Consider the following 57,502-nt stretch of genomic DNA (forward strand, 5'->3'; position numbering starts at 1 on the left):
CGACGCTGCCGTGCGCGCATGGCGCGATAGCGGTGACCCGGTGTTCGTTGCGCACATCGATGTCGAGTACATCGCGATACCAGCGCAGATAGTCCATCCATTGCAGGCGCGGGATCTTGTCGAGCGCGTCCCACGCCTCTACGCCGAACTGCGCCTCGAACCACGCGCGGAACGTGAGCGAGGGCAGCCCGAGCGCGGGGCCGGTCAGCTGCTTCGGAGAACGTAATGTTTGCATGCGCGCCGTGGTGGCCCAAGGGCCTTCGAAACCGCGCGGCGACTGATCGTAGATAACGGCGTCGATGCCGAGATGGCCGAGCGCGGCGGCCAGCGCAAGCCCGGCCATGCCGCCGCCCACGATCGCCACATTGATGACGGGGCGGCCGTCGAGGGTGCGTTCGGGTATCCAGCGCTTCGCGGGCAGTTCGAGCCACGCGAGATCCTCGCGCAGGCGGGCTTCGAGCGCGGCGAGACCTGCGGACGATGGGGTGGTCGGATTCATTACGGCAAAGATTCCTTGGTGGCGGGCAGATCGCCATACAGCGACTGCAGGACTTGGGCGTGCTCGGCGCTCGCGCGCAGCGCGAAATCGGGCAGCACGGCGCGGGCTGCGTCGGCGAGCGCGTCGATCAGCGTCACGGCCACGGGGGGCAGCGCGATTGCATCGCGCGAGATCACGCCGAAGAAATACGGAATGTCGGCATCGATCGGGCGGATCGCGACACCGGCAAGCGGCATGCCGTAGGCCGTGACCGGTTCGAGCACCGAGATGCCGAGACCGGCGCGAACCGCGGTCAGCGCGTTCATCGACGAATTCGTCTCGATCAGTCCCGCTGGCGCGACATCCGCCTGCGCGAACGCATGATCGAGCCGGCGGCGCAGGCGATACGGGTTCTGCATCGTGACGATGCGCCGCCCCTCGCAGGCCGAGAGCGGCAGCCGGGCAGAGCGTGCTAGCGGATCGTCGTCGCGCAGCGCCGCAACGCAGGCGGATTGCCCGATCCAGTGCACGACCACGCCGCGATGTTCAAGCGGCAGGCTCGCCACGCCAATGTCGGCCGCGCCAGTGAGGACATCGTGCACGACCTGTTCGGGCGGCATGCTGCGCAGCTGGATCGTCTGCGCGTCGACAGCGAGATGGGTGCGCGCGAGCGCGACGGGCACGAGGCCAGCGGCGAGGGCGGATGTCGCCGCAATGCGCAGCGGGCGGCTTTCGCCGCGGCCAATTTCGCCTGCGCGCTTACGTATCTGTTGCATGCCCGTCAGCACGTGCTCAACGTCCTCGTAGAGCAGGATGCCTTGCTCGGTCGGCGTGACGCGCGGGCCGTTGCGTGTGAACAGCGAATAACCGACCTCGGTTTCGAGCTCCTGGATCAGCCGCGTGATCGCTGGCTGCGACCGCCCCAGCAAGCGGCCAGCGGCGGTGACGCTACCGGTCGTGATCACTGCGGCGAAAGCTTCGAGCTGGCGTAGTTCCATCTTCCGTTTGGTGTCGGGTCGCGTAAGAATGCAGAAAACACATTCTTACGCTGTAAGAATGTGTTTTCCAAATAATGAATATGTATATCGTTATTCCAGGGCGGCGAAAGAGGGGTTTCCCCTAGAGACGGGCCCCGTCGTTGAATGTGCGGCCGCAGCATGACGGCTCGCGTGCGGCGGCGCGACGAGCGCAGCGATGCGTTCGATCTCGGCGGTATTGCCCGTCACTGCGATCTGGCCGATGTAGCCGTCCGGCCGGATCAAGATCAGCGTGTCCTTCGCAATGTCGTAGTGGGTTTTGAACGAGCCATTGACGTCAGAGACGCACACATCGGCGTCTGCAAGGCCGTCGATGGCCACCCGCTTCAGCGCCGCGCCTCGGACTGGCCAAGCCACCGCAGCCAGCGCCTTGGCCGCCGATGCTCCATAGGCCACCAGGGTGAAATGCGGCCCGCGCGTCAGCTCAAATAAGTCGATGGGATTGCCTTGCGCGTCGCGCAGCCGGGCGTCTGGAGCCCTGTCGCCGGCACGCAGTTTGGCCGTTGCGCCGGCTGCAGTTGAGCCAAGTGGACCCGCGCGATAGGTGAGGGACAACTGCTGCTCGTCCTCTCCCCGCTTGATGCTGGTCGAATCCAGCTTGCCCAGCGCCTCGTATGTCGCGGTCGACAAACCGAGCACGCGCGCGGCAATCGGCCGGCGTTCGTCTTCATAGCTGTCGAGCAGCGCATCCGGCGCGCCCGCCAGGACCTGCCCCAGCTTCCAGCCCAGGTTGTAGGCGTCTTGAATACCCGTATTCAGACCCTGCGCGCCCATCGGCGTGTGCACATGGGCGGCGTCGCCCGCGAGAAACACGCGTCCCAACCGGTAGTTTTCGGCGAGGCGGATGTTGGGACGGAACACCGTCTTCCATTGGATGGCTGACAGTCGAAGTTTTTTCGATCCGGTCTGCTGGCGAAACCGGGCGTCCAGTGCAGCATCGTCCATCTGCGGCTCTTCACCGGGTTGCAAGCGAATCATGACCTGGAACAGATCACTGCCCGGCAGCGGACAGGCGCCCGCGAAGCGTCCGCCCAGCCATGGCCACACATGCCAATATTTGCGGTTAAGCCCCTCGATCCGGCAGTCGATGATGATCATGCGGTCCGTTTCGTCGGTTTTGCCGATGAAGTCAATGCCGAGGCTCTGCCTCACCTTGCTCGCCCCACCATCAGCGCCGACAACGTAACGTGTCCTGATCGACTCCACGCCCGCGGGGCCTTCGATCTGTGCAGAGACTCCCTGTGCATCCTGGGTCAGCCCGGTCAGTTGGGTGTTGTATTCGACCGCACACCCCAAAGGCGCCAGTCTTTTCTGGATCAGCGCGTCGGTGCTGTACTGGGGGATGAGCCAGGTGTTCGGATAGGGGATGTCGTCGGTCGTCGGCGCGAGCTTGAACATTCGTTTTGGGATCGTGAATGGCCCGAGGTGAATGCCAAGCCGCGGATAGGTGCTTCCCGACGCCAGCACCTCGTCCAAGGCGCCAAGATCTTCCAGAAGCTCGAGAGACCGCGGCTGGATGCCCTTGGCCCGGGAGCCGGGAAAGCCCTGCGCATTGCGGTCGATGATGCGGATGCGTACGCCGCGCCGCGCCAGATCGACAGCCAGTGCGGAGCCGGTCGGACCAGCGCCGACGATGAGAACATCAATGTCATTGTTCATCGATACGCCTTTCCATGATGGCAGTAACCAAGCCCGCACACGGACAGCTCACTGCCACCGAAATATGTGTAATATGCACACATATTAAGAACAAGGAATCGCCATGTCAAGAAGAGTGCAAAATACACATAAAAAGGCGCCGCTGCGTGAGCTGCACGAAGCGCTGCTGGAGATCGTGGGCGTCATGAATCGTCCCCAGCGCGACGAAGCGATGATCCGGGAGGCAGGCATCTCACTCGACCGCGCGCTGTTTCCGTTGTTGGTTTTGGTGGAACGCCTGGGCCCCATCGGCGTCGTCGAGTTGGCCGACCGCGTCGGGCGCGACTACACCACCGTCAGCCGGCAGGTTGCCAAGCTGGAAAGCCTGGGCTTGATCCAGCGCCAAGAAAGCACGATCGACCGCCGTGTTCGCGAGGCTGTAGTTACCGAGCAAGGTAAAGCCATGACGGATCGCATCGACGAGGCGAGGAAAAGGATCGCGCAGGCCATCTTCGCCACATGGGACGAGGACGATGTGGAGACCCTCGCCCGACTGATGCGAAAGTTCGCCGATGGCATCAAATAGCGACAGTGGGTTTGCTTAGCGTACGATTTTTTCCGTTTTCTGAAGCGACCCAAAGTCGTGCGCCCAGATTGCCCGGAGGCGGGACTCGCAGCTTTTCGTCGGCAGCTGCGTCACCCATCGTGGTACAGAAAAGGAAGCAACGAGAAAACGTCGCCGAGTCCGCCTCCACTAGCGTGCTGTTCGTGCGCATCAGTTCCATGGCCGAAGACGAGGTCGTCCCAAGGGCGGCCTCGCGTCTGGGAGTTTCCCGTTTTTCGGGAATAACATTCCCCTTTTGGCTCTGTCTCGTAGCGGACAGCGAATATACACTCGCCTTAACTGCCAGGCGGTGACCAGTCGAAATGCACCACGGAGCGGCCCTTGATTCGGCCGTCAGGTCCCGCTTTCGCACGGCCGACGCTGACATATGTTGGTTTGTAGAAATCCTAAAACAGCACCGTGATTCTTTGCTGATACGGGGCTGACTCATTGTCAGCGAAACGCAGACGCTTACCAATTCGAATGGATATGACACCTCCGATGCCTGATGCGCTCAGGAAGTCACCAAGGTATTACCTGTAAGGACTGGCCGCCATTGATGGCCTGTATCTAGCCGTTGCAATTTGAACGGGCTCGCGGCCCGACGACAGGAGAAGAACATCTCATGTATGACTTCATCTAGACAACGCAGGCGTCGAGAGTCGTATTCGGTGCTGGATGCATGAAGCTGATTCAGCAGGGAGTCGAGACTCGGGGCGCCCGCCGCGCGCTGATTATTTGTACTCCGGAGCAGAAAGCGCAGGCAGAGGTGGTTTCATCTCTTCTCGGTCCGTCGAGCGCGGGAGTCTTCGACGGTGCTCAAATGCACGTTCCCATCGAGAACGCCCGCCGCGCGCGTGAACACGCGAAGTTCGTGGAAGCGGACTGCGCGGTCGCTATTGGAGGCGGCTCGACCATTGGCCTCGGTAAGGCGATCGCGCTGGAATCGTCATTGCCGATCATCGCGATTCCGACGACCTACGCGGGGTCGGAGATGACACCCCATATACGGTATCACCGAGAACGGTCTGAAGAGAACCGGGCGCGACGTCAGGGTGTTGCCGAAGGCTGTGTTGTTCGACCCGCAGTTGACTATTGGGCTCCCCGTTCAACTCTCGATTGTCAGCGGCCTGAACGCGATCGCGCATGCCGCAGAGGGAATGTACTCACAGGACGGAAATCCCGTCATGTCGTTGATGGCGGAGGAGGACATTCGTTCGCTCGCAGATGGCCTTCGTGCAGTGAGGAAGAACAGCAAGGATCTAGCGGCGCGCGGTGACTGTCTCTATGGGGCGTGGCTGTGTGGAATGGTGCTGGAGAGCGTTGGCATGGCCCTTCATCACAAGCTTTGTCACACCTTGGGGGGAACATTCAACCTTCCTCATGCTGAGACACATGCGATAGTTTTGCCTCATGCTCTCGCGTACAACAGCACTGTCGCGGACGAGGAGATGGGTCGAATTGCCAGGGCGCTGAACGTAGACTCCGCGCCAGACGGACTGTATGACCTTAACCAGGAACTCGGAGTGCCGCCAGGCCTTCGTGATATCGGGTTGGAGGAAACCGATCTTGATTACGCCTGCGAGGTTGCGTTGTCAAACCCTTACTGGAATCCGCGACCGATAGAGGAAAAGCCCCTCAGATCTCTCCTGCAGCGGGCCTGGGCGGGAACTCGTCCGGCAGCTTAGCCGTGGTGCGAAGCCGCCACGAGGCAGCACATCAAGCAACATCACAGGCTGTGGCGGTTGCCGCGGCAGCGGAGTCGCTCAATCAGCAGACGTCTGGCGATCCAAGCTTCCGGCCCAGGTAACAACGCCGGAGCGATTTTTCGCTTGTTGCGGCCCATGGTGTCCTCGGAAAAACCCCCGAGAGATGGGAGGAGTGGCGGGGCCGAACTCGATTTCCACGCCTCTGTTGCAGTAGTTTCACTCGCATGCTCCGCACGACGCGTTACTCGGCGCGGCAATTGCATCGCGTGAGCTTACGATAGATCTGAAACGCGAGCCCGCCGGTCACCACGATCAATGCGCCACCGATACTCGAGTCGACACTCGCCATGACCTCGGTGAGATAGATCGCGGCTCCTGCTATCAGGGGATGAAAGGGCGCCTTATTATGAAGTTCATCCACTTGAAATCTCCAATGTATAGACCGCGGCCGGACAGCCCGCGCAATGCCTTTCCACTTGATACCGAAGGCGGCCTTGTCGCTGATGCGCTGCAATGTTTCGCATATCTGATTTCGCTTTTTCATGATCGACCAATCGTCCTGTCTAGCTACTGCACCGTTCTTTTTCCTCTTTCCCGAGGATGTAGATCAATCGTAGCGATCGCATGAGCGCGATTCAATTACCTCACGGGTAATCGGGAATCGTCGATGAAGCGCGGGCGCGCGAGTACAGAGCAACTCGGCGACCGCCATCAGCGGCGAGAACGTACGCTCCCAGTTATGCGGCGCGCCGGAGGCCACGTCAAAGAGTTGACGCGACAACGTCTTCGTCGAACGGTTGTGGCGCAGCGTGAACTACAGTTGTTGGTCAGGCAGCCAGCACTCCGATATGCACCGCATCTTCGTAATCCTGCGATAGCAGGTCCTCAGTTCCGAAGAAATCGTTGGCACTTTCGTCCAGCCGGGTGCGGTCCAGCCCTCCATCGCGATTGCACGAAAAGAGGGATTTGTAGGGCAACGAAAGTGCATTCACTGGACTCACGCCGTTCATGACTGGTTCCTGTTATTCAACGGTCGCCGCTGCAGGATCGCGAAAGAGACCGCGACTGAAACCGCGCGTGTGTTGCATGGCGAAATCCTTGGCAACCCGTGCTTGATTCGGAGTACGGAATATCAAAGACCCTTTCCCGGCGGGAAAGGGCTTGAACGAGGCATTCTGCGGCAGCGGGTTTTGGTGGTGCTCCCGCCGCTCAAACTCACTTCAGGCCTTCCACGCGTAGGGCTGGAAGAGTTCTTCGAGGGGCGGCTGGGTGACGCTTGCGGTGTAGTTCGTGATCGTCGAGGCGGCGATTACGAGGATGACGTCGAGCACGAGTGCCTGATCGAAGCCAGCCTCGGTGAACGCAGCGATGTCGTGATCGTCGACGTGGCCGCGGTTTTCGATCAGCGTGCGTGCCAGGCGCGACAGCGCCGCAAGCTTGGGGTCCTGCGGGAGGCGGCGCTCGCGGATCGCCTGCACGTCGGCCTCGCTCAGGCCTTCCTTGAGCCCGAGGTACGAGTGGAATGCGACCGGCCAGGTGGCGCCATTGGTCACCGCATTGGTGAGCAGCAGGACCTGGACATGCGCTTCGCTGAAGTTGCCGCCATGCGCCTGCTGAAACAGGCCGACGAGGCCATTGATGAGCTTCGGCGAGCTGGCAATTGCGCCAGCGATATTGGGCACCATGCCAAAGGCCTGAGCAAGTCCGTTCAGCGCGGGCTTCGATTGTTCGGGTGCGGATTCAAGCGTATAGATGGGGAAGTGAGCCACGATATTTCCTTGAGAGTTGGAGGTGTCGCTACGTTGGATCAGGCGACAAGCACAGATTAGTCAGAGATACGAGGCTCGCCAATTACATGGCAGGTAATTAGCAAGCCAAATCATTCGCAGGCCGCGTCGAGCAGGGCGATGTGCCGCGCTTCGGTTTCGTCGTCGGCAGGAAACATGCATTCGATCCGCAGTTCCTGTGCAGCGACCGTCAGCGGTGTTCCGACCGTTGTGATCAACGAGAAGTAGTTGAGTACGGCGCCGTTGTTGATGAAGCCCATCGGCACCATCGGCAGCGTGGAAGCAGAGCCGGCCATCCCTTGCGATCGCCATTCAGGGCGCACGCCGGGGTAGGACAGCAGCGCGTCGAGGAGCTGTTGCGTCTGGAGATCGACGACGTGACCAACCGATTCGCGCTGCACGCACTGGATAAGGCTGCGTGCCACCGCCTCCCAGTTGGCCATATGGGGCCGCAAGCCTCGGGGATCGAAGATCAGGTGCAGGATGTTGCGCGGCCCCGCGCGTTCCGCCATATCGACGAAGCAGTTGAAGAAGTCCGGCGCGGCACGGTTGGTCATCAGCACGTTCCAGTACCGGTCCATGACGATCGCCGGAAACGGCTCGTGCAGCTGCAGAACACGCCTGGCCGCATCCGTCACCAGCGACATCTCCTGGGCATTCCACGCCGTTTCCGAATACATTGGCGCGTTCGACACTGGCTGGTTGAGGTCCAATGTGCTCATGGTCTTTCCGTATGTATCAGGACGAACGGTCCGTTGAGGTCGATGTGCAATCGCGCTCGACCGGATAGCGGAAATTATCGATTCGTGAGCGGAAAGCTGCGCTATTTGTATTTATGTTAGCGAACGGTGAGCCAGACGTGGTCCGAATATAATTTTACATAATGCAAATTATCGATGTTTTGCGTGTGGGGGCTACGTCCTAATGTCGTGTTCGGGGGTGCGGCGGAATTCTTGGACTATTAGGAGCTGGTCCATGTATCCTGGTGCACTGGTGACACTGAACATGCGCGAACTCGACCGTCTGAAGATGATCCAGGCGGTGGCCGAAACGGGTTTGAAGCCTGGGCGCGCCGCTGATCGGCGACTTGCCGAGCCGCAACGTCAGTTCGCGGACCGCCTCTTGAGGCTTTCAGTGGCGGCTTCGATAATCAGCCCCGCAGCACCGAGCCGCTGATAGTCCGTGGACGTCTCGATGCGCGCGAGCGCGGCATCGCTGGCCGCCGCGTCCAGCTTGCCTTTCGCTATGAGTCGATCAAGGCTTCCTTTCAGCGCGGTGAAACCGCTGTCGAGCGCTGCTTCGGTGACGTCTATCACGATCACGCGCAGGCCAGCGAGCGCGGCGACCTGCGCGATGCCGGAACCCATCGTCCCGGCGCCCACGATTCCCAATGTTTCGATCTGCGTGGCTTTATATCGTGCGCCCGAAGGCGCGCTCAAGTCACTGGACGTTTTTGAAAATGGCGGCGATCCCCTGCCCTCCGCCAATGCACATCGTGACGAGCGCGTAACGGCCACCGATGCGCTTGAGTTCGTGCAGCGCCTTCACGGCGATCAGTGCCCCAGTCGCGCCAATGGGATGGCCGAGCGAAATACCCGAACCATTCGGATTCACCTTTTCAGGGTCCAGGCCCAGTTCCTGCGTGACCGCGCATGCCTGTGCGGCAAAAGCCTCGTTCGACTCGATCACATCGAGGTCCGCGACGGACAGTCCCGCGCGCTGCAACGCAAGACGCGTAGCCGGCACCGGGCCAATGCCCATGTAGAGGGGATCGACGCCCGCGTGCGCGTATGCTACGAGTTTTGCCATCGGCGCGAGGCCGCGCGCTTCGGCCGCTTCGCGCGACATCAGCAGGACGGCTGCGCCTGCGTCGTTGATGCCGGAAGCGTTGCCCGCTGTGACCGTACCGTTCTCTTTCGCGAATACGGGCTTGAGCTTCGAGAAGTCGTCGATCGTTGCATCGTGGCGCAAATGTTCGTCTGTGTCGAAGACGGTCTCGCGCCCTTTCACCGTGCGCTTGACCGGCACGATCTGGCTGGCAAACCGGCCCTCGGCGATCGCTCGCGCCGCGCGGCGATGCGATTCGAGCGCGAGATTGTCCTGGCGCTCGCGCGTGATGCCGTAACGGCCCGCGACATTTTCGGCCGTCACGCCCATCGGCACGGTGTGAAAAGGATCATTGAGCGCGCCCAGCATCATGTCGATGAGGCGCGCGTCGCCCATACGTGCGCCGAAGCGCGCCTCGGTCGTGATATACGGCGCCCGGCTCATGTTCTCCGCGCCAGCGCCGATCGCCACATCAGCATCGCCGAGCAGAATGGTCTGCGCGGCGGAAACGATCGCCTGCAAGCCCGAACCGCACAGGCGGTTGACGTTGAACGCGGGCGTCGATTCGGGAATGCCGGCGTTGATTGCAGCGACGCGAGACAGGTAAAAGTCCCGCGGCTCGGTGGCGATCACATTGCCGAACACCACATGCCCCACGTCCTTTGCCTCGACGTGGCTTCGCGCGAGCAGTTCGCGCACGACGATTGCACCGAGTTCGGTTGGCGGCACATCTTTCAGGCTGCCGCCGAATTTGCCGATCGCGGTCCGCACACCGCCCACCACCACGACTTCCCTGCTCATATGGATTCCTCAATTATCTGTTTGCCGCCTGTGAAGCGCTGGCGCAGCCTGTTTCCACCCCTGGTCCCGACCTGTTCAGCAAGTACCCAAGGCACGCCGTGGCAATCCTAGCGTCAACAGGCGTCCGGCAGACTGATCAAACTGGCCGACATACTGACAAAACTGGCCATGTCATGCCGTCCACGGCGGCCAGACGGCGGACCTCCGTCGTGTCTGTCTGCTGGAGCGATCGCGCAGTATGTGGTCTCGTCAATGCCGATCCGGCATCCTGTTAAGGTTTCGTTAAGGGGCCCGTGCATAGAATCGCTTCTGCCGACCGGAACCGCTTTCCAGCGGTGACGCAAGAACGGGCGTGAAAACAGAGGGCCCTTATGGATGCAGTCGAAACATTGAACAGAACCATTTTTCTCGCACTGAATGCCACACCCGCAACGCCGCATTGGCTCATCGCTTCGGGCACACTGATTGCGGACTATGCGATCCTGTTGGTCCCGGCCATGCTGGTGGCACTATGGCTGACAGGCGCAGACGAGCGGCGCGCGTTGGCCGTGCGCGCCTGTTTTGCCGGCTTGCTGGCCCTCGGCATCAACCAGCTGATCGGTTTGGCGTGGTATCACCCCCGCCCTTTCGTTAGCGCAACGGGCCATACGTTTCTCGCCCATGCTCCCGATTCTTCGTTTCCTAGCGATCATGTGACGTTGCTTTCCGCAGTCTCGTTCACCTTTCTGTACGGCGGGAAGCGGGGAGTCGGCTTGCTTGCCTTGATCGTCGATGTCGCCGTTGCCTGGGCTCGCATATTTGTCGGTGTGCACTGGCCATTCGACATGATCGGCGCGGCGATCGTCGCCTGGCTGGCCTGCGTGGTTGGCAGCCCGTTCTGGCGACTCGCGGGCATGGCAGTGACTCGCGCGTTGATCGCGCTGTACAGGAAGGTGCTCGCTGTGCCGATTGGCCTGCGATGGTTACGGTCGTAGTGAGCCGCATTGGTGGCGAGAGCTGGCCCCGAATGAGGCGATCCGCTTGCGTCACGCGGTCTGGCGCATCCGGTAGCCCACGAAGTACGCTGGTCTAAGGCTCATCCGCCCCGACCTGGTCGAGTGCATTCAGATCATCGGAGAAATCGTCAGGCTGCCCAGCAGCGGTTTCGTGGGCGCGCGGCGGAGACTTGACGACCGGCGGCGGCATTTCGCCCATGCGTTCATCGATACGTTGCAGCAAATAAGGAAAGAACGGATTCGACGCGATACGGAACATCGAATCGAGCGTCAGAATCAGGGTGCCGCGCTCGCCTCGCGGCGCAAGCGTGCCGAGGTGCTCATTGAAGTTTTCCGAATCGTCCGGAGCAATGCCGTACAGCGTGTCCGTGATCGGGAACGGAATCGCGACGTGCGATAACGAGAAAATTTCCTGGGGATAATCGATATCCAGTGGTTTGGTTTTCGTCTGCACTTCACCCGCGTAAGTGCTGCGCTCGACGGTATGCGCCGAGTCCGGCGAGGCGTTGCCAATCACCGTCGTGCGATAGTTCTGCGGACCGGTACGCAGCAGCCGCGAAATAGCCGTATAGGAAGCGACCCGCAGGAAAGTCCTGAAACGCACGCTGCGGTTCACGTCGAATAAGACCACTTCACTGCCGTTCTCGGGAAGCTTGTCATAGAGCGACGACATAATCGCCGGCGTGCTGACCGTGAAGTCGGTCACAGACTGGAACGTCAGGATCGGCGGCAGCGTGTCGAGTCGGTTCTCACGCTCGAGCCTCACCATTTGCTCCTGAATCGCGGTGGTCAGCAGGTACGATTGACGCGCACCATTCACCGGGAACGAGTTGTATTTGAACGGATTGAATTCCGGTACGACACCAAGCCATGCGGCACGCGCGAACACCGGCAATATCGCAGGCAATCCGGCGAGGCCGGCAAAGCGCGCGTAACGCGTCACGCCTATCATCGGGGAAATCAGCACGATTCGGCTCGGGCGCGTCAACGCGGGATTCTCGATCGCGTCGAGCGCATATTGCAGTGCCAGCGCCCCGCCGTTGGAGAAACCCACCAGTTCCAGCGGCTTGTCCGGGCCCACACGCCGGCGCGCCTCCCGTATTGCGAGCCGGGTGGCCGCAGCCCAGTCCTGCCAGTGCACGTTTGCCAATCCGGCTGGCACCGTACCGTGCCCCGGCAAGCGGATGCCGATGGCGACGAAGCCGCGATCGCGATAGTGGCGCGCGATGTGACGCAAACTGAACGGCGAATCCGTCATGCCATGCAACAGCACCACGGCGCCCACGGGCGGCCCCTGCGGTTCGAGAATGTATGAACGGTTCCAGTCTTGCGCGAAGTGTCCCGGATAGATCGGCGCCCCTTCGTAGTACCGGTTCGTCGGGATGCGCTCGGACGGCTTCAATTGCTCGACGACGTTGACGCGAACCGCCTCGAAGATGCGCGCTTCCGCATCCATGTAGGCGTTCCAGTCCCCCGCATCCATTTCCTCAACAGTCATTTCGCGCGGCACGTAGGTGTGCCAGACAGCGAGATCCGGGCTGCGCTGCGAATACCAGCCTCGCAGACCGAATGCGAGTATCACCAGCAGGACTGCAACCCATGCACCTATCTTTATTACCTTTAGTGAGGTGCGCAACATTGTCGTTCTCTTTCGTTATTGATATCGGGGAATCAAAAAATACACGCACCTCACAATAGCCGCGAATCGCTTCCGAATTGGCTTCGAATTCTCACAGGAACGTTAGCTTGCCGTTTCGAATGTCATACATCGAGCCCACCATCTTCACGTTCCCTTTGTTTTCCAGATCGGACAGAATCTGACTTCCACTGCGGATGGCAGCTATCGCGCCCTGAACATTCGATCGCGCGACAGCATCGACAAATTCATCATTTTTGCTGGTTCGCTCTCCAGAATATTGCGTTGCAGTGATCGCCGGCTGGATCTTCTGAAGCAAACCCGTCAAATTTCCCAATTGAACGTTGTCGATCGCACCCTTTATCGCCCCGCATGCTGTATGGCCCATCACCAGAATCACTTTTGCACCCGCAACGGCGCACGCAAATTCCATACTCCCGAGTATGTCCTGGTTTGCGATGTTTCCCGCGATTCTTGCATTGAAGGTGTCGCCGATCCCCATATCCAGAATGATCTCGGCTGGCGCGCGAGAGTCGATACAACTAAGGACGATTGCTGCAGGGTACTGGCCGCTAGCGCTCGCCCTCTTCTGCGCGAGAAAGTCCTGCTTTTTCATCTTGCCGGAGCGAAACCGTTCGTTGCCGGCTTTCATCATTTCGACGATTTGATCTGGCGTCAGCGCATTGCGCTGCGATTCGGACAACGCCGCCGCCTGTATATCGCCCCCGGTGAACTGCGTGCCTGCAACGAGCGTAGCCACGCTAATGCCAGCCTTAATCCATCTGCGTCTTGCGCCATCCGCCGGGTCGTCGGGAACATCAATCGTCGTGTTTGCAGACATTAGAAACTCCTTTATTGACGGAGGTCGAACCTTGACTCGGAGAAAGATCTTGATCGATGTTCGCTAACAACATCAAATCAGCGTGAAGGCAATGTGAAGATGGTCAGCCAGAGTATAGGCTGCGCGAAAAATCGTGATATTTAGCTGCGCCACCGTCAGGCGGATTGAACCTCCCTTTGGCATTCGCCCTCGGCGGCCGCCAGGCGACTCCAGCGCACCTGGGTCACCACTTGCAGGAGCGTCTCTGGTTTTCTGCGGAAAAACCGTGTCACTCGCGTCTATAAAGATAATCCTTCTTATCACTAGGCGTCTGTTTATACGATAAACTCTGATGCATGAAAACGCGTCACACACCGTTGCCCCCGCCCGCCTCGGCCGAAGCGCCCGGATTTCCCGACGCCGACGAACTCGCCATGCTGCGCGCGTGGTATGCGGGCCTCGCCGTGCGGCCCGCCGTCGAGCGTTATCTACCCTCGGCACTCGGCGACGGGAAATCGGCGCGCGGCGTACTCGGGCGCATCCGGCGCAGGCTCGTCGCCCTCGCACGCGCGGCGCATCGCGACGATCTGGTGGCGCTGTTCGACCATCCGGTGGAGGAACGCGAGCGGCACGCCAAGGCTGTCGCGCAGGCAATCGACAGCCTGCGCACCGCGCGCCCTCCCGAACCCCAGATCGCCGACGACATCGCACAGTGGTTCACGCCGCGCGCCGTGCGGGTGCTGTACGCGCACGGCATTACCACACTCGCCGACCTGACCGTGCGTATCCCGCGCCGCCGCCAGTGGTGGAAAGCCGTGCCGGGACTCGGCGTGGCGAGCGCCCGCGCGATCGAGGCGTTCTTTGCGGCCTGGCCAGCACTCACGGAAAAGGCGCGCGCGCTCATCGTGGCGAGCCAGCGCGGCGACATCGCACCGTGGGAGTCCCTGAAGCTGCCGCACGAAGTCGACGGCTCCGAAGGCACGTTCCGTGCACCGCGCGCGACCTGCACGCTGGACGCATCAAACGACTATGAAGCCATCCAGACCTGGCTCGCGCTGCACGAGTCGCCCGCCACGCAGCGGACCTACCGGAAGGAAGCCGAACGCCTGATCCTCTGGGCGATCGTCGAGCGTGGCCGCGCGCTGTCGTCGCTCACGACCGAAGACGCCATCGCCTACCGCGCGTTCCTGCGCCATCCCTCCCCGCGCGGCCGCTGGGTCGGCCCCGTGCGGGCGCGCACGTCGCCGGACTGGCGGCCGTTCAACGGCAGCCTCTCGGCGCGCTCGGTCGCGCATGCTCTGTCGATCCTCGGCGCGCTGTTCCGCTGGCTCATCGAGCAGCGCTACGTGCTAGCCAATCCGTTTTCCGGCGTAAAAGTGCGCGGCGCGAGCGGGGCGCAGGCGCTCGACACCTCGCACGCATTCAGCGAAGGGGAATGGGCGCTGGTGCGCACGATCGCCGACGGCCTGGAGTGGTCGTATGGCTGGTCGGCGCCCGCGGCACAGCGGCTGCGCTTCCTGCTGGATTTCGGCTATGCGACCGGCCTGCGCGCGAGCGAGCTGGTTGGGGCCACGCTCGGCCACGTCGAGACGGATGCACGCGGCGATCACTGGATGCGCGTGACGGGCAAGGGAAAGAAGCTGGCGCGCGTCGCCTTGCCGCCGCTCGCGTGGGAGGCGCTCGCGCGTTATCTGGCCGAACGCGACCTGCCAGTCGTACCCGTGCGCTGGAATCCGGCTACTCCGGTCATCGGCAGTCTCGAGGCCGACAGCGACGCCGCGATTAGCAGCGTGCGTTTGTGGGGCGTGCTTCGGCGCTTCTTCCTGCTGGCGGCCAAAGCCATCGAGGCCGATCATGCGCCGCTTGCGGAAAAGCTGAGCCGCGCGAGTCCGCACTGGATGCGCCACACGCACGCCACGCACGCGCTCGGGCGCGGCGCGGAACTCACCACGGTGCGCGACAACCTGCGGCACGCCTCTGTCTCGACCACCTCGATCTATCTGCACAGCGACGAAATCAAGCGCGCACGGCAAATTGCGGACGCATTTGCCAAGCCAAAGTGAGCATGATCCACGCCGGATTGCGTATCAGCTGACCGAGCCCATCGCCGATTGCTGATAGTTTTCAAGGCCGATCTTGTCGATCAACCCGAGCTGGATTTCTAGCCAGTCGATGTGATCCTCCGTGTCGTCGAGGATCTCGACGAAAATTTCCCTCGACACAAAGTCCCGAACGGATTCGCAATACGCAACGGCTTCCTTGCACTGTGCCTGCGCAGTGCGTTCGAGCTTGAGGTCGCACTCGAGCACTTCGCGAACATCCTCGCCGATCAGAAGTTTGCTAAGGTCCTGCAGATTGGGCAGACCGTCGAGCATTAGAATCCGCTCGATCAGCTTGTCGGCATGCTTCATCTCCTCGATCGACTCGTCATATTCATGTTTGCCGAGTCCTGCGAGACCCCAGTGGCCGTAAAGCCGCGCGTGCAGAAAATACTGGTTAATCGCCGTTAGCTCGTTCTTCAGTTCCGCATTGAGATATTCGATAACTTTTGGATCTGCTTGCATGACTCCCTCCAGGGTGCTGCGCCGTTGCTGCGTCGGGGCAATGACAACGAGCATAGACATTTGGCGCGCGCACCGCACGAACGAGAACATCAATGAGAAGAATTCCGCGTTTTGTCGGCCCAATTTACGCAGAGGAATGACGAGGCCATCGACGCCGGCATCATCTCGGGTCCGCGCATTGACCCGTCCGGCGCAATGATCACGACCACCGGCGGCCACGGCGACGTTATACGCGCATCAACTCAGCCCGACGTCGACACGATCCGCTTTCCTGATGGCGGGAAACGCGATCATCCATACCGCCGCGGCGACGATCGTTCCGATTCCGCCAAGCGCCACGGCCGGAACCGTTCCAAGCAAGGCGGCGGCCACACCGGACTCGAAGGCGCCCAGTTCGCTCGAAGCTCCGATGAACAGGGCGTTGACCGCCGACACGCGCCCGCGCATCGCGTCGGGCGTCGCAAGCTGAATCAGAGAAGTGCGGATATTGACGCTGACCATGTCGCTTGCGCCCACCACGGCAAGCGCCAGCCACGACACCCACGCCGAGCGCGAGAGCGCGAATACCAGCGTGGCCACGCCGAACACGATCACTGCGGCAATGAGCTTGGGGCCGACATTGCGCTCAGGCGGGAAACGGGTCAGCGCGAGTCCGACGAGACAAGCGCCAACGGCTGGCGCGCTGCGCAGCACGCCCAGGCCTTGCGGGCCCACCTTGAGGATGTCCTGGGCGTAGACCGGCAACAAGGCCGTCGCACCGCCGAGCAGCACGGCAAACAGATCGAGAGAAAGTGCGCCGAGCACGACCGGTCGAGACCGCACGAACACGAATCCCTCCTTCACACGCGCGATTCGTCCGTGTAGCGACATCCGCTCGGAGCGCGGCCGCCGCTCCCGGAACGTCATCGCACCCGCCATCGCCGCGAAGAAGAAAACCGCACAGACCAGATAAGCGACGGTCGAGCCCATCGCATAGCAGAGGCCACCCACGACCGGCCCGAGGACGATCGCCATCTGCCACGCTGTCGAGTTGGATGCGATCGCGCGCGGCAGCCGGTCCGGTGGCACGAGCAGCGGCAACAACGCCTGCGCGGCCGGTTCTGCGATCGCTCGCGCCGTGCCGAGCAACAGCAGCACGCCGTAGAAGAACCCAAGCCCTTTCGTCTGCAGCATGGACAACGCAAGGAATGCGAGTGCGCAGAAACATTGAAGCGCGAGGCCTGCCACAACGAGCGGGCGCGGCGACAAGCGATCGCAAAGCTCCCCGGCGGGCAGCGTCATCAACACGGCCGGGATGAACTCCACGATGCCGACGATGCCGAGCGTGAGCGGCGTTTGCGAAACCTTGTAGACGCTCCATCCAATCACGACGGACAACGCGAGCGTCGACGCTTCCGAAAGGAAGCGCACGCCGAGGCACACCGGCAGGTCCCGCCGTCGATAAGCTTCTTCTCTCACCTGCGTGTTCATCGATATCTCCGGGCCTTCCGCACCGGCGCATGTCCGCTGGCGTGCGCTGGACTCGCGCCCGTAATGCGAGCATATTGCTCATGTTCACACTGGAGCGCATGCATGGCTACTCGCATAACCCGAACCTCCGGCGCCATGCGCAAAGCACCGAAACAGGCGCGTTCGAGGGCGACGATCGACGCCATTCTCGACGCGGCGGCTCACATTCTGGGCGAACGCGGGTGGTCTGCATTCACGACCAACGCGGTGGCGGAGGCGGCGGGCGTGAGCATCGGCTCGCTCTACCAATACTTCCCCGACAAGCTCGCGCTGATCGACGCTGTCCGCCGGCGGCATTTCGACGACGTGCTGGCGGTGCTGCAAGCCGCTGCGAATCCGCAGATTCCACGCACGCGCCGCATTGCGGCACTCGTGGACGGCATGATTGCCGTGCATAGCCGCCATCCGGCCGCGCATCGGGTCCTGATGGAAGAAAGCCCGCGTGGCGACACGTCGCGCAGCGCGCACGATCGCTTCGAGATCGAATGCCGGAAAGCCTATGAGGCGCTGTTCATGGCGAACGCAGGCGGCACGCCCGACCATGTTCGGCTCGCCGCCCAGGTGCTTGCGGGGGCGCTCGCGGGCGCCGTTCACGAGGCGGCGCGGCAGGGTCAGCTCGCGTCGCCGGTCCTCAGGTGGGAACTCGTCACGCTCGTGCATGCCTACCTGTCACGCGCGCGGCCAGTGAAAGTTTCCCGGCCTGCGATAGCGCCAGCGGATCGGGTATGATCGCGGCAGAATCGAGTTCTATTCGTATTCCTTACGACTGAATTTCAATGGAAACTGGTATGTCGACATCGCAGCCAGCCCGTGCGGGCTCCGTGCTTGAAGTCCTGCGAGTTTTTCTGAAGCTGGGTCTGACGTCCTTTGGCGGTCCCATTGCCCATATCGGCTACTTCCGTCGCGAGTTCGTCGAGCGGCGTCGCTGGCTCGACGACGAAACTTTCGCGGATCTGGTCGGCCTCTGCCAGTTTCTCCCGGGTCCCGCCAGTAGTCAGACCGGATTTTCGATCGGTCTGCTGCGCGCCGGCTGGCCAGGCGGACTGGCAGCCTGGTGCGGCTTCACGCTGCCATCCGTCGCACTGCTGATCGCCTTTGCCATGATCGCGCCTGAACTCGGCGGACCCGTGGGAACTGGGCTGATTCACGGACTGAAACTCGTCGCCGTTGCCGTCGTCGCGCAAGCCGTATGGGACATGGCGCGCCGCCTATGCCCCGACCACCGCCGCGCCGGCATTGCACTCGTTGCGGTCGTGCTTCTCGCTGTCATGACGACGGCGTATGCACAGTTGATCGTCATCGTGCTCGGCGCGGCGCTCGGTCTCGTGCTGTGCCGGTCCACGACTTCGGGGACCATCGTCGGTACGCGTCAGCATACGCAGGCGTTTCGCGTATCGCGTAGCGCCGGTCTGTTCGCGCTTGCCCTCTTCTGCGCCCTGCTTATCGGGCTCCCGGCGCTTGCCGCATTCGACACGACGCCTACCGTCCGCGTGTTCGACGCCTTCTACCGCTCGGGCGCCCTCGTGTTCGGCGGCGGTCATGTGGTGCTGCCGTTGCTGCAGCGTGAGACCGTGGCTACGGGCTGGGTCTCACCGAACGACTTTCTTGCGGGCTATGGTGCCGCCCAGGCCGTGCCCGGCCCGCTCTTCACGTTCGCCGCTTTCCTCGGATGGATCATGAGCGGTCCATCCAGTCATGCGCTGGGTGCCTTCGTGGCCCTGGCAGGCATCTTCTTGCCAGGCCTGCTTCTCGTGCTCGCCGCACTGCCATATTGGCAAGCACTTCGCACCCATCCCTCGATGGCGGCCATGCTTGCGGGCGTGAATGCAGCCGTGGTCGGACTGCTTGCCATGGCGCTCTATTCGCCGGTGTGGACGAGCGCCGTCCAGTCACGGATCGACTTTGCGGTCGCGACCATCGGCTTCTTTTTGCTCACACGCTGGAAAGTGCCACCGCTCGCTGTCGTCGTGCTTTCGGCGGCGGCTGGCGTCGCCGAGATGCTTTTTCGCTGAGTGGCAAAGCTCACCCTCGCCAGGCTTGAAGAAACCTGAGCCACGCTGTCGCGCCAGGATCAGCGTGACCGATACTGCGTTCCTGCACCCACGCCGCGCGCCCTTTCTTCGACTGCAACGCGGCCGTGGCGCGCACCTGTTGCTCCGCCGTGTCGATCATCGCGTCGAGGAGCGCGCGCTCGTCACCACGGCCTGATTCGAGCGCTTCAAGCGTATCGAGGCTTGGCACGAGCGCATCGAGCACCGTCTTGTCGCCGAGCTGCGATTTGCCCCGCTCGGCAATGCGCGCGGCCACCGCGCGACCCATGGCGAGCGCTTCGGCCCGGCCCGCAACGTGGCTGCCCGCCACGGTCTTCGCGGCCGCGAGCAGCCCGCCGCCCACGAGCGCGCCGAACGTCGAAGGGTTCGCCGTCGAAAACGCCTTGCCCGCGGCGATCAGCACGTCGCCCAGCGCGGCGTCGGGCGGCAGCTTCGCAACGGCATCGGCTGCCGCGAGCGAGCCTGCCTTCACGGTGACGCCCAGGTCGCCGTCGCCGAGCGCGGCGTCGAGTTCGCGCAGTTCCTCCGCGCTGGCGGGCATCGCGTTCAACGCCCCAATGAGCCGCGTCCTTATTTCGCCGACCGAAAGACTCATCGCGCACCTCCCTCGTCCACGCGCCATCCTTCGCGCCAGAACGGCGAGCGCGCCGGCGCGTCGAGCAGCGCGTCGAGTTCCTCGTCGAGTTGCATCACGGAGATCGAGGCACCCGCCATTTCGAGGCTCGTTACGTACTCGCCCACATAAGCGCGCGCCACGCGCAGTCCGGCGGCGGCAACGGCCTGCGCGGCGCGCCGGTACAGCAGATACAGTTCTTCGAGCGGTGTCGCGCCGAGTCCGTTGACGAGCAGCGCCACGCTCGACCCCGCGTTGGCCTGCAAATCGCCCAGGATCGCGCCCGCAAGCCGTTCGGCTATGGCATCCGCGCCCTCCAGTTTGCCGCGGTGCGTGCCCGGCTCGCCATGAATGCCGATGCCGATCTCCATCTCGCCATCGGGCAGCGTGAAGGTGGGCTTGCCTGCCGCCGGCAGGATCGTCGGCGAAAGGCCCACGCCCATCGTGCGCGTCGCGCCGTTTGCCTTCGCGGCAATGCGCGCGACTTCGTCGAGCGTGTCGCCGCGTTCGGCCGCCGCGCCCGCGCACTTGAAACCGAACACCATGCCCGCCACGCCGCGGCGATCCGAGGCCCGCTCGGGCGGCGCGGAAGCGACATCGTCGGCAACGAGCACGGTGCGGGTGTCGATGCCGTCCGCGTCGGCCAGGTCCGCGGCGAGATCAAAGTTGAAGACGTCGCCGCCGTAGTTGCCGTACAGGTAGAGCACGCCCGCGCCGCCGTGCACCGCCTTGGTGGCCTCGTAGATCTGCTCCGACGATGGCGACGAAAACACGTTGCCCACCGCCACGCCGCTCGCGAGCCCCTTGCCCACGTAGCCGAGAAAGCCCGGCAGGTGCCCGGAGCCGCCGCCTGTCACGATGCCGACCTTGCCCGCGTTCGGCGCGTCGGCGCGCACCAGCGCGCGGCGGTCGGCAGTGACCGGCTTGAGCCAGCCCGGATGGGCGAGCAGCAATGCGTCGATCATCTCGTCGACAAAATGATCAGGATGATTAATGATCTTTTTCACGTGTCGCGTCTCCAGTATGGGTGGCCTTCGCACCACCGCTCACGTTGACTTCTCCGTTCAAAGCTTGCGCCGTTGGCTCAGCGCGTCGAGCAAAACGGCCGCGAGAATCACGCCGCCCTGGATAAACTGCGTCCAGAACGGATTGACGCCAAGCAGCGAGAGCCCGACATTGATCACGCCGATCAGCACGACGCCAATGAATGTGCCGACGATAGAGCCGCGCCCGCCCGCGAGCGAGGTGCCCCCAATCACGACGCCTGCGATCACCTGCAGCTCCAGCCCGTTGGCCGCGGATGGCAACGCCGAATTGAGCCGCCCCGCGAGGACGATGCCCGCAATGGCAGCGGTCACGCCCGCGAACATGTAGGTGAGAAAGATCACGCGGCTCACCGGAATGCCCGCGAGCCGCGCCGCTTCCTTGTTGCCGCCCACGGCGAACACCTGGTGCCCGAATTCGGTCTTGCGCAGCAAGACGTGGCCAATGACGAATACGGCCAGCATCACGAGCATCGGCGCGGGCAGGCCCGCAAACGTCTTCGCGCCGAACGCGGTAAACACGGTGGGAAAGTCGAATTTCGTGCGCCCGTCCGAAATCGCGAGCGTGAGGCCGCGCCCCATTGCCATCATCGCGAGCGTGACGATGAACGGCACGAGCCGCAGCCACGCAATCCCGAAGCCGTTGAGCGCGCCCACCGCCGCACCGGCGACGAGCGCAATGATGAGCCCCGCCACGCCGAGCCCGACCGCGTCCGGGCTCGCGCCGGCCATGACGGTCGCGGCCACCATGCCGCTCAGCGCGACGAGCGAGCCCACGGAAAGGTCGATGCCCGACGTGATGATCACGAACGTGCCGCCCACTGCCGCGATGCCGACCACGGACACCTGCACCATGATGTTGGTGAGCGTGCTCGTGGTGAGAAATTCCGGCGACGCCAGCGAGAGCGCGATACAGATGAGCACGAGCGCCGCAATGAGCGGCCCAAGGCCGCTGCGCATCTGGCGCAGCACGCGCTGTTGCAGGGTTTCTGCTTCTTCACGCGGTCGAACCGTGGTGGACGTCATACTGCAACTCCGGTGGTAGCCCATTGAATGATCGTCTCCGAGCTGGCGTGCTCACGCGCGACTTCGCCGACGATGCTGCCGCGATACATCACCAGCACGCGGTCCGACATGCCGAGCAGCTCGGGCAGTTCGGAACTCACGAGCACGACGGCCGCGCCCGCGCGCGCCATCGCGACGATATGCGCATAGATCTCGGTCTTCGCGCCGACATCGATGCCACGCGTGGGCTCGTCGAGCAGGATCACAGCCGGCGACGTCGCGCTCGCGCGCCCGAGAATCACCTTCTGCTGATTGCCGCCCGAAAGATTGCCAGTGAGCGATGTGACCGAGGGCGCGCGCACCGCGAAGCGCTCGACCGCCTCGCGCGCGAGGCGGCGCTTTCTCGCCGCGCTCACGAAGCCGCCGCGCACCAGCGCCCGCAGGCTCGAAAGCGCGACGTTCTCCTCGATGTTCGCGTCGAGCACGAGCCCTTCGAGCTTGCGGTCCTCGGCGGTGTAGACAATCCCCGCGCGCATGCCTTGCGCGGGCGAGCGCAGCGCGAGCCTGCGCCCGCGCAGTCGCAGCTCGCCACCGGTGAGTGGTAGCGCGCCGCATAGTGTCTTCAGAAGCTCGGTGCGCCCCGCGCCCGCAACGCCGCCAATACCCACGATCTCGCCCGCGCGAACGCTGAAGCTCGCGTCGCGCAGCACGGGCGCGCTCGCCACGTTGTGCGCTTCCAGCACGACGTCGCCATAGGGCCGCGCCTCCCACGGATAAAACGAGTCGAGATTGCGCGCGACCATCGCCTGCACGAGCGCCGGTTCGTTCCATTCAGGCATAGGCCGCGCGCCGACCGTTGCGCCGTCGCGCATCACCACGGCCGAATCGGCCAGTTCGAACACCTCTTCGAGATGATGCGAAATGAAGATGATGCCCATGCCCGCCGCACGCAGTCGCCGCACTACGGCGTAGAGATGCTCGATGTCGTGATGCTGGAGCGCGGCCGTGGGCTCGTCCATCACGAGAATGCGTGCGTCGCGCGCGAGTGCCTTGGCAACCTCCACGAGCTGGCGTTTGTTGAGCGGCAGATCGCCCAGGCGCATGGCGGGCGGCACACCTTCCAGGCCGACCTGGGCAAGCGCATCGCGCGCCATGGCGTTCGCGCTGCGATGATCGACCAGGCCGTAGCGCCGCGGCATGCGGCCAAGAAAGAGGTTTTCGGCCACCGTCATGTCGTTGACGAGCGAAAGCTCCTGATAGATCACGGCCACGCCCGCGTCGATCGCGGCCTGGGTGCCGCGCGCGAGGCGTATGCCATCGATCTCGATCGTGCCTTCGTCCGGCTCGTAAGCCCCGGAGAGCGTCTTGATGAGCGAAGACTTGCCCGCGCCATTCTCGCCGACGATCGCCATCACGTGCCCCGCATGCAACTCGAGGCTCACGCCTCGCAGCGCTTTCACGCCGGGAAAACTCTTTACGATGCCGCTCATGCGCAGCAGCGGCGGCGCGCTTGTACTGCAGCCTGAACGAGTGTTCCCTTGCTGCGACACGTCCATTGCCGAACCTGATTCGCGTTTCATCCGTTCATCCCGGGCGCCGGCGCACGCGTCGCGCGCGGCCGGCGCTTAAGACCGCCCGTTACTGCTTGACTTCGAGGGCCCACAAACCGTATTGCTTCACGGCGTCCGAATCGATGTTTGACTTGTCGACCAGATAGGTCGGCCATGCGTAGTTCGCGGGCACGTCCTTCTTCGCCTCATAGTCGGTGATGAACGTCATCGCCTTCGCGGACATGCCGATCGGGTTCTGCGAGATCGTCGCGTCCTGCTTGCCCGCGCGGATTGCCGAAAGCGCCTGCGCCGTGCCGTCGGCGCCGATCACCATGATGTGGCCGGGATCGCCGAGCGGCTTGTAGCGGCCCGCATTGTCGATGGCTTTTTCCGCGCCTACCGTGTTGTCGTCGTTTGCGCCGAATACCGCGTCGATCTGCGGATATTTCTGGAGAATGCTCGTCATCGCGTTGAGCGACTTCTCCTGGTCGAAACCGCCTTCCTGGCGCGCGACGACCTTGATGTCGGGATACTTTGCGATCTCATCGGAGAAGCCCTTCTCGCGATCCGTCGCCGCCGTGGTGCCGATGAGGCCGATCAGATCGACCACATTGCCCTTGGGCGAGCCATAACGCTTGCTCAACTGGTCGGCGATCCACTTCGCGCCGGTCGCGCCAAGCGCTACGTTATCCGAAGCAACGAACGAGGTCACCTTGCCGCCGTCCGAGCCCCGGTCGAGCATGAAGACCGGCACGTTCATCGAATTGGCTTTCTCGACCGCCGGGATGATCGCCTTCGAATCGATCGGATTCAGCACGATCGCCTGCACGCCCTGGCTCAGCAGATTGAGCGTGTCGTTGACCTGCTGCTGCGCGTCGCCGTTCGCGTTCGTTTGCACGAGATCGAAGCCCTGCTTATCCGCGCCGCGCTCCACACCATTCTTCAGGCCGACGAAGAACGCGTTATTGAGCGTGGCGATCGAGAAACCAACCTTGATCTTCGTGACTGCCGGTGTCGCAGCCGCGGCCTGCGCCGGTGCGCTCGCGGCGGCGGCGTCGGACGCAGCCGCGGTAGTTGAAGGCGACTCGCTCTTCGAGCAGCCTGCCAGCATTGCCGCAGCGGCGAACATCGTTACGCCGGCCGCGGCTCCCATGCGCGCGCTGCGCGCCACCCATCTGTCGAACCCTGCTGAACTCCACGCCATCACCGTCTCCTGTCTTTGATCTGCTGGTTTTTGACTGACCTGCGAACCGCCAACCGACTACGTAATCTTGTCTACCGCGTGTGTATCGCATTGCAACGACTGCCTGGACGCGCGAGCGAGCGCGTATTACTTGCGCGGGCCGTAGCCCTTGAACTTCTCGATGACTTCCTCCATTTGCACGTCGGAAAGCAGCGGTGGCTCGCCGAACTGGCAGGCCAGCAAATACAGCTTTGCGAGCACCTCCACTTCGTTCGCCAGCCACAACGCCCGCGCGAGATCGCGCCCGAGCGCGATAACGCCGTGATGCGCGAGCAGGCACGCGAGCCGCGCGTGTAGCGCTTCGAGTGCGTGATCGGAGAGCGCCTGACTGCCGAAGGTCGCATACGGCGCGCAGCGAATCGAATTGCCGCCCGCTGCGGCCACCATGTAGTGATGCGCGGGGATACCGCGACCGTGAATCGCGAGCGCCGTCGCAGCCTGCGAATGCGTATGGACGACGGCGTTCACGTCGGCGCGCGCGCGCAGGATGTCGCGATGAAAACGCCACTCCGACGAAGGGCGTTGCGCTTCAAAGAGCGGATCGTCATCGCGCACGTCGAGCGGCATCCAGACGATGCGCTCTCGCGTGAGCGCGGCGCTTGGCACGCCGCTCGGGGTAATGAGGAGTCCGTCATGCCAGCGTGCGCTCACGTTGCCCGACGTGCCCTGATTGATGCCGAGGCGCTCCATTTCGCGCGCGGTATCGACGATCTGCTGACGCATTTCGGTTTCTGCCCGCGCATCGCGCGCACGTTCCGCCGCCTCGCCCGGAGGGCGGCCTTCGCTCGCGCCGATCACGCTGCCGCTCCGGTAGCGAAAAGCGCTGCAAGACTCGCCTCGAACGGCGCGCGCACGATGCCCCGCTCCGTCACGATGCCGGTAACGAGTTCGTTGGGCGTTACATCGAACGCGGGGTTGCGCACCTGAATGCCCTCGGGCGCGGTGCGCTGCCCCGCGAGATGCGTCACCTCCGCCGCGCCGCGCTCCTCGATCACGATGTCCGCACCGCAGGCGGTGCGCAGATCCAGCGTGGACGACGGACACGCCACATAAAAGGGAATGCCGAAATGCTTCGCCGCGATCGCCACGCCGAGCGTGCCGATCTTGTTCGCGACATCGCCGTTCGCGGCCACGCGATCCGTACCGACGATCACGAGATCGATGAGCCCCTGGGCCATCAGGGTCGGCGCCATGCTGTCGGTGATCAGCGTGACGTCGAGCCCCGCCTGCTGCAATTCGTAAGCGGTGAGCCGTGCGCCTTGCAGGAGCGGCCGCGTCTCGTCTGCATAGACGCGAAACGCCACGCCGTCGCGGTGCGCGCAATAGAGCGGCGCGGTCGCCGTGCCGATGCCCGCCGTGGCCAGCGCACCGGCATTGCAGTGCGTGAGCACGCCGCTGCCAGGCGCGATGAGGGCACGCCCGGCTTCGCCGATCCGCGCACACAGTTCAATATCCTCTTGATGAATGCGCTTCGCTTCGGCAACGAGCGCTTCGTAAAGCTCGGCTCCTGTGGCGCTGGACTCGGCGCGCGCGCGTGAGAGCATCCGCTCTAGCGCCCAGCGCAAATTAACCGCGGTGGGCCGCGCGCTGTCCAGATACGCGGCGTGCGCTTCGAGACGCGCAAGGAACCTATCGCGCGAATCCGCCGGCTCCTGCCGCATCGCCACACACAGGCCATATGCGGCCGCGACGCCAATCGCAGGTGCGCCGCGAACGCGCAGTTCATGTATCGCGCGCCAGACTGCCTCGACACTCTCCACGGCTTCGACCACGCATTCGCGCGGCAAACGCGTCTGGTCGAGCAGATAAAGGGTGCCGTCGCGCCACTCGATGGTGGGCGGAAGACTCGATTGTTGCGCCTGCAACGTCATACATTCTCCGTCGATGCCGGTTGTCCGCGCTCTGCCGCTCATGCGGCAGCCTCTATTCACTTACACCGATTCTGTGAGCACCTGAGCGGCCAGCGCGGTGACCGCCTCGATCGAAACCAGCTCGCGCCGCCTTACCAGCAGCGCTTCGGCGAGCTTCAGGCAGCGCACTTCCACTCGCGCGCGCACCGCGTCGTCCTTGATACTGGTAATTTCCGCCACCTTCGCCATGCCGACGATGCGGCGGATCATCTTGCAGCCCGCAAAGCCGAGCGTATCGGCGAAGAGCCGTCCGATGAAATCGTCGCGGAAGGCGTCAGCCGCACGCGTGCCCGCCGGGCCACCAATATATGCGTGGCCGCTCTCACGCTCGTACAGCCGCCAGATCTGCCCAAACTTTTGCGCGAAGGCGTTCCACATGGCCTCGACCTGATCGAGCAGCCAGCCCTGGTAGGCTGCCGGGTCGCGTCCCGCCTCGCGGTCGTGCCAATCGCGCGCGTAATACGCGAGCAGCAGGTTCGCGATGAACGCGCCCGTGTCGAAGCCCATCGGCCCATAGAATGCGAACTCGGGGTCGATCACATACGTCTCGTGCTCGTTCGCCATGATCGAGCCCGTATGCAGGTCGCCGTGCACGAGCGTTTCCGCGTGGTTCATGAAGGCCCACTTCATCTCGCCTGCCGCGAGCCTTAGCGGCTCGTGCGTGCGCAGCCGTTCGATGGCCGCCGCAGGCAGCGCGGGGCTATAGACATTCGAAGGATGATCTTCGAAAGGAAACGTGAAGACCAGTTCCTCGGTAATCCTGCACAATTCCGTGTTGATGTCGCCGCCGACGGCCGCTTTCTTCGCATCCGGCGCAAGATAGAGATCGGAGCCATGAAAGAGCGTGCGGGCGAGAAACGTGGAAATGTGATCGGCGAGCCGCGGATACACGATGCCGTCTATCAGCCCCCCGCGCAGCACGCGATGCGAATCGAGCCGCTGCATCACCATCAGGAACTTCTCGCTATCCGCGTGAAAAACGCTCGGCACGTGCTCCGGGCACAGCGCGCCGAAGCGGCGCAACGCCGCCACTTCGCGCTCCATGCGCTCGCACGGCAAGGGCCACGCTTCGCCAACCAGCCGCAGGTACGGCGGCGCCTGCTTCACCACGACGCTCAAGCGCGGGTCGCGCGTGCTGCTCACGAAGTAGACGTAGTTCAGATTGCCATCGCCCACTTCGACGACCTGCAATTCGCTGTCGTCGCCAAGCCTTGCGCAAACGGCCGGAATACCCCGCAGATAGGCGGTCAATTCGGCAGAGCTGAAAGCTTCGAAGTGCATACGTTTTCCTGTCCGGAAATGGGCCGATGGCCCGCCTAACGTCGTTTGCGCACGAGATCGAACTTGAAAATGCTGGCGTTGTAATAGTCGTTGCTGTAGCAGACCGCGCGGCCGGTCTCGTCGAAATCGACTTCGTCGATCAGCAAAAACATGCCGATATTCTCCTGCAATTCCGGCAAATCCCGCGGGGTGAGAATGGTCGGCTGGATCGAACTATGGGTGTGGGAGAGCCGAATGCCCGCGCGCTCCAGCGTACCGAACAGCGACTCGCCCAGTTCCTGCCCTTCGAGCAACGCCTTTGGCACGATGTCGATGCAGTAAGCGGCGATCGCATCGTCGGCACGTCGCACGCGTTCGAACCGCACGCAGGGGTCGCCTTCGGCGAGGCCCAGCTTTTGCGCGAGGCTGCCGGACGCCGCGATCGTCCTCACCTGCAAACGACTCGTGGAAGGCACCGCACCGACACTTCGTATCATGTCCGTCACAGACATCAGATCATCCAGACCGCCTTGCAGCTTGAGCGTAATTTGTCGGACGAAGGTCCCCTTGCCATGCACGCGCGTGAGAAGACCGTGGGAAATCATCTGCGCGACCGCCTCCCGCAGGCTGGAGCGGCCCACGCCCAACAGTTCACAGAGTTCGGGCTCCGGGGGGATTTGATCGCCCGGCTTGAGCGAGCGCTCGCGGATCATTTCCAGCAGCGAATCCTGGATCCGCTCGCACATCGACTGGTCGACGCTCAGGCGCATAGTTGCCGCAAGATTGCGTGGGTTGGGTACATGGGGCTCCAATCTACATCAGACGTCTGATGTTATGGCCTCGTGGTTTTCCCTGTCATGCGGCGCAACATGGCGATGGCTGCGGCGGCGCGCAATCGCGCGCGCCAACGCGCTGCGCTATTTGGTGCTCACCAAAAGCGGCACCGACTCGAGCAGATCTTCGAGCCCGAGCCACAAAATCTGCAGGCCGATGCACAGCAGCACAAATGCGAGCAGGCGCATGAACACTTCAGTCCCGACCGGTCCGAGCCGCTTGCCGACATGCCCCGCGAAACGCACACACAGATAAATGCAGCCGCAAAGAACGATCAAGGCAAGCAACACACCGACGACATTGGCGAGTTGCACGTGACCGCGCGGCCGGCCTGTGCCAAGCGCAATCGCGACCGCAATCGACCCCGGCCCAACGGTGACCGGCAGCGTGAGCGGATAAAACGCCGTGGCGCGCAGCGTCGCTTTGCGCGCCGAATCCGGCGGCGCCTGCGATTGTGCCGCCTCCGCACCATCGGACGATTTGTGCAGCAGGTTCCAGCCGGCGAACGCGATGACCAACCCGCCCGCAACCCGCAAAACGGGTATCGATATGCCAAAGAACGAAAGCACATAGGCGCCCATGATCAGCGAACCGAGCAGAATGAACAGGCTGTTGATGGCGATGATCCGCGCGAGAAAGGCGCGTTCGCTGGCCGTCGCATGCGGCAGCATGCTCAGCACGATGAACCCTGCCGCGGGCGGATTGAGGACAGGAAAGAGTCCGGCGAAGACGAGCAGGAAGGTGTCGGAGAGTTGATTGAGCATCTCTGTTCTCCCATGGCATCACGGAGTATACGGGCCCGCTCGCCACCCATTCAATACGACGATGGTCGCATTGAATGACGATTATGGAACCGAAATGGAACTTCATCAGCCGATGCGGCTCGAACAATGCCGCCAGAATCTCGACGCGCGCCGCGCAGACCCAACGTTCAAGCCCATCTGTCGATGCCCTTTGCTTCCCGACTTCGATTGTTACCCAGCCTGCTCGCCCTGATCGTCGCGGGCCTCGCGGCTGGCGCGGCTCCGGCCTGCGCCCACGCAGCCGCTCACCACACCGCGGCCGAAAGAACCGTCCACGCAACGCCCAAAAAGAAAGAGAGAGTCGCGCACAAAACGAAGCCGGCGCATCGTTCGACGCCCGCTGATGCGCCCTCCACCAAACTCTCCGGGCCGAAGCGCCGTACCAAGCGCGCGAAGCCCAGACATGGGCCGCCGCCGGCGCCGCAACACGCAGCGCACGTGAGCGGCAAAAACGCGCACGCCCCTCGCCTGCTCGCCCGCTGCGGCTTCACGCCGGCGTCGCGCAAGCAGCTCTTTTCGCATGCGATCTATGTGGTCGACGAAAACACCCACACGCCGCTTTATGCTCGCCATGCCGACACGGTGGCGCCCATTGCGTCGGTGTCGAAGCTCATGACGGCCATCGTCTGGCTCGATAGTGCGCATGCGCCCCTGCAACAGCGGCTATCGGTCACAACCGCCGATCTCGACACGCTCAAATTCACGCATTCGCGCCTCGGCGTGGGAGCGTCGCTCACGCGCGCTAACATGCTGCACGTTGCGCTGATGTCCTCGGAAAATCGTGCGGCTTCGGCGCTCAGCCGCGACTATCCGGGCGGGCGGCCTGCGTTCATCGCGGCAATGAACGCGAAGGCGCAGCGTCTTGGCATGACGCACACGCATTTCGTCAACGCGACAGGGCTCTCGCCGCAGAACGTCTCAACCGCGCGCGAACTGGCGGGCCTGGTGCGCGCAGCCGATGGCTACCCGCTCATTCGCCGCTATTCAGTCGATCATCAGGAACGCGTGACCACTGGCCAGGGCCAGTTGCAGTATGTGAACAGCAATCGGCTGGTGCGCTACGGGCAGGTGCGCGCGAGCGTGCAGAAAACCGGCTTCATCAACGAGTCCGGCCACAATATGGTGTTGCGCGTGATGGTGCACGGCCGGCGGCCCGTGATCGTCACCCTGCTAGGGAGCGCCACACCCGAGGGTTCGCGCCTGGACGGCGTGCGTATCGCGCATTGGCTGTCGTGCTCATTGCGCTGAGCGAGCGCATCGGGGCTTCTTCACATCAATGCCCTGCGCTCGCCGAGCGCATTCCAGCGGCGTATGGCGCGGCTATCGTGGTCGAAGCCGAGAACGCTCACCGAAGCCGTGTCGAGGTACAGATGCTCGCCTAGCGCCGCCGAACCGGAAATCCAGCAGCCCCCCAATGCGCGCAGGAAATGCGCGTGCGAAAAGAGCGCCACGCGGCCCCGCATGGCCAGCAGGCCCTCGATCACCGCCGCGGCGCGCGCCTGGACACGCGCCAGATCCTCGCCCTGCGCGATGGGCGAATGCCACACGCTCCAGTCGGGTTCGGTCTTGCGGATATCCGCTGTCTTGAGGCCTTCGTAAATCCCGTAGTCCCACTCGTGCAAGTCGGCCGAAATCGTCATCTCGTCGCCGAGGCCCGCGAACTGGCACGTCTCGATGGCCCGCGCCATCGGGCTGCAAAGCACCGCGTCGAAGCGCTGCGCGGCGAGCGACGGCGCCAGCGAGCGCGCCTGCTCGCGTCCGTGCCCGGTCAGCGCGATATCGGTGCGTCCGGTGTGCTGCCCAGAGAGGCTCCATTCCGTTTCACCATGACGGATCAACCAGACTTCGCGCAGTCCGGAGGACACACTGGCAGGATTGGCAGACATCGGGGACTCCACGTTCGTGCCCCGCGCGGGACACACGGGATGCCTGCAGCATACCTGTTTTGAGGGCATTTCGCGGCGCCGCTACCCTCTTGTTGCATATGGCGAAATGAAGGCATATCGAAAGCGGCGAGGCCGCCATGCCGCGCCGCCTCGCCATCTATTTGCACTACATAGTAATTCGCTTCAGAAAAGATGCGAGATGCCGATCACCGCAAGGGTTTGGGAAGATTGCGGCGCCGTGACGGAAATGCCGGGCCAGCTCATCGTCGCCTGGCCGTGGTTCTTCAGATAACCGGCGCGCGCGTAAAGGCTCGTGCGCTTCGATATCTGGTGATCGTAGCCAAGCTCTACGCCCAGCGTTTCGTCGTTGAGGCCGTGAATGTTGCGCTGAATACCCGCGATCTGGATGGCATCGAACGACGTGGCCTGAATCGTCGCGCCAACCTCCGCCACGTTATACGCATGCGCGGTGCCGAGCACGGCCGCGAGCGAATGCGCGGGCGGTGTTCTCGGGCTCGCGTACGAATAATTCGCCTGCAGGTTGACAATGCCGATACGGTAGGCGAGCGCCGCCGTGTAGTGCTCCGTGCCCACGAGCGTGAGGGCGGACGGCAGGCCCGGCACGGTTACCGTGCCCGAATGCTCATTCATGTAGGCCAGGCCGACGAAGAGGCCATAGCCAGTATAGGTTGCCGAGACGTCGAGAATATTGCCCGTGGTCGCCGGCACCGGTTGCGTCACGGTCGCCGCGAAGCCATACATGGCGTTGAGCTGGAACCCGGCCATTTTCGGCGAGACATACAGGATCGAATTGCTCGTGCGGCCCGCGGCGTACTGCGCGGAAAGCGTGTTCCGATCGGTCGCGAGCACGGCAGCCGAAAGCGGCGAAAGCACCTCGTTGGCGCGAAACGGATCGCTTGGGTAGACGGCCCGGAAGCTCGGCTGGTACTGCCTGCCGAACGTGAGCGCGCCGTAGTCGCCGTGCGCCACGCCTACCCACGCCTGGCGATAGAACAAGGCGGTCGTGTCCGCAAATCCCGCGCCGTTGTTGATGTTGTAGCCGTTTTCGAGCACGAAGTTCGCCTTGAGCCCGTTGCCCAGGTCTTCGGAACCCTTCAGGCCGAACATCGAGCCCGTCGAGCCGCCGCTGCGCTGGGAAACGGCCGCGGCGCCTCCGTTGTTCAGGTACTGGAAGAACGTGTCGGCCACGCCGTACAGCGTCACGCTCGTCTGGGCGCAGGCGGCGCCCGTGGCCATTGCGAACGTCGCGCCCATCACTCCCTGGCTAATCAGCTTCAAACGCATGCATGTCTCCTCTTCTGTTGTCGGTATCCGCTCGTTGGCGGAATGGATCGCACAGCGAATTACTAAAGAACCCGGCAAAAAAATTCGCTTGAATCGGGTACGCGAACGTCAGCGCGCCCCACGGCCCTCCTTTGCGGGCTGCAGCCACAAAAAGCCGGCCACGCCGGCTACGGCGAGAAGTGCGCCCATCGCGCCGAAACCCGCTTCGTAACCGTGTGAGCCCGCCGTCGATTCGACGAGACGTCCCATGAGCGCCGGGGCGAACAAGCCGGCCGTCGTGGCGAGCGCATGAACGCTCGAGAGCATGGCCGCGCGGTTCGCGCCCGGCACGACTTCGGCCACGAGTTGCGGTCCGAATGTGAACGCCTGAGTGGCGAATGCGCATGCCACGCCCACCAGCGCCACCTTCACGAGCGGCGCCCACGGTGCAAACGAGGCGCACAGCAAGATGCCGCCGAGCGTGCAGCACCCGCTCACGAGCATGCCTCGCGCAATGCGCGTCGAGACGTTGCGCTTGAGCAGCGCGTGCGAGAGCGTGGCCAGTGCGAACCCGACCGGCACTTGCAAAAGCACCTGGAGACCGAACAACCAGCCTGCGCGTGCGGGGGGCAAGCCCAACCCGAGGCGGAAATACACGGGCATCCACGTGATGCCGCAGGCGACGACCGCATAGCCCGCGAACGACTGGAGCAAGACGGTCAGCACCGTGGCGCTGCCGAAATGCGAGCGCAGCACACGCCAGCCGGGCGTGACGGCGCGCGGGGCCGCCCCTGCCCGAACGCGCACGCCCGGCGCCCCCGCGAACCGCACCGCGAGCCATAGCGCGACCCACGCCACGCCCGCTACGCCGAGCGCGAGGAACGTGGCACGCCAGTGCCAGCGCTGCTCGACGAACGTCAGCGCGGGGCCGGCTAGCACGAGCCCCGCCGTCGCGCCGAGTTGCACGATCAGCGTGGGCAGGCTGCGCCGCCGGTCGTCGAAGGCCTCATAGGTCACGTGCATCGCGAGCGGCAACGCTGGGCCCTCGCCCGCACCCAGCACGATGCGGCACATCACGAGCGTCGCGAAGCTGGCTGGCCAGATCATCGGCAACTGCGCGGCCACCCACACGAGCGCAAGCCCGGCGAGCAGCCACGTGGGATCGAGGCGGTCCGCGATCCATCCCACGCCGACGGCCGACACGGCGAACAACACGAAAAACGCGCTGCCGACGATGCCAAGCTGCGATGGGCTCAATCCCATGTCCCGCATCATCGGAACCGCAACCAGCCCGACTACGGCTTTATCCGCGAAATTGAGCGCCATGAACAGAAACAGCACGGCCACGGTGGTCCAGCCGTTGCGTGCACGCACAGCATGCGGCGCGGCCACGGATTGTTCGATCTGAAGCATGAGTCTTGACCTCGGGGTTCTAACGCGGCACTGAGTTGATTCGTTATCCAAATCAACTAAAAATCAGCAGAAAGCGTAATGACTGGCGCCGCCTAGATGTCGGCGCGCATCAGGTCCGCCGCCTTTTCCGCGATCATGATCGCTGCCGCATTGGTGTTTCCGCCCACGAGCGTAGGCATGACCGACGCGTCCACGACGCGCAATCCCGTCACCCCTCGCACGCGCAACTGCGGATCGACGACCGATTGCGCATCGGCGCCCATGCGACAGGTGCCCACGGGGTGATACACCGTGTCGGCGTTGCGGCGCACGAACGCGCGAATCGCCTCGTCTCCCTCCGCCTCCCGCGCGATGTCACCCGTGAACAATTCGCGGCCGCCATGGCGCGCGAGCGCGTCCTGCGCGAAGATCCGGCGCACCAGCTTCACGCCCGCGACCATGCCTGCCATGTCGCGTTCGTCGGCGAGAAAACGCGGATCGATCGACGGTGCATCGTGCATGTGAGGCGAGCGCAACGTCACGTCGCCGCGGCTGTGTGGCCGCAGCACGCATGCGTGGCACGAATAGCCGTGCCCGCGCGGCGGCTTGCCTTCGCCGCGGTTGCCAAGCATCGCGGGCACGAAATGCAGTTGCAGGTCGGGTGCGGCGAGACCCGGCGCACTTCGCACGAATGCGCCCGCCTCGGCGAGGTTCGACGTAACCATGCCGGTGCGCTCGCGCCGGTAGCGGTGAATTTCGCGGGCGAGCCGCATCAGGCCCGGCACGGAGCGCCCGAACAACTCGGTCGACGCGACCTGCTTGTTCACGATGATGTCCAGATGGTCCTGCAGATTCTGGCCGACCTGCGGCGCGTCATAGACGACCTCGATGCCAAATTCGCGCAGATGCGCCGCTGGCCCGACGCCCGAGGCCATGAGCAGTTGCGGGGAATGAAACGTTCCCGCGCTCACCACGATCTCGCGGCGCGCTCGCACGGTTTGCGCAACGCCGTCACGCCATATCTCGACTGCCACGGCGCGCGTTCTTTCGAACACGATGCGCTGCGCGCGTGCTCCGGTCAGCACCGTGAGCCATTCGCGGCCGCCGTTGTGCGCCGTGTCGTCGCGATGGCCGCCGTGCAGCCATGCACGCGCCGTGTTCCAGCGTTCGCCGTTACGCTGCGTGACCTGATAGAGGCCAACGCCCTCCTGGTCAACGCCATTGAAGTCGGGGTTCGGCTTCAAGCCCGCCTGCAATGCCGCCGCGATGAAATGCCGCGAGAATGGATTGGGCGAGCGCAATTCGCTCACGTGCAACGGGCCACGCGAACCGTGAAAGGGATCGTCGTCGCGGCCAGCGTAACGCTCGTTCGACTCGCTGCGGCGAAAATACGGAAGCACGTCTTCATAGCTCCAGCCCGTGCAGCCCGCGTCCGCCCACGCGTCGAAGTCCACGCGATGACCGCGAATGTAGACCATGCCGTTGATCGACGAACTGCCGCCGAGACCCCGCCCTCGCGGCTGATACGAACGGCGGCCGACCAGGCCGGCTTGCGGCTCGGTATGGAACGCATAGTTGCGGGGCCCCTCGCGCGGCACCGTCGCCGCAATACCGAGCGGCGCCCACACCGTGTAGTGGTGATCGCTCGGACCGGCTTCGATGAGCGCGACGCTCGCGCTCGCGGTTTCGCCAAGACGCGCGGCAATCGCGCAACCCGCCGACCCCGCACCGATCACGACGTAGTCGAATTCCTGTTCGGTTCGATTCATGCCGCGCAACCCGTAATCTGCTTGTATTCGAGGAACTCCGCGAGGCCATACGCGCCGTGCTCCCGGCCATTGCCGGACGCCTTCATGCCGCCGAACGGCGCGGCAAGATCCATCTTCGCGCCGTTGATCTGCACGCTGCCCGCGCGCAGTTGCGCCGCCACGCGCCGAATGCGCGCTGCGTCGCCGGACCACAAGTAGGCGGCGAGGCCATACGGCGTGTCGTTCGCGATGGCGATGGCCTCTTCTTCCGTATCGAACGGAAGAATTGCGAGCACCGGTCCGAAGATTTCTTCACGCGCGATCGTCATGTCGTTGCGCACGTCGGCGAACACGGTTGGCCGCGCGAAGAAACCGCGCGCCAGGTGCGCGGGCCTACCCTGGCCGCCGGCCACGAGACGCGCTCCCTCTTCAATGCCGATCGCAATCATCCGCTGGACTTTTTCGTACTGCGCACGATTGGAAATCGGGCCGAGGATCGTGTCCGCCGCGGCCGGTTCGCCGACCTTCAGCGCGTTGACCGTTGCACACGCAACCTCGATGGCCGCATCGTACTGGCTGCGCTGTACGAGCAGGCGCGTAGGCGCGATACAGGTTTGTCCCGAATTCAGCATGCAGGCCAGCACGCTCGCTTTCACCGCCGTTGGCAGATCGGCGTCTTCGAAAACGAGGCTGGGCGACTTGCCGCCCAGCTCCTGCGCCACGCGCTTGACCGTGGCCGCCGCGCTCGAGGCGACCTGCGCCCCCGCTCGCGTCGAGCCCGTAATCGACACCATGTCGATGTCGGGATGGCTGGACAGTGCGGCGCCCACCGTCGCGCCGTCGCCGAAGACCAGGTTGAATACGCCTGGCGGCACGCCAGCCTCGTCGAGTATCTCCGCGAAGAGACGCGCGTCGAGCGGCGCAATCTCCGAAGGCTTGAGCACGACCGTACAGCCGGCCGCGAGCGCCGGCGCGACCTTCGCCGCAATCTGGTTGAGCGGCCAGTTCCACGGCGTGATGAGCGCGACAACGCCCACGGCTTCGCGCACGATCTCGGTCGTGCCGCGCCGCTCGCTGAATTCGAACGATTCCAGTGCGGCGCGCACGCTCTGCAGTTGTGCGAGGCCCACGCGCGCCTGCAGTTCGTGGCTCAACTTGATCGGCGCGCCAATTTCATTGCTCACCGCACGCGCGAGTTCGTCATAGCGCGCGGTATAGCGCTCGATGATGCGCGTGAGCAGCGCCACGCGGCTCGCAACACGCGTGACCGACCACGCGGGCCACGCGGCGCGGGCCGCGGCAACGGCGCGCTCGACATCGGCGTGCGTGCCGAGGAGCACGGTTCCCGTCACCGCCTCCGTGACAGGGCAAACCATCTCATGAATATTCGCGCCTGGCGCGGGCGCGACCCACTGGCCGCCAATGTAGTACTGGTCGATCGTGTGCACAGCTAACGGTTCCTGTCGATTGGGATGCGCATTGGAATGCGCGAGGCGTCAAAACGGCTTGTCGCCGATGATCGTTGCACGCATCATGCGCCGCACGGCCGGGAAATAGTCCTGAATGGCGTAGTGCTGGGTCGAGCGGTTGTCCCAGAACGCGATGGTGTTGGGCGCCCAGCGCAGCCGAACCTGGTACTCTGGCACGGCGGCCTGGCGAAACAGATACTGGAGCAGTTCGAGTTCGCCGTAGCGGTAGTCGAAGCCCACGCGAAACGTGCCTTTGCTCAGATAATTCGCAAGATGGGTCGTGAAGCCCTCGTTCACGTACAGGATTTTTTCGCCGCTTTCGGGATGCGTGCGGACCACGGGGTGCGTAACGGCGGGAAATTTCACGCGATTTGCGGCGCGCTCTTCGGCCGACATGCGCGAGCCGAATGACGGCATGATGTCATGAACGGCTTCGAGGTCGGCGAGTTGCTCCCTCACGGCTTGAGGCAGATCAGCATAGGCCTTCGCCATGTTCACCCAGATCGTGTCGCCGCCGCTGCGGGGGCATTCCACGCAACGCAGCATCGACGCCATCGAAGGAGTTTCGCGCCAGGAGACATCCGAGTGATAGATGTTCTCGCGCGCCTTCGAGGCCTGCGTGCCGCCCAGCAGGACAAGTTCGGGATGTTCGGCGTGATGCGGGAACACGGGATGCACTTCGAGCTGGCCAAATCGGCGTGCGAGCGCTACGTGCTGCGCGGGCGTGATGTCCTGGTCGCGCAAGAACAGCACCTTGTGCTGCACGAGCGCGGCGCGCAGCGCGGCGACGGTTGCGTCGTCCAGCGTTTCGCGCAGGTCAATACCGCTCACTTCCGCGCCGATGGCGGGCGAAACCGTGTCCAGCGTAAAGTGGGCGTGCGCAGGGGGCGGGCTCGCCTCGGGCGTGGCGATCGCGTTCGTCATGGCTTGTCTCCGTTATTCGGCGCCAGCGGGGCCGGCTCTTTCCGATAGGTGTTAACTTAGGGCGGACACAAATTACTGTCGTGGTCCTAAAGCAGGAAGCGGCAGAAGGCGCAAGTGTGTTCCGCGGTGCTTCGAACGGAGCAAGGGTTTGCCCGCAGGCTCCTCCGTTCGATCGGGCGCTCAGGCTTCGCGGTCGTTGCGTGGCCAGCGGAACAACGGCGCTTCCTTGCGTGCGAAGCGCGCCGCGGCCTCGCGCAGATACGGTGAGGTCAACGCGATGGCCTGTGCGGCCGCCTCCGCGTCGAGCAATGCACCGAAATCGCGCTCGAAAGTCTGCGCGAGCAAACGCTTGGTCATCGCGAATGCGTCCGGTGATTGCGCGCTCATGGCGAGCGCCAGTTCATGCGCTCGCGCGCACAGCGCATCGCCTGGCACCACCTCCAGCACGATGCCCAACGCTTGCGCTTCGCGCGCCAGAAGCTCGCGGGCCGAGTAGACGAGTTCACGCGTACGTTGCGTGCCGACGATGCGCGGCAGCGTATGCAACGCTGCCAGGTCGGGCACGAGGCCCATGCGCGCGAAAGCGAGGCAAAAACGCGCCCGCTCGCTCGCGACGATGAAGTCGGCCATCAACGCAATACTGAAGCCCGCGCCGTACGCCACCCCATCCACCGCTGCGATCACCGGCTTGTCGAACGTCGCCAGCACCTCGCACGGCCGCTGGCTCTCGATCATGCGGCGGCGCACGGCGGCCGTATCAGCGGGACCTTGCATCGCGCTCACGTCGCCGCCTGAGCAAAAATCGCTGCCTGCGCCAGTCAGGATCAACGCGCGCACCGTGGCGTCGCGGCGCAATGCTTCGATGGCATCCGCGAGCGCGGCGAGCGCCGCGGCGCTCAGGGCGTTCTTGCGATCCGCGTTGTCGAGCGTCAGCGTGGCGACGCCATTTTCAATGGTAGTCCTGATCATTTTCGGGAGAGTCGAACAGTCGAAGAAGAACCGCCCCGCATGACGCGGGGCGGAGCGCGAGGCTCAGTCTTCCATCGCCTCGATATAGCTTGCGAGATGATGGTCGATATCGCCGAGGAGCGGGTCGAACATCGTCAGGCGCTTGAAATAGTCGCCCACTTCCAGCTCGTCGGTCATGCCCATGCCGCCGTGCAGTTGCACCGCCTGCTGGCCAACGAAGCGCCCCGCCTCGGCTACCGTCACTTTCGCGGCAGCGAGCATGCGGCGGCGCTTGCGCGCATCGGGTTCGTCCAGCGCTTGCGCGGCGACGTAGGCCGTGGAGAGCGCCAGTTCTTTGTGCACGAGCATGTCCGCCATGCGATGCTGCAGCGCCTGGAAAGCGGCGAGCGGCTGGCCGAACTGGCGGCGCGTGCGCAAATACTCGCCGGTGATCTCGATCAGGCGCTCCATCGCGCCAGCCGCTTCCGCGCACAGCGCCGCGATCCCGCAGTCCACGCCGTGACCGAGCGCGGCCACGCCGTCGCCGGGCGTGCCGATCAGGGCTTCCGCGTCCAATGCGACGGCCTCGAACGATACGTCGGCGGCGCGCTGGCCGTCCATGGTCGGATAGCCGACCACGCTCACGCCCCGGCTCTCGCGCGGGACGAGGAAGAGCGCGATTTCGCCCGCGGCGTCACCCACGCGTGCGCTGACGATGAACGCATCCGCAGCTTCGCCATGCCAGACCAGCGCTTTCGCGCCATTGAGCACGTAGCCGCGCCCAACCGGCGTCGCGCGTGTGGCGTTCGTATCGAGCCGGTAGCGCGACGCGGTTTCCGCGTACGCTGGCACGACGACCTGCCGCCCCGTGGCGATCGCGCCAAGCCAGTGATCCTGCTGCGCGGCACTGGCGTATGCCGCGAGGATCGCGGTTGCCATGACGCTGCACGGAACGACCGGTTCGAGCACCAGCGCACGGCCCAGCTCGCGCTGCACCACGAGCCGGCTCGCCGGGCCTTCGCCGAACCCGCCGTATTCGGCGGGTGCCGTGAGACCGAGCACGCCCATTTCCGCAAGCCGTGTCCAGATCGTGCGATCGAAGCTCGCGCCCTCGCGCGTGCGCCGGCGCCGTTGCGCGAACGTGTATTCGCTTTCGACGAAGCGACGCAGGCTGTCCGCGAGCATTTGCTGTTCTTCGCTATACGTGAAGTCCATATGCGTGTCCTAAAAGCCGATGATCATCTTCGCGATGATGTTCTTCTGCACCTCGGTCGCGCCGCCGTAAATCGAGGTCTTGCGCATGTCGAAATAGGTAGACGCGGCAGGCGCCGCCCATTGCGGCCCGCTCACGGGGGCATGGGCGCCGGGTATGAGCCATCGCGGCGCGTAGGGCCAGCCGTGCGGTCCAGCCACTTCCTGCTGAAGCATGGCGATGTCCTGCTGCAGTTCCGAACCACGAATTTTCACGATCGATGCCTCGGGGCCGGGGCCGCGCCCGCCATCTGCCGTCGCCACGCGCAGCAGCAGCATTTCCAGCGCCATGAGGTTCATTTCGAGGCGAGCGATCTTGTCGCGCATGCGCGCGTCGTCGAGCATGCGGCCGCCTTTGCCGTCCGCGGCCTGCGCCGCGTAGTGCTTTAACTGCCGCAACTCGCGATAGCAATGGCCAATGCCTGCAATGGCCGTGCGCTCGTGCCCGAGCAGATACTTCGCGTAAGTCCAGCCGCGGTTCTCCTCGCCCACGAGATTCTCAACGGGCACTTCCACGTCCTCGAACCATGTCTCGTTCACGTCGTGGCCGCCGTCGAGCGTGACGATCGGCCGGACGGTGACGCCCGGAGACTTCATGTCGATCAGCAGCATCGAAATGCCTTCCTGCGGCTTCGATTCGGAGTCTGTTCTAACGAGGCAGAAAATCCAGTCCGCGAAATGAGCCATCGTGGTCCACGTTTTCTGCCCGCGTACGATGTACTTGTCGCCCTTGCGCACCGCGCGCGTTTTCAGCGAGGCGAGATCGGAGCCCGAACCGGGCTCGGAATAGCCCTGGCACCAGAAATCGTCGACGTTCGGAATGCGCGGCAAAAAGCGCGCCTGCATCTGCGGGCTCGCGTACTTCATGAGCACCGGTCCGATCATCGTGAGGCCGAACGGCAACAGGCGGGGCGCGCCCGCGCCGAGCGTCTCGATCTCGAAGATCAGGCGCTGCAGCGCGTTCCAGCCCGTGCCGCCGAATGCCTTGGGCCAGGTGGGCGCGCCCCAGCCATGCGCCTTGAGTATGCGGTGCCAGCGCACGTAATCGTCCTTCTCCACCCGCTGGTGCGCGAGCACTTTCTCGCGGATATCGGCGGGGAGATTCTCCCGCACGAACGCGCGCACTTCTTCGCGGAACGCCTGTTCCGCTTCGGTATAACGCAAATCCATCTGGTGCTCCTAAGACGTTACAGCGTGCGGGCGATCAGTTCCTTCATGATCTCGTTGGAGCCGCCGAATATCTTGCTCACGCGCGCATTCACGTAGAGCCGCGCGATCGGATACTCCATCATGTAGCCGTAGCCGCCGTGCAGTTGCAGGCATTCGTCGATGATTTCGCAGCTACGTTGCGTACACCACCATTTCGCCATCGCGGCCGTTTCCGCGTCGAGCTCGCCGCGCAGCACTTTCGCCATGCAATCGTCGATGAAGGTGCGTGCGATGGTCGCGTGAGTCTTGCATTCGGCGAGCTTGAAACGCGTGTTCTGCATGTCCAGCAGGCTCATGCCGAACACCTTGCGCTCGCGCACATAGGCAGTGGTGACGTCCAGCGCCTTTTCCATCGCGCTCAGCGCGCCGAGCGCGATGATCATGCGTTCCTGCGGCAACTGCTGCATCAACTGATAGAAACCCTTACCCTCTTCCGTGCCAAGCAGGTTTGCGCACGGCACGCGCACGTCGTCGAAGAACAGCTCGGCGGTGTCCTGGCCCTTCTGCCCCATCTTTTCGAGTACGCGTCCGCGCCGGAAGCCGGGCAGATCGTCCGTTTCCACGACGACGATCGACACGCCTTTCGTGCCCTTCGTCGGGTCCGTCTTGACGACGACGCAGATCAGGTCGGCGAGCAATCCGTTCGAAATAAAGGTCTTCGAGCCGTTGATGACATAGTGATCGCCGTCACGCATCGCACGCGTCTTGATGCTCTTGAGGTCCGATCCCGCGCCCGACTCGGACATCGCGATAGCCGCCACGCGTTCGCCGCTTGCCATTTTCGGCAGCCACTTGTGCTTTTGCTCCTCGGTGCCGTAGCGCAGGATGTAGTGCGCGACGATGCCGCTATGCACGTTCGTGCCGAGGCTCGACACCATCGCGCGAGACTGCTCGAGCGCGATGATGGCCTCATGCGCGAAGGTGCCTCCACCGCCGCCGTATTCCTCGGGAATGCTCGCGCAGAGCATGCCGAACTCGCCGGCCTTGCGCCACACCTCGCGGTCCACGTGCTGCTGCTTCCACCAGCGCTCCTCGTGTGGCGCGAGTTCGCGTTCGATGAACTTGCGGATCGAGTCCTGGAACAGCACGAGATCGTCCGTGATCCACGGACTGCGGTAATCAGCCATGTTCGACTCCTTCTATGCGAGGCACGTATTACGGACGGCCGCCGCCGACCACCAGCACCTGCCCCGTCACGTAGTTCGATTCGGGAATGCACATGAGATACACCGCGCCCGCGGCTTCTTCCGGCGTGCCGCCGCGGCCGATGGGAATCATCGCCTCGATGTTCTTCATAAGCTGCGCGTTGACGCCCACCTTGATTTCCTGGCCCGCGATGTCGATGGTCGCACTATTGCCCTCGCCTGCCACCGCCTCGGTGAGACGCGTCTTGATGAGGCCGAACGCCACGCTGTTCACGTTGACCTTGTAGCGGCCCCACTCTTTCGCGAGCGCCTTTGTGAGGCCGTTGATCGCGGCTTTCGCGGCCGAATAGTTCGCCTGGCCCGCGTTGCCCATCACGCCCGAAACGGAGGAGATGTTCACGACCTTGCGGAACACTTCCTGGCCCGCATCGGCTTCGGCCTTCGCGCTTTCGCGGAAGTAGTCGGCGGCGGCTCGCAGGATGCGGAACGGCGCGCTCACGTGCACGTCCATGATGGCGTTCCATTGCTCGTCGCTCATCTTCTGGATCACGTTGTCCCACGTATAGCCCGCGTTGTTGACGATGATGTCGAGGCGTCCGAATTCCTTGAGGGCGGTGCCGACGAAGCGCGTGCCGAAGTCCGCCTCGGTCACGCTGCCCGCGCACGCCACGGCCTTGCCGCCCGCCTGGACGATCTCGGCCACCACGCTCTGCGCGGGTTCGGCGTCCAGGTCGTTTACCACGACTGCCGCACCTTCGCCCGCGAGCTTCAGTGCAATTTCACGGCCGATGCCGCGGCCCGAACCCGATACGATCGCGACCTTGCCAACCAGCTTGCTCATCTTCTGTCTACTCCGTGTGTGTGATGGATCGTTCAGGCGTCGAGCGCGACGAGCGCCTCGCCTGACAGCTTGATTTCGCCGAGGGCGTCGCGCGTGGTGAGCGCGACTCTCACGGTGCGTGCAGTCTCGTCGCGCTCGGTGACGACGCCGCTGCAGGTGATGGCGTCGCCCACCTGCGTAATCGCCGCGAAGCGCACCGAGAACTCGCGGACGGCCTGCTGCGGCACCCAGTTCGTGAGCAGCCGCCCGAGATACGCCATGGAAAGCATGCCGTGCGCGAACACGTCGGGCATGCCGGCGCGGCGCGCGAAGTCCAGATCGACGTGAATCGGGTTGTGGTCGCCGGAGGCGCCCGCGTAAAGTGCGAGCGTGAGGCGCGTGAGCGGCGCGGCAACGAACGGCGGCAACGCGCTGCCTACGGCCAGGTCGTTCAAACGAATCGATTGCATGTTGGCTCCTGCTCCTGCTTTTCTATCAACCGTTGCGCACGACGATCACGCTGCGCAGGTCTGCAACGGGCGCGTCGTCTTGTGCGTTCGTCACGCGTGTTTCGCGCACGACGAACTCCAGCGCGCCGCCCTTCTTGTCGTAGATGTCCGCGATACGTGTTTCGAATGCGAGGCGTTCGCCCGCGAATGCCATGCGGTGATAGCGGAAACGCTGCTCGCCGTGCAGCACGCGGCCGATGTCGATATTCAGGCGCTCGACGGTCGCGCGCGGATTGGGCGATTCCATTTCGAGGCAGAACAGGAACGTGGGCGGCACGGGCAGCGCGGGATAGCCGGCTGCTCTGGCGGCCTCGTCGTCGACGTAACGGCTGTCCGTCTGGCCGGTCGCCCGCGCGAAGAAGCGCAGGCGGCCCGCCTCGACGAGTGCCGTGTGGCGCGAGATCAGTGCGCCGATATGGCTTTTGTCGATCATCGTCGGGCCTCGCGTTACTGGCGCTCGTAGAGCGTGACCACGCACGCGCCGCCGAGTCCGAGGTTGTGCTGGAGGCCGAAGCGCGCGCCGGCGACCTGGCGGTCCTGCGCCTGCCCACGCAGTTGCCACACGAGTTCGGTGCATTGCGCGAGACCTGTTGCGCCAAGCGGATGGCCTTTCGAAAGCAGGCCGCCCGAGGGGTTCGTGACGACACGGCCGCCATAGGTGTTGTCGCCGTCGAGAATGAACTTCTCCGCCGTGCCCTCGGGCGTGAGGCCGAGCCCCTCGTAGGTGATCAATTCGTTCGCCGTAAAGCAGTCGTGCAGTTCGACGACCTGAATATCTTCGGGGCCGACGCCCGCCTTTTCATACACCTGTTGCGCGGCGGCACGCGTCATGTCGTAGCCCACCACCTTGCGCATGTCGCCTTCGTCGAACGTGCTGTTGCGGTCGGTCGTCATCGCCTGGGCCTTGATGACCACGCGCGTGTCGAGTCCGTGCTTCTTCGCGAACGCTTCCGAGCACACGATCGCCGCGGCAGCGCCGCACGTGGGCGGACAGCACTGCAAGCGCGTGAGCGGATCGAAGACGGCGGGCGAAGCCATCACCTCTTCGAGCGTCACGGTGTTGCGAAACACGGCGAAAGGGTTGCGCGCGGCGTGCTGGCGCGCTTTCACGGAAATGCGCCCGAACGTCTCCGGCTTGATGTCGTATTCCTTCATGTAGGCGCGGCCGCCGCCGCCGAAGAATTGCGCCGCACGCGGCGCGGTTTCGTCGAAGCCTTGCACGTCGAGCATGGTCTTGACGAAACGCTCCATCGGCGTGGGACGGTCGGTGTACGCGCCCTTGAGCGCGCCGGGCACCATCTGCTCGAAGCCGAGCGCGATGGCGCATTCCACAGCTCCGCTTTCCACGGCCTGGCGCGCGAGGAAGAGCGCGGTGGAGCCCGTCGCGCAGTTGTTGTTGACGTTCACGACAGGAATGCCCGTGAGGCCCACGCCATAGATGGCGGCCTGGCCGGAGGTCGAATCGCCGAACACGTAGCCCACGTAGGCCTGCTCGACGAGCGCGTAGTCGATGCGCGCATCGGCGAGTGCTGCCTTCGCGGCATTGGCGCCCATCGTGGCGTAGTCGTCGCTCGCGCCGGGCTTGGTGAACGGAATCATGCCAACGCCGGCTACTACAACCTTGTTGCTCATTTTGGATACCTGATTAAGTGAGATTGCTATTTAACGATGACGATGCCCACCCGTGCGGATCAGCCCACCTGTCGGGACTGGCTCTGCCAGTACGGCGCGCGCAGATCGCGCTTGAGAATCTTGCCGGCGGCCGAAAGCGGCAGCGCCTCGCGGAACTCGACGCTCTTCGGGCACTTGTAGCCGGCGATGAACTGGCGGCAGTGCTCGCGCAGCGCGGCTTCGTCCACGTCGCTGCCGCTACGTGCGACGACCACGGCGTGCACGGCTTCGCCCCAGCGCGCATCGGGAACGCCGATCACGGCGCATTGCGCAACGGCGGGATGGCGCGAGAGTACGTTCTCGACTTCGGCGGAATAGACGTTCTCGCCGCCCGTCACGATCATGTCCTTCATGCGGTCGACGATGAAGAGGTAGCCGTTTTCATCCATATAGGCGCCATCGCCGGTATGCAGCCAGCCGTCGCGCAGCGCCTCGCGCGTTTCTTCGGGCTTGTTCCAGTAGCCGAGCATGACGTTCGCGCCGCGCACGGCGATCTCGCCCACGGTATTGCGCGGCACTTCCACACCTTCGGCATCGACGATCATCACGGTCACGCCATAGCCCGCACGCCCGGCCGAGCGGTACAGGCCGCTCGCGCGCCCTTCGGGGCCATGGTTCGCGGGCGGATTGACCGACACCACGGGCGACGCCTCCGTGAGACCGTAAGCGTGAAAGAATTCGATGCCGGGCAGCGCCGCGAGCGCGGCGTCGAGCAAACCCGCGGCGATCGGCGAAGCGCCGTAATAGATGCGCCTGAGCGACGAAAGGTCGCGCCGGCTGAAGTCGGGGTGCTCCAGCACGGATTGCAGCATGGTCGGCACGAGCAGGACCTCGTCCACGCGCTCGCGCTCGATCGCTTCGAGCACCGCGCGCGGCTCGAAAGTGGGCACCACCACGTGCGTATCGCCGGCCACGAAATGGCCCACCGCGCGCGCCATCGCCGCCGTGTGGAAAAGCGGCGCCGCATGCAGCGAAATGGCGTGCGCGTAGCCGCGAAACTCCGCCATGCGCGTAGTCGCCGACGACCACAGGTTCAGGTGGGACTGCATCACGCCCTTGGGTCGGCCTGTCGTGCCGCCGGTGTACATGATGGTCGCGAGATCGTTGCCGCCGCGAAACGCGTCTGCCACAGGCTGCGCGTGCGCGATCAGCGCCTCGTAAGCGAGCATGCCGGGCGGTGCTTCACGCTCGCCGGTGTAGACGAGCGTCGGGCGATGCGCTGCGCTCGCCGCGATGTCCCCGGCGAGCGGCAGGAAGTGGTCGTCCACCAGCAGGATGCGCGTGTCGCAGTCGTCGAGCGAGTAGGCGATCTCGGGCACGCTCCAGCGGATATTCACGGGGTTGAGCACGCCGCCGCCCCACCACACGCCGAGCATGTATTCGAGATAGCGGTCGGAATTGAGCGCGAGCATGCCCACGCGGTCGCCCGCGCCCATGCCGAGCGACTGGAGCGCGCCGGCTAGCCGCGCCACGCGCGCGCCCAGCTCCGCGAAAGTGCGCGCGCGCTCGCCGAAGCGGATCGCGACTTCCGCGGGGTGTTGCTGCACGCAGCGATGCAGGCCTTGAGTGAGGTACATGGTGTCTCCGAGCTTCTTTGTGTCGTTCTGGCTGCACCAGTTGATCGCCAGTTGATCGCCAGTTGATCGCCGGTTGGTCGATCGTGGCGCGGCTGCCGTGAAGTCGATGTCACTTTAGGCGCACGCCCGCCCGCTGTCCTGAGCCGAAGGGAGGATTTTGGGGTGTGCACACGAATCGTTCGAAAGGAGTACGACGTCGGGCCGCCGCTGTGGAAGAATAGCCTTACGGTTGCGCAAGCAGCGTAAAAACAGGGCGCGACCCTTCGCGCCAGCAATAACGAACCGAGTGAGACAGGTCCGCCGCCGCGCCAACCCGCGCGGCCGGTGGTCCCGCAAGGCGCGCCGCCGCGCGCGCCGCAGAAGGAAACAGCGCCTGTGAACATCATCGATGCCCACGCCGCGAGCGGCCATCAGAATCCTCCCCGCGGAATCGTCGCGTCGAAGCTGACGCCGCCCGCGGACAGCCCGTCACATCTGTTGCGCAGGCAACTGATCGAGACGATTGCAAGCGCCCAGACGGCGCGTCTCGTGCTGATCCGCGCTTCGGCGGGCTTCGGCAAGACCACGCTCCTGCAGCAGTACGCCGGGCATTGCCGCGCCCATCGCCGCGAGGTCGCGTGGCTGCGCCTCGACGCCGCCGACAACGACTTGGGGCGCTTCCTGCAGCATCTCGACGCCGCGTTGCCCGGCACACGCACGCCGCGCGCGCTCACGCTCGACCCGGACACGTTCGCGTCGAGCCTGATCGAGCGCGTGGCGGCGCACGGCAAGCCGCTCGCCATCCTGTTCGACGACTTCGAGTCGGTCCAGAGCCCCGCCGTGCTCGCCTTCATGCAAGACCTGATCGCCGCCCTGCCGCCTGGCAACGCGCTCGTGGCCGCCTCGCGCGTGACGCCCGAGCTCGGCATCGGGCGCATCCGCGCGCGCGGCGAGCTGCTCGACATCAATCCTGCCGCACTGCGCTTCACGCTCGCGGAGGCGAGTGCATTCATCCGCGAGAAATGCGCGCTGCCGCTGCGCGACGCCGATATCGCCACGCTTCATCGCTGCACCGAAGGCTGGGCCACGGCCATCTATCTGGCCACGCTCTCGCTGCGCACGCGCACCGACCATGCGGCCTTCGTCGCCTCGTTTTCGGGCACGAACCTCGAGCTCGCGGAATATCTCGCCGAGGACATCCTCGCACGGCAATCCGAAGCGTGCCGCTCGTTCCTGCTGGAGACGAGCGCGCTGCCGGAGTTCTCCGCCGCGCTTTGCGACGCCGCCACCGGACGCAACGACAGCCGCGAGATGCTGGACTATCTGGAGCGCGCCAATCTCTTTCTCGTGCCGCTCGACGGCGAGCGTAGCTGGTATCGCTATCACCGGCTGTTCGCGAGCTTCTTGCAGCATCGGCTGCGTGCGGCGCAGCCGGAACGTGAACGCGAAGTGCACGGCGCGGCCGCACGCTGGTACCTCGATGCGCAACGTCCCGTGCCCGCCATCGACCATCTCCTCGACGCGGGCGACGAAGCCGGCGCGCTCGCCGAAATCGCACGCCATTCGCGTGCATTGCTCGGCAGCGGCCGGCTGCGCCTTTTGATGCGCTGGCTCGACCGCATCGGCGCCGCGCGGCTCGCCACGCGGCCCGACGTCGGCCTCACTTACGCATGGGTGCTGCTCCTGAACCGCCGCTATGCCGACGCCATGCGCACGACGCAGAGCATTGTCGAGGGCAGCGTCGGGCAGCCCAACCAGGACAGCGTGGCCTTCGTGGCCGAAGCGATTCGCGGCGTACTGCTCGCGCTCACCGACCAGGTCGAGGCATGCGCGCAAACGAGCGCTACCCTGCTCGATCGCTTGCCTGACCGTGCGAACTTCTCGTTCTATAGCCTCACGAATTCGCTCGCCTTCAGCTACGTCTGCACCGATCGTTACGACGAAGCGCGCGGCGTGCTCTCGCGTGCGTTGCGGCGCGCTCACGATCATCCCTATGTCGTGATGCGCACGATGGCGGAAACCATCGAAGGGTGCATCGATCTGGTGCAGGGGCGGCTTGGCACGGCGCTGGCGCGGCTCGAAATTTCGGCGGCCAACGCCACGGCGAACCGCACCGTGGACTCGGGCGGCGGCCGCACCAGCGTGGACGGCGTGCGCTCGCTCGCGCTCTACGAGAAAAACGCGCTCGATGAAATGACGCATCTGCTCGCCGATGCGCTGCCGCGCGCCAAGCGTGTGGGCGTGACTGACGGGCTGATCGCCACGCATGTGCTTTCGGCGCGCGCGGCGCTCATCGAAGGCAATGTCGAGCAGTGGTTGCGCCTGCTCGCCGAGCTCGAACAGTTGGGCCGCGCAGTCGAATCGGACCGCGCCGTGAGCGCCGCATGGCTCGAACGCACGCGCGTCGCCACGCTCGATGGCCGCTTCGACGCCGCCGAGCAGGCGCTGCGCGCGGCCACGCTGCACGCGGATTGGGCGCGCCCGGGGGTCTCCTATCACGCGAGCGAGATCGACGAACCGGTGATCGCGCGCTGCCGCCTCGATATCGCGCAAGGACGCTACGCCACGGCTTGCGCGGCGCTGAGCGAAGCACTGGAGCAGGCGAGCGCGCGGCGGCGTCATTGGCGCGCGCTGAAGTTGCGAGTTTTGCTCGCACTCGCGCTCGACGGCAACGGCGAGCGCACCGCCGCCTTCGACACGCTCACGGAAGCGCTGCGCATGGCGAGCCACGAAGGCTTCGTGCGCGCGTTCCTCGATGAAGGCGAAGCACTCATGCGCCTGCTTCGCGCGTGGGCCGAGCGCGGCCCCACGCAGATCGGCTCGCTAGGCGTGGTGCCCGGTTTCGTCGCCCAGTTGCTGGACGGCGTGGCTCCCTCCCACGCGCGCATGGCGGATTCGACGACGGGTGCCGCCGATCTCTCGCCCTACGCCGCGGATGCTCCCGGCGACGCGCTCACAGCGCGCGAGCTGGACGTGCTGCGCATGCTTACGGCAGGCCACCGCAACCGCGTGATCGCGGAGAAGCTGTTCGTGTCGGAGCTGACGGTGAAGTCGCATCTTCGCAAGATCAACGCCAAGCTCGGCGCGGGCAACCGTACCCAGGCGGTCGCCATCGGCCGCGCGAAAGGGCTGATTCCCTGATTCAGGAACCCGAACCATGAACGATCGCCTGCACGCGAATGACATCTCGCTGAACGTTGCGCACGCGGCCGCCGAAAGCGACGACGACGCCCCGCCGCCCGGCTTCGTGGCGTTGCCGTTCCGCACGGGCTATATGGGTCAATTCGGCACGCTATACGTCGACGAAGCGCGCGGCGTGATCGGCACGCGCGTCAGCGAGCGCCATTTGAACAATCTGGATATCGCGCACGGCGGCATGCTGGCCACGCTCGCCGACACCGCCATTGGCGCGGCCATGATACGCGCGGCGGGACGCGAACGCCCGGCGGTCACGGCGCATCTGGGGCTCGATTACCTCGGTTCCGTGCGTCCCGGCGACTGGCTGGAAGCGCACGTGGCGCTCGACAAAATGGGCGCACGCCTGCGCTTTGCCACGTGCCGCCTGATCGTCGATGAGCGCTGCGTGCTCAAAGCCAACGCGACCTTCGCGGTGCTGAGCCCGCCGGCCTGAGCGCCGAGCTCGCGCCAGGTGCGGACAGCATGACGCCGCCGCCCCTTTCGAGGCGGCGGCGCTGTGGGTTAGCCATCGCTTGTCAGTGACCGCTTGTCAGTGATGGCGCTTCACGTCCTTCGCCATGTCCTTTGCGGCCTCCTTCATGTCACCAACGTTCTTGCGTGCCTGACCAGCTTCCTGCTGGAGGTCCCCCTTCAATTCGCGCGCCGGGTTGTCGGTTGCGCGGCCCACGGCCTCATTGACCTTGCCCTTCACCTTCTCAGCCGTGCCCTTCACCTGGTCCTTGTTCATGGTCACACTCCACGTAAAAGCGACGATGTGTCGCGACGCTTCGTATAGCGCATGCACTGTGCCTGAGGTTTCCGGCGCGCGCGTATTGAGGGACGCAACATAACGCGTCAATCGTGCGCCATGGCGCGGTCGATCGAGATCTGCGTAGGCATCATGTTGACGTTCGCGTTGTGCATGACCCACAGCGAAAGCCCGACAATCACCGCAATCAGAAACGCCGTGCAGACAAAAATGGCCGTGTTGGCGCGCTGGCTGCGTGATGCACCGATATGCAGGAAATACACGAGTTGCACGACGAGCTGCGCGATGCAGAGCACGACGATGGCCGCAAGCCCGAAGGCCGGCGAAACGACTCGAAACATCACCACACCGAACGACGCGAGCGTCAGCACGAGCGAGAGCACGGTGCCGATCATGTAGCCCTTGAGGCTGCCGTGCGACGCGTCATGCACGGCGTGGTGAGTGGCATGGGACTGGCTCACAGGAAACCTCGCAGATAAACGAACGTAAACACACAGATCCACACGAGATCGAGAAAGTGCCAGAAGAGGCTCAGGCAAGCGAGGCGGCGGCGAACCGTGCCGGTCAGACCGAACTTGAAGGTCTGGTGCATCATGATCGCGATCCACAACAGACCTGCCGTGACGTGCAGGCCGTGCGTGCCGACCAGCGTGAAGTACGCCGAAAGATATGCGCTCGTGCCGGGCCCCGCTCCGTCGGCGATGAGCTTGGCGAACTCGTTCACCTCCATCGCGACGAAGCCCGCGCCGAACAGGAACGTGACGGCGAGCCACACGATCACCTGGCCGCGCCGCTGCGCGTAGAGATTCAGCATGGCCATGCCAAAGGTGACACTGCTCGCAAGCAGCAGCAGCGTTTCGCCTAGCACGTAGGGCAGCTCGAACAGATCTCTCGCGCCCGGACCGCCTGCCGTCGCATTCGCGAGCACGCCGAACGTGGCGAAGAGCGTCGCGAAGATGAGGCAGTCGCTCATCAGGTAGATCCAGAAGCCCAGTGTGGTCCTGGTACTGTCGTGATCATGGCCATGACCATGACCATGGGCGTGATTAGTAGCAGCGTGAGCCATGGTTTACGCCATCTCCTCAATGTGCTCGGATTGATCGAAACGCTGGATGCCGAGTTGCTTGAAGCGCGCGTTCTCGATGCGCTCGACCTCGGCGGCCGGGACCCAGTAATCCACGTCCTGGTTGTAAGTGCGCACGATGAACGTGGCGATCATGCCGATGAGCCCCGCCACCGCGAACAGCCACATGTGCCATACGATCGCAAAGCCGAACAGCAGGCTGAATGCGGCGATGATGAAGCCCGCACCCGTATTGCGGGGCATATGGATGTCTTCGTACCTGCGCGGCTGCACGTAGGCGCGGCCCGCTTCCTTGTTGTCCCAGTGCTGCTCCATCGAGGTGATCTCCGGCAGCACGGCGAAGTTGTAGAACGGCGCGGGCGAAGCGGTCGACCACTCGAGGCTGCGGCCATCCCACGGGTCACCGGTCACGTCGCGGTTCGCTTCGCGATCGCGCAGGCTCACCACGATCTGCACGATGAACGAGAGAATGCCGAGGCCCACGAACACCGCGCCCACGAGCGCCACCACGAGCCACGGATGCCACTCGGCCACTTCATAGTGATTCATGCGTCGCGTCATGCCTTCGAAGCCGAGAATGTAGAGCGGCGTGAACGCGAGCCAGTAGCCGATCAGCCAGCACCAGAACGACACCTTGCCCCAGAACTCGTTGAGCGTGAAACCAAACACCTTGGGGAACCAGAAGCTCACACCCGCAAGACAACCGAACACCACCCCGCCGATGATCACGTTATGGAAGTGCGCAACGAGAAAGAGCGAGTTATGCAGCACGAAGTCCGCACCAGGCACGGCCAGCAGCACGCCCGTCATGCCGCCCACGGCGAACGTCACCATGAAGCCGATGGTCCAGAGCGTGGCGCTGTGATAGCGGATGCGGCCGCGGTACATCGTGAAGAGCCAGTTGAAGAGCTTCACGCCGGTCGGAATCGAAATGACCGTGGTCATGATGCCGAAGAACGCATTGACGTTCGCGCCCGAGCCCATCGTGAAAAAGTGGTGCAGCCACACGAAGAACGAAAGAATGCCGATCGACGCCGTGGCATAGACCATCGACTTGTAGCCGAACAGCGGCTTGCCTGAGAACGTCGCAATGATTTCCGAGTACGCACCGAATGCGGGCAAGATGAGGATGTACACCTCCGGGTGACCCCAGACCCAGATCAGGTTGATGTACATCATCGCGTTGCCGCCCAGCTCGTTCGTGAAGAAGTGCATGTCGAAGTAGCGGTCCATCGTGAGCAGCGCGAGCGTGGCGGTGAGCACCGGGAACACGGCAACGATCAGGATGTTGGTGATGAACGCCGTCCACACGAACACCGGCATTTTCATCATGTCCATGCCCGGCGCGCGCATGCGCAGGATCGTGACGATGAAGTTGATGCCCGAGAGCGTGGTGCCGAGGCCCGATAGCTGCAGCGACCATATGTAGTAGTCCATACCCACTGTCGGGCTATAACCAAGCTCCGAGAGCGGCGGATAGGCCACCCAGCCCGTGGCCGCAAAATCGCCCACGAACATGGAGACCATCACGAGCACGGCGCCCACCACCGAAAGCCAGAAGGAGAGCGAGTTGACGAACGGATAGGCCACGTCGCGCGCGCCGATCTGCAGCGGCACGACCACGTTCATCAAGCCGAGAATGAGCGGCGTGGCCACGAAGAAGATCATGATGACGCCGTGCGCCGTGAAGATCTGGTCGTAGTGATGCGGCGGCAGATAGCCCGCGGCGTCGCCATACGCGATGGCTTGTTGCGCGCGCATCATGATCGCGTCGGCGAAACCGCGCAGCAGCATGACGACCGCGAAAATGATGTACATGACACCAATGCGCTTGTGATCGACCGACGTGATCCACTCGCGCCACAAATAGCCCCACTTGCCCGCGATCGTGATCGCGGCGAGCAAGGCAAGACCGCCGAGCGCCACGACGGCGCCCGTGCCCATGATGATCGGCTCGTGCCAGGGAACGGCGTCGAGCGTGAGTTTTCCGAACATGGTGTGATTACTCCGCTGCCAGGATGGCACTACGGTTGAGCGTGAGCGCCGCGGCGCCTGTGCCAGGGACTGCGCTTGGGACCGTGCCGCAAATCGGATTGCCGTGCACGTCACGCATGTATTTGCCGACCACGCCGTCGAACAGGCCCGGCGCGACGTTCGAATAGAGCATCACCGGCGTCTTTTCGCCCGGCAACGCGAGCTGTTCGTAGGCCGCGCGGCTCAGCATCGTGGGCGACGACTTCGCCTGCGCGATCCAGGCGTCGAAGTCGGCGCGGCTTTTGGCCAGCGTTTCGAAATGCATGTCGGAGAAGCCCGGGCCGCTGAATGCCGCCGAGCGGCCTGCATAGATGCCGGGCTCATTCGCGATGAGGTGCAGCTTCGTCTGCATGGCAGGCATCGCATACACCTGGCTGCCCAGTTGCGGGATGAAGAACGAGTTCATCAGCGACTCGGCGGTGAGGTTGAACTCAACGGGCGTATCCACGGGGATCGCGAGCTGGTTCACGGAGGCCACGCCGTAGTCCGGGTAGATGAAGAGCCACTTCCAGTTGAGCGCGACCACGTCCACGCGCACGGGCTTCGTTTGCGATTCGATCGGGCGATACGGGTCGAGCGAGTGCGTCGTGCGCCAGATCAGCACGGCGAGCGTGAGCACGATCACGCACGGAATCGTCCACACCACCACTTCGATGGCCGTGGAATGCGACCAGCGCGGCGCGTAAGTCGCCTTCGTGTTGGAGGCGCGGTAGCGCCACGCGAACCACAACGTGAGCACGATCACGGGAATCACGACGAGCAGCATCAGGCCGAGCGCGATCAGGATCAGGTTCTTTTCCTGGACGCCGATGTCGCCCTTCGGGGCGAGCAGCGCCATGTTGCAGCCGCTGAGCAGCACGAGCGGTGTGCCCCCCGCGACGAGAGCCGCGCGGCGCAGAAAGCGGGTAATGTGGGGTGGACGTGGTGAAGAAGGCGGGCCGGCCGTAGCGGCCCGCCCCGAGCGAGGGTCTGGATTGCACATGTCTGGTTCCAAGATTGACGTTCGCGCAAACCCATCCATACGTGCTCACTCTGCTGCCGCACGAGCGGCCTCGGAGGGCCGCCGCAGAAGCCATACATAGCCTATATGTATGGATTTACGCGCTTCATGCACGCATGCTAGAGTAAGACATGACGCATACATCCGCGACAGAATGACACACGACCAAGCTGCCGAAAGCGCCGGCGAGATCAATGCATGGGCCACGGCGATGCAGTCCGGCAACAGCCCGCGCTACCTCCAGCTCGCCGATTTCATCGAAGGCGCGGTGGCGCAAGGCACACTGCGCCCCGGCGAGCGCGTGCCCGCGCAGCGCAGCCTCGCCACCCTGCTTTCGGTCGATCTGACCACCGTCACGCGCGGCTTCAACGAAGCCAGGCGGCGCGGGCTGATCGAGGCGCGCGGGCCGCTAGGCACCTTCATTGCCGCGCCGCGCGCCGAATTGCTCCAGCGCGTGGACCTCAGCATGAACATCCCGCCCGCGCCCGCCGGCCTCGACATGAACGCGTTGCTGCGCGAAGGCATGGCGCGCGTGCTGGTGCGCAGCGACGCCGATCTGCTCATGACCTACCACATGGGCGGCGGCGGCCGCGCCGACTGGCACGCGGGCGCGAAGTGGTTGCAGCCCATGCTCGGCCACGTCGGGCCCGATCGCGTGGTGGTCTGTCCCGGCGCGCAGGCGGCGCTTGCCGCGCTCATCCTCGCCTTCACGCAGCCGGGCGAGGTCATCCTCGCCGAGCCGCTGCTCTATCCGGGCCTGCCGCACGCGGCGGCGCAACTGGGCCGCCGCATCGCCCCCGTTGCCGTCGATGCCCACGGCATGCGCCCCGACGCGCTCGAAGCGGCTTGCCGCGAGCACGCGGCGCGGCTCATCTACGTGAATCCCACGTTGCAGAACCCGACGACGGCGACCATGCCGCAGGCGCGCCGCCTGGAAATCCTGCGGGTGGCGCAGCGCTGCGGCGCGCGTATCGTCGAAGACGATCCTTACTGGCGTTTCGCGCCCGATGCGCCCGCGCCGCTTGCCCGGCTCGCGCCCACTCAGGTCTGCTATCTCGCGACGCTTTCCAAGACGCTCTCGCCCGGCTTGCGCACGGCTTACCTCGCGCTGCCCGATCAAGAGGCGCACACACGCTTCGTGGCCGCGCTGCGCACGTTCTCGCTCATGGCCGCGCCGCTCACCAACGCGCTCGCCACGCACTGGATCGAGGAAGGCGTGGCCGAGCAGATCTTCGCGGATGTGAAGGCCGAAGCGCGCGAGCGCCAGCGCATCGCGGCGCACACGCTGGGATCGTCGGCGGGCGCGGGCATTCACCTCTGGTACACGCTGCCGCGCTACTGGCAGGCGCGCGAGCTGGCCGCGGCCGCGAGCACCGAGGGCCTCGCCGTGGCGCCCTCAACGGCGTTCCAGCAAGGCCCGGAAACCGCGAACGCGATCCGCATTTCTCTGGGTGCGACGGGCGGGCGCGAACAACTGCAGGCCGCGCTGCGCAAGCTCTCGGCGCTGCTCGCGAACGACCGCAGCGCGCATGCGCAAGTCATCGTGTGACGGCATTTGCCGCGACTTTCCCCCTGGCATCGCAATTGCTGCGGTGTATCGTTTCCCTTCTCCAGCGCGGCTGCGCGACCATGCCCACATAATGGCAAAGACGCGGCGCAGCGGCGCAAGTACACTCGTCGCAGCAGCCGCGACCGGATTCGAGTAACCGCGCCCGCAAGGGCGCCCCACATGCGGGAGATAGGACGATGGCAAACGAGCAAATGCTTGCGCAGATGCGCGACAAACCGGGCTTCATCGCCGCGCTGGACCAGAGCGGCGGTTCGACGCCTGGCGCGCTGCGCCAGTACGGCATCCCCGAAAGCGCGTATAGCGGCGACGCCGAAATGTTCCGCCTCATCCATGAAATGC

Annotated in this window: 51 protein-coding genes and 3 pseudogenes (2 of these 54 only partly in view); 11 read left to right on the top strand and 43 right to left on the bottom strand. The window is 64.2% G+C overall.

Features of this window, described 5'->3' with window-relative positions; genetic code table 11:
* From M3I54_RS12140 to M3I54_RS12150, 3 genes are all read right to left on the bottom strand, one after another.
* Positions 1-499 carry the beginning of an NAD(P)/FAD-dependent oxidoreductase gene (locus tag M3I54_RS12140; protein ID WP_254336105.1) on the bottom strand. Its footprint begins 971 nt before the window's first position, so the window shows 499 of its 1,470 coding nt (coding positions 1-499); it begins with the start codon at positions 497-499; the stop codon falls past the left edge of the window.
* Positions 499-1,476, bottom strand: a complete 978-nt coding sequence (locus M3I54_RS12145; protein ID WP_254336107.1) for a LysR family transcriptional regulator — start codon at positions 1,474-1,476, stop codon at positions 499-501. The genes M3I54_RS12140 and M3I54_RS12145 overlap by 1 nt, the downstream gene beginning before the upstream one ends.
* Before the next feature lie 90 nt (positions 1,477-1,566).
* Positions 1,567-3,174: an FAD-dependent oxidoreductase gene (locus tag M3I54_RS12150; protein ID WP_254336108.1), complete on the bottom strand. Its 1,608-nt coding sequence runs from the start codon at positions 3,172-3,174 to the stop codon at positions 1,567-1,569.
* A 103-nt stretch (positions 3,175-3,277) separates the two neighbouring features.
* Between M3I54_RS12150 and M3I54_RS12155 the strand changes: the two genes are divergently transcribed.
* Positions 3,278-3,739 carry a MarR family winged helix-turn-helix transcriptional regulator gene (locus M3I54_RS12155; RefSeq protein WP_254336109.1) on the top strand — a complete coding sequence of 154 codons (462 nt, stop codon included), beginning with the start codon at positions 3,278-3,280 and terminating at the stop codon, positions 3,737-3,739.
* A 700-nt stretch (positions 3,740-4,439) separates the two neighbouring features.
* A pseudogene (locus M3I54_RS12160) lies at positions 4,440-5,445 on the top strand (maleylacetate reductase).
* 262 nt (positions 5,446-5,707) lie between these two features.
* On the opposite strand, the gene M3I54_RS12165 reads toward M3I54_RS12160, so the two are convergent.
* The 6 genes and pseudogenes from M3I54_RS12165 to bktB form a co-directional block, all read right to left on the bottom strand.
* A complete protein-coding gene (locus tag M3I54_RS12165) occupies positions 5,708-5,887 on the bottom strand; it encodes a hypothetical protein (RefSeq protein ID WP_254336110.1) in 180 nt (59 codons plus the stop codon).
* A 406-nt stretch (positions 5,888-6,293) separates the two neighbouring features.
* Entirely contained in the window at positions 6,294-6,476 is a 183-nt protein-coding gene (locus M3I54_RS12170; RefSeq protein ID WP_254336111.1) for a hypothetical protein, read from the bottom strand.
* A 210-nt stretch (positions 6,477-6,686) separates the two neighbouring features.
* A complete protein-coding gene (locus tag M3I54_RS12175; RefSeq protein ID WP_254336112.1) occupies positions 6,687-7,235 on the bottom strand; it encodes a carboxymuconolactone decarboxylase family protein in 549 nt (182 codons plus the stop codon).
* A gap of 110 nt (positions 7,236-7,345) precedes the next feature.
* Positions 7,346-7,939 (bottom strand): annotated as a pseudogene (locus M3I54_RS12180) (transcriptional regulator); the annotation flags it as partial.
* 429 nt (positions 7,940-8,368) lie between these two features.
* Positions 8,369-8,653 (bottom strand): annotated as a pseudogene (locus tag M3I54_RS12185) (3-hydroxyacyl-CoA dehydrogenase NAD-binding domain-containing protein); the annotation flags it as partial.
* A 40-nt stretch (positions 8,654-8,693) separates the two neighbouring features.
* Complete coding sequence (bktB, locus tag M3I54_RS12190; protein WP_254336113.1) at positions 8,694-9,881, bottom strand: beta-ketothiolase BktB; 1,188 nt, start codon at positions 9,879-9,881, stop codon at positions 8,694-8,696.
* Between the two features lie 371 nt (positions 9,882-10,252).
* Here bktB and M3I54_RS12195 point away from each other — a divergent pair, with 371 nt between their 5' ends.
* Positions 10,253-10,855, top strand: a complete 603-nt coding sequence (locus M3I54_RS12195) for a phosphatase PAP2 family protein (protein ID WP_254336115.1) — start codon at positions 10,253-10,255, stop codon at positions 10,853-10,855.
* A gap of 94 nt (positions 10,856-10,949) precedes the next feature.
* Here M3I54_RS12195 and M3I54_RS12200 read toward each other — a convergent pair whose 3' ends face one another.
* Both M3I54_RS12200 and M3I54_RS12205 read right to left on the bottom strand, forming a co-directional pair.
* Positions 10,950-12,515, bottom strand: a complete 1,566-nt coding sequence (locus M3I54_RS12200; protein WP_254336117.1) for a carboxylesterase — start codon at positions 12,513-12,515, stop codon at positions 10,950-10,952.
* A 91-nt stretch (positions 12,516-12,606) separates the two neighbouring features.
* Positions 12,607-13,353: a carbonic anhydrase family protein gene (locus M3I54_RS12205; RefSeq protein ID WP_254336119.1), complete on the bottom strand. Its 747-nt coding sequence runs from the start codon at positions 13,351-13,353 to the stop codon at positions 12,607-12,609.
* Positions 13,354-13,688: 335 nt separating this feature from the next.
* Here M3I54_RS12205 and M3I54_RS12210 point away from each other — a divergent pair, with 335 nt between their 5' ends.
* A complete protein-coding gene (locus tag M3I54_RS12210; RefSeq protein WP_254336122.1) occupies positions 13,689-15,395 on the top strand; it encodes a site-specific integrase in 1,707 nt (568 codons plus the stop codon).
* Between the two features lie 24 nt (positions 15,396-15,419).
* Here the strand turns inward: M3I54_RS12210 and bfr are convergent, their stop codons facing one another.
* Positions 15,420-15,896 (bottom strand): bacterioferritin, encoded by a 477-nt coding sequence (gene bfr, locus M3I54_RS12215; protein WP_254336224.1) that lies wholly within the window; start codon positions 15,894-15,896, stop codon positions 15,420-15,422.
* Between the two features lie 237 nt (positions 15,897-16,133).
* Entirely contained in the window at positions 16,134-17,366 is a 1,233-nt protein-coding gene (locus tag M3I54_RS12220) for an MFS transporter (RefSeq protein WP_254336124.1), read from the bottom strand.
* A gap of 102 nt (positions 17,367-17,468) precedes the next feature.
* Here M3I54_RS12220 and M3I54_RS12225 point away from each other — a divergent pair, with 102 nt between their 5' ends.
* Both M3I54_RS12225 and chrA read left to right on the top strand, forming a co-directional pair.
* Positions 17,469-18,134, top strand: a complete 666-nt coding sequence (locus M3I54_RS12225) for a TetR/AcrR family transcriptional regulator (protein ID WP_254336126.1) — start codon at positions 17,469-17,471, stop codon at positions 18,132-18,134.
* A gap of 47 nt (positions 18,135-18,181) precedes the next feature.
* On the top strand, positions 18,182-19,417 hold the full coding sequence (chrA, locus tag M3I54_RS12230; protein WP_254336128.1) for a chromate efflux transporter: 1,236 nt from the start codon (positions 18,182-18,184) through the stop codon (positions 19,415-19,417).
* A gap of 10 nt (positions 19,418-19,427) precedes the next feature.
* Here the strand turns inward: chrA and M3I54_RS12235 are convergent, their stop codons facing one another.
* The 10 genes from M3I54_RS12235 to M3I54_RS12280 form a co-directional block, all read right to left on the bottom strand.
* On the bottom strand, positions 19,428-20,051 hold the full coding sequence (locus M3I54_RS12235; protein ID WP_254336129.1) for a DAK2 domain-containing protein: 624 nt from the start codon (positions 20,049-20,051) through the stop codon (positions 19,428-19,430).
* Entirely contained in the window at positions 20,048-21,076 is a 1,029-nt protein-coding gene (locus M3I54_RS12240) for a dihydroxyacetone kinase subunit DhaK (protein WP_254336131.1), read from the bottom strand. Before M3I54_RS12240 ends, M3I54_RS12235 begins: the two co-directional genes overlap by 4 nt.
* Before the next feature lie 57 nt (positions 21,077-21,133).
* Positions 21,134-22,138 (bottom strand): ABC transporter permease, encoded by a 1,005-nt coding sequence (locus tag M3I54_RS12245; protein ID WP_254336132.1) that lies wholly within the window; start codon positions 22,136-22,138, stop codon positions 21,134-21,136.
* Complete coding sequence (locus M3I54_RS12250; RefSeq protein ID WP_254336133.1) at positions 22,135-23,607, bottom strand: sugar ABC transporter ATP-binding protein; 1,473 nt, start codon at positions 23,605-23,607, stop codon at positions 22,135-22,137. The genes M3I54_RS12245 and M3I54_RS12250 overlap by 4 nt, the downstream gene beginning before the upstream one ends.
* 148 nt (positions 23,608-23,755) lie before the next feature.
* Positions 23,756-24,871, bottom strand: a complete 1,116-nt coding sequence (locus M3I54_RS12255) for a sugar ABC transporter substrate-binding protein (protein ID WP_254336134.1) — start codon at positions 24,869-24,871, stop codon at positions 23,756-23,758.
* 126 nt (positions 24,872-24,997) lie between these two features.
* The gene (locus M3I54_RS12260) at positions 24,998-25,633 is read right to left on the bottom strand and encodes a class II aldolase/adducin family protein (RefSeq protein WP_254336225.1); all 636 of its coding nucleotides are present in this window, start codon (positions 25,631-25,633) and stop codon (positions 24,998-25,000) included.
* Positions 25,634-25,704: 71 nt separating this feature from the next.
* Positions 25,705-26,781 (bottom strand): S-methyl-5-thioribose-1-phosphate isomerase, encoded by a 1,077-nt coding sequence (gene mtnA / locus M3I54_RS12265; RefSeq protein ID WP_254336135.1) that lies wholly within the window; start codon positions 26,779-26,781, stop codon positions 25,705-25,707.
* A 60-nt stretch (positions 26,782-26,841) separates the two neighbouring features.
* Entirely contained in the window at positions 26,842-28,101 is a 1,260-nt protein-coding gene (gene mtnK, locus M3I54_RS12270) for an S-methyl-5-thioribose kinase (protein ID WP_254336136.1), read from the bottom strand.
* A gap of 35 nt (positions 28,102-28,136) precedes the next feature.
* A complete protein-coding gene (locus tag M3I54_RS12275) occupies positions 28,137-28,850 on the bottom strand; it encodes a GntR family transcriptional regulator (RefSeq protein WP_254336138.1) in 714 nt (237 codons plus the stop codon).
* A gap of 147 nt (positions 28,851-28,997) precedes the next feature.
* A complete protein-coding gene (locus M3I54_RS12280) occupies positions 28,998-29,678 on the bottom strand; it encodes a MarC family protein (RefSeq protein ID WP_254336140.1) in 681 nt (226 codons plus the stop codon).
* 477 nt (positions 29,679-30,155) lie between these two features.
* On the opposite strand from M3I54_RS12280, the gene M3I54_RS12285 reads away from it, so the two are divergent.
* On the top strand, positions 30,156-30,965 hold the full coding sequence (locus tag M3I54_RS12285) for a serine hydrolase (RefSeq protein WP_309249602.1): 810 nt from the start codon (positions 30,156-30,158) through the stop codon (positions 30,963-30,965).
* Positions 30,966-30,985: 20 nt separating this feature from the next.
* On the opposite strand, the gene M3I54_RS12290 is transcribed toward M3I54_RS12285, so the two are convergent.
* From M3I54_RS12290 to M3I54_RS12360, 15 genes are all read right to left on the bottom strand, one after another.
* Positions 30,986-31,603, bottom strand: a complete 618-nt coding sequence (locus M3I54_RS12290) for a histidine phosphatase family protein (RefSeq protein ID WP_254336142.1) — start codon at positions 31,601-31,603, stop codon at positions 30,986-30,988.
* 183 nt (positions 31,604-31,786) lie between these two features.
* Positions 31,787-32,902: a porin gene (locus M3I54_RS12295; protein ID WP_375542132.1), complete on the bottom strand. Its 1,116-nt coding sequence runs from the start codon at positions 32,900-32,902 to the stop codon at positions 31,787-31,789.
* 114 nt (positions 32,903-33,016) lie between these two features.
* Entirely contained in the window at positions 33,017-34,300 is a 1,284-nt protein-coding gene (locus M3I54_RS12300; RefSeq protein ID WP_254336144.1) for an MFS transporter, read from the bottom strand.
* Positions 34,301-34,392: 92 nt separating this feature from the next.
* On the bottom strand, positions 34,393-36,048 hold the full coding sequence (locus tag M3I54_RS12305; RefSeq protein ID WP_254336145.1) for a GMC family oxidoreductase: 1,656 nt from the start codon (positions 36,046-36,048) through the stop codon (positions 34,393-34,395).
* On the bottom strand, positions 36,045-37,475 hold the full coding sequence (locus M3I54_RS12310; protein ID WP_254336147.1) for an aldehyde dehydrogenase family protein: 1,431 nt from the start codon (positions 37,473-37,475) through the stop codon (positions 36,045-36,047). The genes M3I54_RS12305 and M3I54_RS12310 overlap by 4 nt, the downstream gene beginning before the upstream one ends.
* Positions 37,476-37,523: 48 nt before the next feature.
* Positions 37,524-38,420 carry a TauD/TfdA family dioxygenase gene (locus M3I54_RS12315; RefSeq protein ID WP_254336149.1) on the bottom strand — a complete coding sequence of 299 codons (897 nt, stop codon included), beginning with the start codon at positions 38,418-38,420 and terminating at the stop codon, positions 37,524-37,526.
* A gap of 180 nt (positions 38,421-38,600) precedes the next feature.
* Positions 38,601-39,389 carry an enoyl-CoA hydratase/isomerase family protein gene (locus M3I54_RS12320; RefSeq protein WP_254336151.1) on the bottom strand — a complete coding sequence of 263 codons (789 nt, stop codon included), beginning with the start codon at positions 39,387-39,389 and terminating at the stop codon, positions 38,601-38,603.
* A 63-nt stretch (positions 39,390-39,452) separates the two neighbouring features.
* Complete coding sequence (locus M3I54_RS12325; RefSeq protein WP_254336153.1) at positions 39,453-40,583, bottom strand: acyl-CoA dehydrogenase family protein; 1,131 nt, start codon at positions 40,581-40,583, stop codon at positions 39,453-39,455.
* 9 nt (positions 40,584-40,592) lie between these two features.
* A complete protein-coding gene (locus M3I54_RS12330; RefSeq protein ID WP_254336154.1) occupies positions 40,593-41,789 on the bottom strand; it encodes an acyl-CoA dehydrogenase family protein in 1,197 nt (398 codons plus the stop codon).
* A gap of 17 nt (positions 41,790-41,806) precedes the next feature.
* On the bottom strand, positions 41,807-42,955 hold the full coding sequence (locus tag M3I54_RS12335) for an acyl-CoA dehydrogenase family protein (protein WP_254336156.1): 1,149 nt from the start codon (positions 42,953-42,955) through the stop codon (positions 41,807-41,809).
* 28 nt (positions 42,956-42,983) lie between these two features.
* Entirely contained in the window at positions 42,984-43,814 is an 831-nt protein-coding gene (locus M3I54_RS12340) for an SDR family NAD(P)-dependent oxidoreductase (RefSeq protein WP_254336158.1), read from the bottom strand.
* Between the two features lie 32 nt (positions 43,815-43,846).
* Entirely contained in the window at positions 43,847-44,263 is a 417-nt protein-coding gene (locus tag M3I54_RS12345) for a MaoC family dehydratase (protein ID WP_254336160.1), read from the bottom strand.
* Between the two features lie 25 nt (positions 44,264-44,288).
* Positions 44,289-44,735 carry a MaoC family dehydratase N-terminal domain-containing protein gene (locus M3I54_RS12350; protein WP_254336162.1) on the bottom strand — a complete coding sequence of 149 codons (447 nt, stop codon included), beginning with the start codon at positions 44,733-44,735 and terminating at the stop codon, positions 44,289-44,291.
* Between the two features lie 14 nt (positions 44,736-44,749).
* On the bottom strand, positions 44,750-45,934 hold the full coding sequence (locus M3I54_RS12355) for a lipid-transfer protein (RefSeq protein WP_254336164.1): 1,185 nt from the start codon (positions 45,932-45,934) through the stop codon (positions 44,750-44,752).
* A 59-nt stretch (positions 45,935-45,993) separates the two neighbouring features.
* Entirely contained in the window at positions 45,994-47,550 is a 1,557-nt protein-coding gene (locus M3I54_RS12360; protein ID WP_254336167.1) for a long-chain-fatty-acid--CoA ligase, read from the bottom strand.
* 375 nt (positions 47,551-47,925) lie between these two features.
* Between M3I54_RS12360 and M3I54_RS45115 the strand changes: the two genes are divergently transcribed.
* Positions 47,926-50,670, top strand: a complete 2,745-nt coding sequence (locus M3I54_RS45115; protein WP_254336172.1) for a LuxR C-terminal-related transcriptional regulator — start codon at positions 47,926-47,928, stop codon at positions 50,668-50,670.
* Positions 50,671-50,686: 16 nt separating this feature from the next.
* The gene (locus tag M3I54_RS12370) at positions 50,687-51,160 is read left to right on the top strand and encodes a PaaI family thioesterase (protein ID WP_254336173.1); all 474 of its coding nucleotides are present in this window, start codon (positions 50,687-50,689) and stop codon (positions 51,158-51,160) included.
* A gap of 96 nt (positions 51,161-51,256) precedes the next feature.
* Here the strand turns inward: M3I54_RS12370 and M3I54_RS12375 are convergent, their stop codons facing one another.
* The 5 genes from M3I54_RS12375 to cyoA form a co-directional block, all read right to left on the bottom strand.
* Positions 51,257-51,454, bottom strand: a complete 198-nt coding sequence (locus M3I54_RS12375) for a CsbD family protein (protein WP_133186942.1) — start codon at positions 51,452-51,454, stop codon at positions 51,257-51,259.
* A 107-nt stretch (positions 51,455-51,561) separates the two neighbouring features.
* A complete protein-coding gene (cyoD, locus tag M3I54_RS12380) occupies positions 51,562-51,936 on the bottom strand; it encodes a cytochrome o ubiquinol oxidase subunit IV (protein ID WP_309249603.1) in 375 nt (124 codons plus the stop codon).
* Positions 51,933-52,541: a cytochrome o ubiquinol oxidase subunit III gene (cyoC, locus tag M3I54_RS12385; RefSeq protein ID WP_254336174.1), complete on the bottom strand. Its 609-nt coding sequence runs from the start codon at positions 52,539-52,541 to the stop codon at positions 51,933-51,935. Before cyoC ends, cyoD begins: the two co-directional genes overlap by 4 nt.
* A 3-nt stretch (positions 52,542-52,544) precedes the next feature.
* Positions 52,545-54,554, bottom strand: a complete 2,010-nt coding sequence (cyoB, locus tag M3I54_RS12390) for a cytochrome o ubiquinol oxidase subunit I (RefSeq protein ID WP_254336175.1) — start codon at positions 54,552-54,554, stop codon at positions 52,545-52,547.
* A 7-nt stretch (positions 54,555-54,561) separates the two neighbouring features.
* Complete coding sequence (cyoA, locus tag M3I54_RS12395; protein ID WP_302058929.1) at positions 54,562-55,575, bottom strand: ubiquinol oxidase subunit II; 1,014 nt, start codon at positions 55,573-55,575, stop codon at positions 54,562-54,564.
* 172 nt (positions 55,576-55,747) lie between these two features.
* On the opposite strand from cyoA, the gene M3I54_RS12400 reads away from it, so the two are divergent.
* Together M3I54_RS12400 and M3I54_RS12405 are read left to right on the top strand one after the other, a co-directional pair.
* Positions 55,748-57,142 carry a PLP-dependent aminotransferase family protein gene (locus M3I54_RS12400; RefSeq protein WP_254336176.1) on the top strand — a complete coding sequence of 465 codons (1,395 nt, stop codon included), beginning with the start codon at positions 55,748-55,750 and terminating at the stop codon, positions 57,140-57,142.
* A 197-nt stretch (positions 57,143-57,339) separates the two neighbouring features.
* Positions 57,340-57,502: the beginning of a fructose bisphosphate aldolase gene (locus M3I54_RS12405; protein WP_254336177.1), read on the top strand. The gene runs 734 nt beyond the window's last position; only the first 163 of its 897 coding nucleotides appear in the window; its start codon is at positions 57,340-57,342; its stop codon lies beyond the right edge, outside the window.

It is taken from the genome of Paraburkholderia sp. CNPSo 3274, assembly GCF_024206475.1.
In the GTDB taxonomy this organism is placed as follows: Bacteria; Pseudomonadota; Gammaproteobacteria; order Burkholderiales; family Burkholderiaceae; genus Paraburkholderia.

Coding starts and splice junctions, on each gene's coding strand:
- M3I54_RS12145 (WP_254336107.1), bottom strand. CDS start 1,476: ATGGAACTACGCCAGCTCGAAGCTTTCGCCGCAGTGATCACGACCGGT.
- M3I54_RS12150 (WP_254336108.1), bottom strand. CDS start 3,174: ATGAACAATGACATTGATGTTCTCATCGTCGGCGCTGGTCCGACCGGC.
- M3I54_RS12155 (WP_254336109.1), top strand. CDS start 3,278: ATGTCAAGAAGAGTGCAAAATACACATAAAAAGGCGCCGCTGCGTGAG.
- M3I54_RS12170 (WP_254336111.1), bottom strand. CDS start 6,476: ATGAACGGCGTGAGTCCAGTGAATGCACTTTCGTTGCCCTACAAATCC.
- bktB (WP_254336113.1), bottom strand. CDS start 9,881: ATGAGCAGGGAAGTCGTGGTGGTGGGCGGTGTGCGGACCGCGATCGGC.
- M3I54_RS12195 (WP_254336115.1), top strand. CDS start 10,253: ATGGATGCAGTCGAAACATTGAACAGAACCATTTTTCTCGCACTGAAT.
- M3I54_RS12200 (WP_254336117.1), bottom strand. CDS start 12,515: ATGTTGCGCACCTCACTAAAGGTAATAAAGATAGGTGCATGGGTTGCA.
- M3I54_RS12205 (WP_254336119.1), bottom strand. CDS start 13,353: ATGTCTGCAAACACGACGATTGATGTTCCCGACGACCCGGCGGATGGC.
- M3I54_RS12210 (WP_254336122.1), top strand. CDS start 13,689: ATGAAAACGCGTCACACACCGTTGCCCCCGCCCGCCTCGGCCGAAGCG.
- bfr (WP_254336224.1), bottom strand. CDS start 15,896: ATGCAAGCAGATCCAAAAGTTATCGAATATCTCAATGCGGAACTGAAG.
- M3I54_RS12220 (WP_254336124.1), bottom strand. CDS start 17,366: ATGAACACGCAGGTGAGAGAAGAAGCTTATCGACGGCGGGACCTGCCG.
- M3I54_RS12225 (WP_254336126.1), top strand. CDS start 17,469: ATGGCTACTCGCATAACCCGAACCTCCGGCGCCATGCGCAAAGCACCG.
- chrA (WP_254336128.1), top strand. CDS start 18,182: ATGGAAACTGGTATGTCGACATCGCAGCCAGCCCGTGCGGGCTCCGTG.
- M3I54_RS12235 (WP_254336129.1), bottom strand. CDS start 20,051: ATGAGTCTTTCGGTCGGCGAAATAAGGACGCGGCTCATTGGGGCGTTG.
- M3I54_RS12245 (WP_254336132.1), bottom strand. CDS start 22,138: ATGACGTCCACCACGGTTCGACCGCGTGAAGAAGCAGAAACCCTGCAA.
- M3I54_RS12250 (WP_254336133.1), bottom strand. CDS start 23,607: ATGAGCGGCATCGTAAAGAGTTTTCCCGGCGTGAAAGCGCTGCGAGGC.
- M3I54_RS12255 (WP_254336134.1), bottom strand. CDS start 24,871: ATGGCGTGGAGTTCAGCAGGGTTCGACAGATGGGTGGCGCGCAGCGCG.
- M3I54_RS12260 (WP_254336225.1), bottom strand. CDS start 25,633: ATGCGTCAGCAGATCGTCGATACCGCGCGCGAAATGGAGCGCCTCGGC.
- mtnA (WP_254336135.1), bottom strand. CDS start 26,781: ATGACGTTGCAGGCGCAACAATCGAGTCTTCCGCCCACCATCGAGTGG.
- mtnK (WP_254336136.1), bottom strand. CDS start 28,101: ATGCACTTCGAAGCTTTCAGCTCTGCCGAATTGACCGCCTATCTGCGG.
- M3I54_RS12275 (WP_254336138.1), bottom strand. CDS start 28,850: ATGCGCCTGAGCGTCGACCAGTCGATGTGCGAGCGGATCCAGGATTCG.
- M3I54_RS12280 (WP_254336140.1), bottom strand. CDS start 29,678: ATGCTCAATCAACTCTCCGACACCTTCCTGCTCGTCTTCGCCGGACTC.
- M3I54_RS12290 (WP_254336142.1), bottom strand. CDS start 31,603: ATGTCTGCCAATCCTGCCAGTGTGTCCTCCGGACTGCGCGAAGTCTGG.
- M3I54_RS12300 (WP_254336144.1), bottom strand. CDS start 34,300: ATGCTTCAGATCGAACAATCCGTGGCCGCGCCGCATGCTGTGCGTGCA.
- M3I54_RS12305 (WP_254336145.1), bottom strand. CDS start 36,048: ATGAATCGAACCGAACAGGAATTCGACTACGTCGTGATCGGTGCGGGG.
- M3I54_RS12315 (WP_254336149.1), bottom strand. CDS start 38,420: ATGACGAACGCGATCGCCACGCCCGAGGCGAGCCCGCCCCCTGCGCAC.
- M3I54_RS12320 (WP_254336151.1), bottom strand. CDS start 39,389: ATGATCAGGACTACCATTGAAAATGGCGTCGCCACGCTGACGCTCGAC.
- M3I54_RS12325 (WP_254336153.1), bottom strand. CDS start 40,583: ATGGACTTCACGTATAGCGAAGAACAGCAAATGCTCGCGGACAGCCTG.
- M3I54_RS12330 (WP_254336154.1), bottom strand. CDS start 41,789: ATGGATTTGCGTTATACCGAAGCGGAACAGGCGTTCCGCGAAGAAGTG.
- M3I54_RS12335 (WP_254336156.1), bottom strand. CDS start 42,955: ATGGCTGATTACCGCAGTCCGTGGATCACGGACGATCTCGTGCTGTTC.
- M3I54_RS12340 (WP_254336158.1), bottom strand. CDS start 43,814: ATGAGCAAGCTGGTTGGCAAGGTCGCGATCGTATCGGGTTCGGGCCGC.
- M3I54_RS12345 (WP_254336160.1), bottom strand. CDS start 44,263: ATGCAATCGATTCGTTTGAACGACCTGGCCGTAGGCAGCGCGTTGCCG.
- M3I54_RS12350 (WP_254336162.1), bottom strand. CDS start 44,735: ATGATCGACAAAAGCCATATCGGCGCACTGATCTCGCGCCACACGGCA.
- M3I54_RS12355 (WP_254336164.1), bottom strand. CDS start 45,934: ATGAGCAACAAGGTTGTAGTAGCCGGCGTTGGCATGATTCCGTTCACC.
- M3I54_RS12360 (WP_254336167.1), bottom strand. CDS start 47,550: ATGTACCTCACTCAAGGCCTGCATCGCTGCGTGCAGCAACACCCCGCG.
- M3I54_RS12370 (WP_254336173.1), top strand. CDS start 50,687: ATGAACGATCGCCTGCACGCGAATGACATCTCGCTGAACGTTGCGCAC.
- M3I54_RS12375 (WP_133186942.1), bottom strand. CDS start 51,454: ATGAACAAGGACCAGGTGAAGGGCACGGCTGAGAAGGTGAAGGGCAAG.
- cyoC (WP_254336174.1), bottom strand. CDS start 52,541: ATGGCTCACGCTGCTACTAATCACGCCCATGGTCATGGTCATGGCCAT.
- cyoB (WP_254336175.1), bottom strand. CDS start 54,554: ATGTTCGGAAAACTCACGCTCGACGCCGTTCCCTGGCACGAGCCGATC.
- cyoA (WP_302058929.1), bottom strand. CDS start 55,575: ATGTGCAATCCAGACCCTCGCTCGGGGCGGGCCGCTACGGCCGGCCCG.
- M3I54_RS12400 (WP_254336176.1), top strand. CDS start 55,748: ATGACACACGACCAAGCTGCCGAAAGCGCCGGCGAGATCAATGCATGG.